The sequence below is a fragment of the Shinella sp. 20P9.1.1 genome (assembly GCF_057798995.1).
Genome location: NZ_JBYOLC010000018.1, coordinates 1 through 54,762 on the forward strand (window position 1 = coordinate 1; position 54,762 = coordinate 54,762).

Here is a 54,762-nt window from a genome sequence, read left to right on the forward strand (position 1 = left end):
AGGGAACATTCATTGATCGTATTGGAAGAAAGCATTTGGAGCGTTTTGTCTTGCGGCTCCCGAATGGTAATGATTCCACTTTTCAAACTGATTGGTTTTATACTTCTTGGGATACTTTTTGCCTACCTGCATCGGCTAGGGAATTGGATACGGGGAAAAGAGCAGCCCAACTACCGTTGGATTAAAAGCCTGCTTGCAATTGTTCTTGGAACAAGCGTGTTTATCGGCATCGGGTGGACGACTGCGGCATCGCCAAGTATCACACGTTTTGCAACGGATGGTTCGATCCTCATCGAGACCGGATGCCAGATGACAGAAACATACTCCAAAAGAATCCCGCTCGCTGAAGCCAGCATCACCTATCGGCATACAAAAAGCCGACGCGGCAACAACGCGTATTCTCTTGTCGTGAAGAACAGGGAACACACGATAACCCTGGATCTGACCCGTCAGCTTGACTATTCCGCATTGGCACGCATCGCACCGGAACCGATGATCAAATTTGCGAAGACACTTCGCGAGCAACGTCGAGACGTCCCTCCTCCGCTCCTGCTGCTGCTTAAACGACAGAAAACGTAAGCCTGACGCTAAACGTCATCTCCGCGCCACCCATCCAGATAGCGCACCCCTTCCACCCCGGTAAACTTCGCGAGCCTCGCCAACTCCGCCTCCAGCTTCTCCAGCCGTCCCGTCGAAGCGCGGACCTTCGGTTCCCACCAGAGGCGTTTGACGTCGAGCGTGCCGGCCTTGCGGTCGGCCTTCATGTCGATGCGGCCGACGAGGCGGTCGCCTTCGAGCAGGGGGAAGACGTAGTAGCCATACTGGCGCTTGGGCTCCGGCACGAAGACTTCGATGCGGTAGTAATAGCCGAAGAGGCGTTCGGTGCGGTTGCGGTCGCGGATCAGGGGATCGAAGGGGGAGAGGACGCGCAGGCGGGCGGGCGGCTCGGGAATATCGCCGAGATTATCAGGGAAACCGTCGAAGGCGTGGGCGATGCGCGGCTTGCCGCCATCGGCGGTTTCGATCGAGACGGGGCGAAGCTCGTCGCGATGCGCGTCCACCCAGGTCTTCGCCTCCTCCGGCGAGATCAGCGCCCAGAAGGCGGCGATTTCGCCATGGGTGGCAAAACCCAGCCGCGTCAGCGCACTGCGGCAGGCCCAATCGACGAAGGCCTCGTGCTCGACGGCGGGTTCGTGATGGTGCGGCGGCACCACGCGCTCGGTGAGATCATAGACCTTCTGGAAATTCTCGCGCCGGGAGATGCAGAGTTTCCCGGTGTGCCAGAGGAATTCCAGCGCCGTCTTGTTCGGGTGCCAGTTCCACCAGCCGCCGGACTTGTGGTCGTCCGTCTTCAGCTCGCGCGACAGGACGGCGCCGCCCGACGCGATGCGCTCATAGGTCTCGTCGAAGGCCTTATCGAAGCCCTCCCCCTGCCACTTGCTCCAGCGCTCGAGAATCGACGCCTCCTTGCGGCGGAAACGGTGTTTCCAGTAGCGGAAGAAGGCGCTCGGGATGATCGAGGCGTCGTGCGTCCAATGCTCGAAGAGATCGCCGTCCTTTTCCAGAAGCTGCGTCAGGTGCGCGCGCCGGTAGGTCTGGTTGCGTGAGAACAGGATTTGGTGATGCGCCCGCTCGACGGTGGCGATGCTATCGACCTGAACGAAGCCGATATCGTGGATGAGCTGCAGCAGCCCTTCCTTGCCGAGCTGCCGGCCTGGTGGTGCGCTGAGGCCCTGGCGGGCGAGGAAGATGCGCCGGGCTTCGGTATTCGAAAGAAGAATCGTCATAGCCGATGATAGGCATATATTCTTGGTTTGTTCCACCCGTTTTCCGCGTCGGGCGAAAGGTGCTGCGCGCGGCTCCGGCGGCTTTTCCCCGGATTGTTGTTCCCCATAGCCATCGATGGCGCAAAAGCGCTTCGCACTTTCCGCAGAATTGCTTATAGGTCCCCCACTCTCCGCGAACCGGGACCTTGCTCTTGGACATCGTCTTCTCCGCCGCCACGGTGCGTTATGGCAGCCGCACGGCGCTCCAGCCGCTGGATTTGCGGCTCTCAGAGCAACGCATCGGCGTCGTCGGCCTCAATGGTTCCGGCAAGACGACCATGGCGCGGCTGATCAACGGGCTCGTCAAGCCGGCCGCCGGCACCGTCACGGTCGGCGGACTGGATACGGTCGAGGACGAGCAGGCGGCGCGCGGCAAGACGGGCTTCATCTTCCAGAACCCGCAGCACCAGATGATCCTGCCGATCCTGGCAGAGGACATCGCCTTCGGCCTGAAGAACCGCGGGCTCGGCAAGGCCGAGATCGCCGAGCGCACCGAGGCCGTGCTGGACCGTTTCGGCATTGCGCATCTCGCACGCCGCCGCGTGCACGAACTTTCCGGCGGCGAGACGCAACTCGGCGCTATCGCCAGCGTGCTCGTCACCGGCCCGGAGCTTCTGATCCTCGACGAACCGACCAACCAGCTCGACCTGAAGAACCGCGCGCTGATCGCGCGCACCCTTGCCGGCCTGCCGGAACAGGTGCTCGTCATCACCCATGATCTTGCGCTGGTCGAGGACTTCGACCGCGTTCTGGTCTTCCACGACGGGCGGCTGGCGGCGGATGGCCGGCCGGCGGAAGCGATCCATGCCTACCGGGAGATTGCTGCATGCTGAACGGGCTCGATATCGACGGCAATTCGCCGCTGCACCGCATGCCGGTGCGCGGCAAGCTGATCGTGCTCTTTGCCGCCGCCATCGTGCTGTTCCTTCTCTCCGACCTGCGTCTGCTCGTGCCGGCGCTCGGCCTTTCGGCAGCGCTCTATCTCTCGACGGGGATCGGTCTTGCAGAGGCGGTGCGGCGCACGCGCTTCGTGCTGTTCACCGTGCTGCTCGTCGCGGCGGCAAACACTGTCTTCCAGTCGCCGCATGAGGGCGCCGTCGTCTTCTGCCGGCTGTCGACCCTGGTGCTGCTGGCCGCCGCCGTGACGGCAACGACGGGCATTTCCGCCTTCATGGACGAGATCACCCGGCTGATCACGCCGCTGGAGCGGTTCGGCTTCGTGCGGGCGGCGGATGTCAGCCTCGCGGTCGGCCTCATCATCCGCTTCGTGCCGGAGATTTTTGCGCGCTACGGCGAGATCGCAGCCGCGCACAAGGCGCGCGGCCTGCCGGTGCGGCCGCTCACCACGCTCGTGCCGCTCATTATCCTGACGCTGAAGGACGCCGACACGATCGCCATGGCGATTGACGCCCGCGGCTTTCGGCGGCAGTAAGCATTTGACCCATTTTTGTCCGACAGGGAATCCTGCCATGAACACCAGAGACATCGTCCTCATCGCCCTCTTCGCCGCGATCATCGTGGTGCTGGGCCTGCTGCCGCCGATCACGCTCGGCTTCATTCCGGTGCCGATCACCGCGCAGTCGCTCGGCGTCATGCTGGCCGGCTGCATCCTCGGCGCCAAGCGCGGTGCGAGCGCCGCGCTGCTCGTGCTGCTGCTCGTCGCCATCGGCCTGCCGGTGCTTTCGGGCGGTCGCGGCGGCCTTGCGGTCTTCGCCGGCCCGACGGCGGGTTATCTCGTCGGCTGGGTTTTTGGCGCCTTCGTCTGCGGCCTGATCGCCGAACGCCTCGTTAGGGAAGACCAGCCGGAACTCACGCAGTTCCTCTCCTTCCTCGCCGCCGCAGTCATTGGCGGCATCGGTGTCGTCTATCTCTTCGGCATGCCCTGGCTCGCCTATATGAGCGGCAAAGCCTTCTTCGAGACGGCCGCCGCCTCGCTGGTCTTCCTGCCGGGCGACCTCATCAAGGCGTTCGTCGCCATGCTCGCCGGTCGCGCCGTGCTGGCCGGCTATCCGCTCTTGCCGCAGCGCGCCTGAGCCGATGCCGCTTTCCGGCGCCCTCGAACGGCACGCCGCCCAAAATCCTGAAAACCCGGCCTTTCATCTGGACAGCCGGGTTTTGTCCTACGGTGCGCTTGCAGCCACGGCACGTCGCCTGCACGCCGTCTTTTCAGTCTTGGCGCCGGAAGGCCAAAGCAGCATCGGCCCGGAAAACCGGCTGATCGCGCTCGTCACCGGCAACCACGCATTGTTCCCCGCCGCCTTCACCGCTGCGACCTCAGGCAATATGTGCGCGGCCCTCATCGATCCGCATCTGCCCGAGGCTATCAGGCAACGGCTGCTCGACAAGATAAATCCCGACCTCGTCGTCACGGCCGAAGGCGCCGACCTCTGCGTCAGCGATCCAAAGCGAGGTGCTGCCGAAATAGTCGCGGAGCAGGCGCAAGCGACCGACCCGGCCTTGGTCGAGGGGCAGGCGGATGCGCCTTTCCTCATCGTCTTCACCTCGGGCACGACGGCCGATCCGAAACCGATCATCCGTGACCGGCGCTCCTGGCGCGTCAGCCTTGCCGCCGGAGCACCGTTCTTCGGCATCGATGCGCGGACCAGCACCTATGCCCCCGGCCCCCTCGCCCATGGGCTTGCGCTTTATGCCATGACGGAGTGCCTGCTGGCCGGCGCCACCTTCCATTCCACCCGGCATTTTGACGCGCACGCGGCACAAGAGACGATCCGGCAGCACGCCGTGCAGCGCCTCGTTCTCGTGCCGACCATGCTGCGCCGGCTTTGCGAAGGCGCGCCGCTGGAGGGTGTCGCGGCCATCACCGTCGCGGGCGCAAAACTCACGGCGGGCGATCACGCGCTCTACGGTAGCCATTTCCCCCGCGCGGCGCTCAGAGAATATTACGGCGCCTCGGAGCTGGGCTTCATCACCGTCACGGCACCCGACAATGCCGCCTCCTCCACCGCCGTGGGCAAGGCCTTTCCGGGGGTTGCGATCTCGGTGCTCGATGCGGCCGGCAATCCCTTGCCCGCAGGCGAAACCGGCACCGTCTTCGTCGAAAGCCCGCTTGTCGCCACCGGCTATCTCGGGGCCGGCGACGGTGCGGGGCTGGCGCGGTTCGGCGCGCTGGCGACGGTCGGCGATCTCGGTTTCCTGGAGGCAGATGGCACCTTGCATCTGCTCGGGCGTGCCGGCGGCATGGTCCTGTCAGGCGGCAACAACATCTATCCCTCCGAAGTCGAGGCGGCGCTGCAAAGCCTGCCCTTGGTGCGCGCCGCCCATGTCTTCGGCCGCGACCATGCCGATCTCGGCAGCGAACTGGTGGCGGTGATCGAGCCTGCCGCGTCGGGCCTGACGGCCGAAACCCTCATGGCGGCGCTGGCCGATCTCCTGCCGCGCTACAAGCAGCCGCGCCGGCTCTGGCTCTGCGCGAAAATGCCAACGACCCCTTCGGGCAAGGTGGAGGCGAAAACCGTGCGGCAATGGGTGGCGGAGGAGAGCGATGTCCTTGAACCGCTCCTCTGATCCCGAACGTATCCCCGTGGTCGCAGCGGCATTCCGCACGCCGATCGGCCGGGTCAACGGCACGCTGTCGGCCATCGAGCCGGCAAGCCTCGCCGCGCCCCTTATCCGCCGCATCCTTCAGGACACCGGCCTCGCCGCGGATGCCGTCGACGACGTTCTCCTCGGCAATGCCGCCAACAGCGCCGGCAATCTGGCGCGGCTGGCAGCGCTGGAGGCGGGGCTTCCCGTTTCCGTGCCCGGATTGACCATCGACCGGCAATGCGGCTCGGGGCTGGAGGCAATCACGCTCGCCGCCCGGCTGGTGACGGCGGGCGCCGGGCGCACCTACCTTGCCGGCGGGACTGAGAGCAGCAGCCGGGCGCATCTGCGCTTTCGTCCCCCGCTCACATCAGGCGATGCGCCGGAGCCGGTACGGCGCGCCCGCATGGCGCCCGATGCCATCGGCGACCCCGACATGGGCATCGCCGCCGAAAACGTCGCCCGCCACGCCGGCATCAGCCGCGCACGGCAGGATGCCTTTGCGCTGGAAAGCCATCGCCGCGCGGTAGACGCACAGAAGGCCGGTCGCTTTGCCGGCGAGATCGTGCCGCTCGACACACCTGCGGGCCGCGTTTCGCAGGACGAATGCCCGCGCGAAAACACCTCGCTGGAAAAGCTTGCGGCGCTGAAACCGGTCTTCCGTCCGGATGGAACCGTGACGGCGGGCAATGCCTGCCCGGTCAATGATGGCGCGGCCGTCGTGCTGGTGACCTCGCTGGCCGAAGCCCGGCGGCGCGGCCTGACGATGCTCCTGGAACTCGTCGACAGCGCCACGGTCGGCGTCGACCCGAACCTGCTCGGCCTCGGCCCCGTTCCGGCGATGGAAAAACTTGTCACGCGCAATCCCGGTCTCGATGCCGCGGCCATCCCCTATATTGAGTTCAACGAGGCCTTCGCCGCCCAGGTGCTCGCCAGCCTCGATGCGCTCGGCATCGATCACGCGATCGTCAACCGCGAGGGTGGTGCGCTTGCGCTCGGCCATCCCTACGGTGCGTCCGGCGCGATCCTCGTCACGCGGCTCTTTGCGCAGATGCGGGCGGCGGATGCGGGCGCCGAAGCGCTCGCCATGATGGGCATCGGCGGCGGCATGGGCATCGCGACTTTGTTTCGCAAGCTTGGGGGAACAGGATGAGCGAAAAGATCTATACCGGCGGCTGCCTCTGCGGCGCCATTCGTTTCGAGGCGACGGGGCCGGCGGAAAAGCCTCATACCTGCTCCTGCCGCTTCTGCCAGCAGCATACCGGCGCACCGACCGCCGCCTGGGTGGAATTTCCCACGGAGCGCGTGCAATGGACAGGCGCGGGTGCAAAACCCTCGACCTGGCGCTCGTCGGGTTATTCCAGCCGCGCCTTCTGCCCGGCCTGCGGCAGCTCCATCGGCGCCATCGATGACGAGCCGGTCGTGGCACTCTTGATCGGCGGCTTCGACGCGCCCACCGATCCGGCCTTTACACCGCAATACCATTCCTTCGAGGATTGCCGGCCGGGCTGGCTCAGCGTCGAGACCGCCTCAGGCGAGGAATGATTTCAGCCAGTCGCGGATCGGCTGCGGCACGTTGACGGGCTGGCGGGTTGCGGGATCGACGGCGACCCAGACGATCTCAAGATCCGCCACCGCTGCGCCATCGCAGGCGATCGCCACGGCGAAGCTGAGCGAGGTGGCGCCGATGCGCGTCACCGAAACCTTGAAACGGGCGAGATCATCCAGCCGCAGCCCCCTGTGGAAGGTGCAGCCGGATTTGCGCACGAAATAGACGGGATCGTTTTGCCCAACCGGCCGGTGACGCCAGAGGCCGGCGACGGCCGCTTCCGCATGGGCGTAATAGGCGGCATTGTGCATATGGCCGTGCATGTCTATATCGCGGAACGGTATCCTGACTTCGCTGACCGTGATGTCTGCCGCCTGTTCCACGTCGTATCCCGGGGTCAATCCATGCTTCGTGCCGTTGTTAGAGCCTTCGGCGATCCCCGGCAAGTGATCGGGCTGGAAGAGACGGAGCGCAGGCCCCTCGGCTCCGGCGAGGTCGAGATCCGCATCCGCCGCGCCGCCATCAACCCCTCCGACCTCATCCCGGTCACCGGCGCCTATCGCAGCCGCACCGCCCTGCCCTTCGTGCCCGGCTTCGAGGGTGTCGGCGAAATCATCCGCCTTGGCGAGGGCGTGGACGATCTTGCCGTCGGCCAACGCGTGCTGCCGATCGGCGCAAGCGGGCTCTGGCAGGAATATCTGGTGCGCCCGGCCGCGTGGTGTTTCGCCGTGCCGGACGATCTCACAGACGATCAGGCCGCCATGGCCTATGTAAACCCGCTTACGGCCTTCCGGCTGGTCGATGCCGTGAAAGCGCATTTCGGCAGGGTCACAGGCCAGCGCATCGGCGTGACGGCAGCGGCGTCGGCCATCGGCAGGATGCTGCTCACGCTTCTCGCCGAGGCCGGTTTCCGCCCTGTCGCTCTGGTGCGCAGCGCCGCGACGGCCGCGCGGCTGGCCGAGGGCTTTTCCGGTGAAATCGTCATCGCCAATGCCCCGCCGCTCGATGCCGTCCTCGATGCCGTCGGCGGCGAGGCGGGCAATGCGCTTTTCCGCACCCTCCGCCATGGCGGCGCTTTTGTGCAATACGGTGCGCTTTCGGGCGCGCAGCTCGATCCCGCGCTTGTCAGCGCCCGCCGCGAGGACATCGCCTTCTCCTTCCTCTGGCTGCGCAACTGGGTGCATTCCGCCCAGCGTGCGGAGATCGCCGCCGAATTCGAGCGCAGCTTCGCCGGCATCCGCGCCGGGTACCTCGCCTCCACCGTCGACACGGTTTTCGCCCTCTCCGATCTACCCTCCGCCCTCGCCCGGCAGGACGATCCGGCCCGCGCCGGAAAATTGCTGCTTGCACCGTGACTGTTGAAAAGGCGGTGCGGCTGGCCCATTTCCCGTGGACCTCGCCAATTGCAATGGATAGCTTCCGGCCATGACGACGTGTCTCCTAGAGAACCCGATCTTCCTCGAGCATCACACGCAGGAGGGCCACCCCGAGCGGTCCGACCGCATCCGCGCGATCAATCTCGCCTTGGAACACGAGCGCTTTGCGCCGCTCAAGCGCGAGAAGGCGCCGCAGGCCAACGAGGATTTCGTGCTGCTTGCCCATCCGGAAAGCCATCTTCGCGCCGTGATGTCGGCAATGCCCGAAGAGGGCATCGAGCAGATCGAATCCGACACCTATGCCAGCCCTGCCAGCTTTCAGGCGGCCCTGACGGGCATCGGCGGGGCGCTCGCGGCCGTCGATGCGGTCTTTACCGGCAAGGCGGACAATGCCTTCGTGCTTGCCCGCCCGCCCGGTCATCATGCCGAGCGCGACAAGGCGATGGGCTTCTGCTTCTTCAACAATGCCGCCATCGCCGCCCGCCACGCCCAGAAGGCCTACGGCGCCGAGCGTGTCGCCATCGTCGACTGGGACGTGCACCACGGCAACGGCACGCAGGATATTTTCTACGACGATCCGTCCGTGCTGTTCTGCTCGACGCACCAGATGCCGCTCTATCCCGGCTCCGGCGCCAAGACCGAGACGGGGGCCGGCAATATCGTCAACGCGCCGCTCTCGGCCAATGACGGCAGCGACCATTTCCGCGAGGCGTTCAAATCCCGCGTCCTGCCGCGCGTCGCGGATTTCAAGCCCGACATCATCATCATTTCCGCCGGCTTCGATGCGCATCACCGCGATCCGCTGGCGCAGATCAACCTCGTCGCCGACGATTTCGACTGGGCGACGGCCAAGCTGATGGAACTTTCCGAAAAATCGGCAAACAACCGGGTGGTCAGCCTGCTGGAAGGCGGCTACGACCTCACGGGCCTGGCCGAATCCGCCGCCACCCATATCTACCGCCTGATGAGAGGCTGACCATGACCAATCCTGCTGCCGCCTCCGGGCCTGACGTTTCCGCCCTCACCTTCGAACAGGCCGTCGAGGAACTGGAAAAGATCGTTGCCGCGCTGGAACGCGGCGACGTGCCGCTCGACCGCTCCATCGAGATCTACGAGCGCGGCGAGGCCTTGAAAAAGCATTGCGAAACGCTGCTCTCGGCCGCCGAAAACCGCATCGAGAAGATCCGCCTCGACCGTGCCGGCAAGCCGCAGGGCACGGAGCCGCTCGACGGGGCGTGAGCCTCAGAGCTGTGCGGCAATCGCCGCCTTGTCGATGACCGACCAGACATTGCGGATGCGCTCATCCTCGAATTCGTAGAAGACGTTTTCGGTGAAGGAGACCTTGCGGCCATTGACCGGCAGGCCGAAGAGTTCGCCTACCGGCGTGCAGTCGAACAGCAGGCGGCTCGCCACGCGTGGCGGTTCGATCACCAGGAAATCGATGGCGAAATGCAGATCCGGGATGGCGCGAAAATCGCCCTCCAGCATCGTGCGATAGCCTGAAAGGCCGATGCGCTTGCCGTTGTATTGCGCCCCCTCGTGGACGAAGCTGCCGAGGCTGGCCCAATCCTGCCTGTTGAGGCAGGCGATATATCCACGGTAGAGTGCTGCCAGTTCCTGTCCGGTCATTGTCGTCTCCCTGCTTCTGGCAAATATGGCGCTGATCGCGGCAAAGGCCAGAGGCGGAAAAGGGTGATCACACCGTCAACATCAGCCGCCCTATCCACACCCCACCCTGCCCGCTAGCATGCACCCAACGAACCCAATCACAGGAGGGCGCAATGAGCTTCTTTCCCGGAAAAGACCCCGAGGCTGGCGATGCGGCGGCGTGCGATGCGCTGGAACATCTGATCATTCCGCGCACCAGCGATATCGGCGGGCTGGAGGTGCGGCGCGCGCTGCCGACGGCCAAGCGGCGGCTGGTCGGGCCGTTCATCTTCTTCGACCGCATGGGGCCGGCGCTACTGCGCGCGGGTGAGGCGATCGACGTCAAGCCGCATCCGCATATCGGGCTTTCCACTGTCACCTATCTCTTCGACGGCGAGATCAAGCACCGCGACAGCCTCGGCACCGAAATGGTCATCGCGCCCGGCGACATCAACCTGATGACGGCGGGGCGCGGCATCGTGCATTCGGAGCGCTCGCCGGAGAACCTGCGCGGCAAGCCGCAGTCGATTTCCGGGCTGCAGACCTGGCTTGCTTTGCCCGACAGCCACGAGGAAATGGCGCCGGTCTTTTCGCACACGACGAAGGCCGAGCTTCCCGCCTTCTCGGCCGATGGCATTACCGGACGCACGATCATCGGCAAATATGAGGGTCACGCCTCGCCGGTCAGCGTGCCCACGGATACGCTCTATACCGACCTGATGCTTTCGCCGGGTGCTGCCGCACCGCTCGCCGCGGACTGGGAAGAGCGCGCGGTCTATGTGCTGTCCGGCACGCTGGAAGTGGCGGGCGACGTCTTTGCCGCCGACCAGCTGCTCGTCTTCCGCGCCGGCGATGCCATCACGCTCAAGGCTGGTCCCGAAGGCTGTCACATCATGGTCTTCGGCGGCGCGGCGCTTGGCTCCAAGCGCTATATCTGGTGGAATTTCGTCTCCTCCTCCAAGGAGCGCATCGAGCAGGCCAAGGAGGAATGGCGCACCGGCCGCTTCGACATCGTGCCGGGCGACGAGGAGGAATTCGTGCCGCTTCCGGCCCGATGATATATAGGTCTTTGGCTATTATAGTGGCAAACCCGTACGCCTCCTCCTTCTCCTGCCGCTCACCTCCCCTCCGTGACCCTCGGGCTTGACCCGAGGATCCACGCCACAAGCGAGACGGTGCGGATGTATGGATCCTCGGGTCAAGCCCGAGGATGACGTCGTTGGGTGGGGACCTGTTGCATTTCCATAACTCCGCACCGCCGTCCTCCCGACAAATAGTGTCAAATCGGCGGCAAGGGCCGTTGACTCATTCATAGCCATTCAGCTATATAAAAATCCATAGCCAACGAGGTATGGATCTAATGGCTGAGGCCCATGACATGTTGTTCCGCACGCTTGCGGATCCAACGCGGCGCGCGCTCTTCGAGCGCCTGTGCCGCGAGGGGGAGAAGACGGTGGGGGCGCTGACGGCGCAGGCCGGCGTTTCGCAGCCTGTCGTCTCCAAACATCTCGGCCTGCTCAAACAGGCCGGCCTCGTGCGCGACCGCCACGAGGGGCGGCAGACGCACTACAGCGCGCAGCTCGGCGCGCTCACCCCGCTGGTCGACTGGACCAGCCAGATGGCGCGGTTCTGGGAGCGGCGCTTCGACGATCTCGAAAATTTGCTGAGGAGAATGGATCAATGAGCACTGCATCCGTGACGCGCTCCGTCGTCGTCGAGCGCGATATCGCCCATCCGCCGGAAAAGCTCTGGCGTGCCCTGACGCAGCCGCACCTGATTTCGGAATGGCTGATGCGCAACGACGATTTTCAGCCCGTCGCCGGCCATGCCTTCCGGCTGAGCGGCGACTGGGGCGGCGTCGACTGCGAGGTGCTGACGGTCGAGCCCGGCAAGGTGCTGACCTATCGTTGGGATCATCCGCACGAAGACCCGGCCTTCAATCTCACGAGCGTGGTCAGCTTCACGCTCACGCCGACGGCGACGGGCACGCACCTGCGCATGGAACAGACCGGCTTCCGGCCGGAACAGAAACAGGCCTTCGGCGGCGCGCGCTATGGCTGGGAAGCACATTTCACCAATCTCGAGCGGGTTCTGGCAGGGCTGGAATAGGGAGAAGCCGTGATGAACTGGAACCTCCTGATCCGTCAGGGCCACCGCTGGATTTCGATCCTGTTCACGCTCGCCGTGCTGGTGAACATTGCGGCGATGACGCAGGGCCAGCCACCGATCTGGATCGGCCTTCTGGCGCTCTTCCCGCTGATCCTTTTGCTGGTCAGCGGTCTCTATCTCTTCGCCCTGCCCTATATTGCCCGTGCAAGACGCGGCTAGGAGGCTGTGATGAGTGACAAACCGGTGCTGCTGTCCGGCGGTAATCCGCAAATTGCGAAAGGCGATGGCGACGGGCCGGTTAAAGCCTATATCGCCGCGATGCCGGGCTGGAAGAGCGATGTCGGCCGCAGGCTGGATGCGCTGGTCGAAAAGACAGTGCCCGGTGTGGCCAAGGCGGTGAAGTGGAATTCGCCCTTCTATGGCAAGGCGGGCGACGGCTGGTTTCTCAGTTATCACTGCTTTGCGAAATACATAAAGCTGACCTTCTTCCGCGGCACCGCGCTCGATCCGGTACCGCCGGTCGCCTCGAAAACCGCGGAAACCCGCTATTTTCATATTCACGAGGGCGAAGCGCTCGATGAAGCGCTGCTTTCCGGCTGGATCCGGCAGGCCAGCACGCTTCCCGGCGAACGCCTCTGACACGGGATGAAACCATGAGTACGACTGAAACCGAATCCCCGTCGACGCTGATCGACAAGCGCATAGCCGAACTCGCCGACTGGCGCGGCGCCATGCTGGCGCGGCTGCGGGCGCTGATCAAGCAGGCCGATCCAGACGTGACCGAGGAATGGAAGTGGCGCGGCGTGCCCGTCTGGGAGCATGACGGCATTCTCTGCACCGGCGAGACCTACAAGTCCGTGGTGAAGATGACCTTCGCCAAGGGCGCGTCGCTCGACGATCCCGCCGGTCTTTTCAACTCCAGCCTGGAAGGCAACACGCGCCGCGCCATCGATTTCCCGCAGGGGGCTGCGATCGACGAAGACGCGCTGAAGGCGCTGATCCGTGCCGCCGTCGCCTTGAATCAGGCCTCTCGCGCCAAGAAGAAGAAGTAGATATCGGCGGCTTTTGCCGTTGGTCACGTCCGCAAAATGCCTGATTTGCCTTGGAGAACGCGGGGCTGCGTCGGATTGCGTGGTATCAATCCGGCGAAATACGCTCTAGACTTGCCGAAACGGTTGAAATCGCGCGCCGCATTCTGCATGTGACAGCGTAAAATCGTAACGTTCGGGCCGGGCTCCGTGAGGGAACCTTCGCACACGGGCGACAAGACGAGGCTTGAGAGTGACCCAGACGCCAGCCACCCCCCTGCTCGACAAGGTCCGCATTCCCGCAGACCTGAAGGCCGTGGACGATCGCGACCTGCCGCAGCTCGCCAGCGAGCTGCGCGCGGAAATGATCGACGCCGTCTCGCGCACGGGCGGCCATCTCGGCGCCGGGCTTGGCGTGGTGGAACTGACCATCGCCATCCACAAGGTCTTCAACACGCCCGACGACCGGCTGATCTTCGACGTCGGCCACCAGTGCTACCCGCACAAGATCCTGACCGGCCGGCGCGACCGCATTCGGACGCTGCGCCAGGAAGACGGCCTCTCCGGCTTCACCCGCCGCGCCGAGAGCGAATACGACCCCTTCGGTGCGGCCCATTCCTCGACCTCGATTTCCGCCGGCCTCGGCATGGCGGTCGCCGCCGATCTTTCCGGCGCAAACCGCAATGTCATCGCCATCATCGGCGACGGCGCCATGTCGGCCGGCATGGCCTATGAGGCGCTGAACAATGCCGGCGCGCTCGATGCACGCCTCATCGTTATCCTCAACGACAACGACATGTCGATTGCGCCGCCGACGGGCGCGATGAGCGCCTATCTCGCGCGCCTCGCCTCGGGCCGCACCTATATGGGCTTCCGCGAGTTCGGCAAGAAACTGACGGCCTATCTCGGCAAGAAGGTCGACCGGGCGATTACCCGCGCCGTCGAGCATGCGCGCGGTTACGTGACCGGCGGCACGCTGTTCGAGGAGATGGGTTTCTATCATATCGGCCCGATCGACGGCCATTCCTTCGAACATTTGCTGCCCGTGCTGCGCAATGTGCGCGACAACTCCAAGGGTCCGGTGCTGATCCATGTGGTGACGCAGAAGGGCAAGGGCTATCCGCCCGCCGAAGCCGCCGCCGATAAGTATCACGGCGTCAACACCTTCGACGTCATCACCGGCACGCAGGCCAAGGCCAAGCCGAACGCCCCGAGCTACACCTCCGTCTTCGGCGAGGCCCTGGTGCAGGAAGCCGGCTTCGACGAAAAGATCGTCGGCGTTACCGCCGCCATGCCCAACGGTACCGGCATCGACAAGCTCGCCGCCGCCTATCCCATGCGCACCTTCGACGTGGGCATTGCCGAACAGCATGCCGTGACCTTCGCCGCCGGCCTTGCCGCCGAGGGCTACAAGCCGTTCTGCGCGCTCTACTCGACCTTCCTGCAGCGCGGTTACGACCAGGTGGTGCACGATGTCGCCATCCAGGGCCTGCCCGTGCGCTTCCCCATCGACCGCGCCGGTTTCGTCGGCGCCGACGGCCCGACTCATGCCGGCTCCTTCGACACGACCTATCTCGCCACCCTGCCCGGTTTCGTGGTGATGGCCGCCGCCGACGAGGCGGAACTCAAGCACATGGTGCGCACCGCCGCCGCCTATGACGCCGGCCCGATCTCCTTCCGCTATCCGCGCGGCGAAGGCGTCGGCGTCGATATGCCCGCCCGCGGCGAAATCCTGGAGATCGGCAAGGGCCGTGTCGTCAAGCAGGGGTCGAAGGTGGCGCTCTTGTCCTTCGGCACCCGCCTTGCCGATTGTCTGCTGGCCGCCGAGGACCTCGACGCGTCGGGGCTGTCCACGACGGTCGCCGATGCGCGCTTCGCCAAGCCGCTCGACCACGACTTGATCCGCCAGCTTGCCCGCCATCACGAGGTGCTGATCACCATCGAGGAAGGCGCCGTCGGCGGCTTCGGCAGCCATGTGCTGCAGTTCCTCGCCATGGAAGGCCTGCTCGATCACGGGCTGAAGGTGCGTCCGCTGGTGCTGCCCGATATCTGGATGGAACAGGCCAAACCCGAGGCGATGTACGCAAAGGCCGGGCTGGACCGCGCCGGCATCGTCTCGACGGTGTTCAAGGCGCTCGGCCAGAAGGCCGTTGGCGTGGGCGCGGCGGGCTGAGCAGCGCGCCTTACTGAGCCCCACTCGGCTTCAGCAGCAGAATATCGATCTCGTTGGTCGGCGTGAAATCCTTGGCCTTCATTTCGAAGGTCGTCGGGCCGGTCTTCTTGATGCCCTCGCCGCAGAAGCTGACGAGGTTTTCCGCAGCACCCTTATCGATGGTCAGCGAAAAATCCTTGATCGGGCCGCCCCAATTGGCGCCGGTCGACAGGATGTAGGAAATCCAGTTCTCGAAGAGATAGGGCTTTCCGGCCTGCATATCCTTTTCCGCCTGCTGGGCGCGGCGCACGATATTGTCCTCGATGCAGTAGCGCTTGACGTAGTCCTGATAGCGCTCGCCCTTCGGCTGGCCGTCCTCCAGGAAGGAAATGCCGACCGTGCCGCCGACGCTGGGCTTGTAGCGGTGCTGCACCGTCACTTGCCTGCCCGCCGGAAAGGTCGTGCGCCACCAATAGACCGATTTCAACGACCAGAGCGGCGTGCGGTAGTCCTTCATGCCCGTGCCGTCGTCGTCATAGGTATCGATGAAGATGAGGCCGCGGGCGATCCAGTCGGCGGCAACATCGTCGGGTAATGTCTTCAGCGCCTCCTTGGCCGCCTTGGACATCGGCAGGAGCGGAATGTTCTGGGCTTTCAGGTCTTCCGTCACGTCGATATCGGATGCATAGGCGCGCTGCTGGAGGGTGACGGCCACCGCCTTGCCATCCTGCGCGGCGGTGAAGCCGAGATAGTTGTCCGTCTCGAAATCGTCGATCGCGATATTGGCATAGGGATCGCCGCCGATATCCGGCATCGGGAAGGCGACGAGGCCGGAGACGTCCTTGTCCGAGCTGTTGGCGAAGACATAGTCGACGCGGATTTCGCTCGGCGAGATGAACAGCGCTTCCTTCGTCATCTCCACCTCGGGCGTGCGCACGAAGGTGAGCCCGCCCGTCTTCAGCTCCGCCATCGTGTCATTGGCAAAAGCCGGTGCGGCCGAAAGCGCAAGCAAAAGCGGCAGATGGCGGAGCGTGTTCTTCATGGCGATCCTCGTGACGTGTCGGCGTGATAACAACCGAAATTTCTTGGCGCGGCAAGCGACGCGACAGGCCGTTTACAAAGTTTAGAGCAATTCGCTGTCCCAACACGCTACGATTGCGAATTCGCTCTAAGAAGCTGATAATGATGAATCCCAGGAGCCACGCTGCATGAGCAACATTCTGTCTATGCTGTGAATGTCGCCCAACCCCACGGCCGTTCCACGCATTCCCGATCGCCCGAAATCAAAATCAACCGAGGACAAGACTATGAAGCCAGTTCGCCAGATGCTCCTTGCCGCTCCCTTGATCATCGCGGGCGCGGCGGCCGCATTCGCGGATGAAAGCAGCGTCAACCAGACGATAGACCAGCAGTTGGGTGACCACACGAAGTATCAGGCTGTCATTGTCGCCCTGCAAAAGGCTGTCGCGGCACAGGATGCGAAGGGCGTTGCCGCCCTCGTCAGCTACCCGATCGGCGTCAAGGTCAACGGAAAGGAGACCAACATCAAATCCGCCAAGGCGTTCGAGCAACACTACAAGGCCATCATGACGCCTGAAATCACCAAGGCAGTCACCGATCAGAAATACGAGGATCTATTCGTCAACTACCAAGGCATCATGTTCGGCGACGGCCAAGTCTGGATCAACGGCATCTGCACGGATGACACCTGCAAGAATTTCGACGTGAAGGTGCAGACCATACAGGACGGCCCGAAATGATTCGCGCTACCGCCGTCATCACGGCGTCATGACAGCGTCCTCGGAATCAGCCACGGCGACTGCCGCGATGCTGCGAAAATTCGCCGTGGCGAGACCCGGGACGTCAATGCACCCTTTCTCAACCATCCCGTTTTGCAACCGCGTAACCACATCCCTTGGCCGTTGCGAAACCTCCGGCTGCTAGTGTCCCTGCAACGAAAAGAAAGACCGGACAGGGATTTTCACCATGCGATACGCGCTGCTCGCGGCTCTTGCCGCCACGCTTTGCCATGCCTCCATCGCGGCCGCCGAAGAGCGGCCGGAGCACGACCCGGCCATCGAGGCCGCCGCCATTGCCATCCTGCAGAAGAAGCTGCCTGACATCCGCAAGTCGCATGACATCGCCGGAGACCCCGGCCTTGTGCGCGCGGCGCGCGAAGAGGCGAGACCGCAGGGCATCTCCGCGCTGATCGACCTCGATTCGGCGAAGAATTTCCCCGGGCGCATCATCTGGCTCTGAGCCGGGGCTTGCCACTTGCCCCATGAGGCGTCATGAGAGGCGATGTCCCGACCTATCGAAACCATCCGCCTCGACCAGCTCCTGCTGAATGCCGGCCTCGTTGCCAGCCGCTCCCGCGCGCGCGACGCCATTTCGCGCGGCACCGTGCGCGTCAACGGCCGCACCGTTACCAAGCCGAGCTCCACCTTCCCCGCCAATGTAAAGATCGAGATCGACGATCCCGCCCAGGCCTATGTGTCGCGCGCCGCGTTGAAGCTGAAGGCGGCGCTCGATGAATTCGGCCTCGACCCTGCCGGGCTCGACTGTCTCGATATCGGCGCCTCGACCGGCGGCTTTACCGATGTCCTCTTGGAACGCGGCGCAAACCATGTCATCGCCGTCGATGTCGGCCATGACCAGCTGCACCCCCGGCTGCGGGAGGACGAGCGCATCACCAATTACGAGGGCCTGAATGCCCGCGTGCTCGACGAGGACCATCTCGAAGATCGCGAGATCAGCGTCGTCGTCTCCGACGTCTCCTTCATCTCGCTGAAGCTCGCATTGCCGCCGGCGCTCGGCTTTGCCGAACCCGGCGCCTTCTGCGTCCTGCTCGTCAAGCCGCAGTTCGAGGCCGGCCGTGAGGCGATCAGCAAGGCGGGGCTCCTGAAGGATCCCGAAAGCGCGCCGGCCGTTGCCGCGGAACTCGAACGCTGGCTTGTGGAAGACATGGGCTGGCAGAGCCTCGGCCTCATCCCCTCGCCGATTGCCGGCGGTGACGGCAATGTCGAGTTCCTGCTGGGAGGCCGCAAGCCATGACGACGGAAACCCTCACCATCGCCCGGCTCGGCAGCGGCGGCGACGGCATTGCGGAAACGGCCGGCGGCCCGGTCTATGTGCCGTTCACGCTGCCCGGCGAAGTCGTCGCCGTGGCGCGCGTGAAGAACCATGGCACGGTCATGTCGATGTCCGAGGTCTCGCCCGAGCGGGTAACGCCGCCCTGCGCGCATTTCGGCCCTGACGGCAGGAACGGCACCTGCGGCGGCTGCACGCTGCAGCATGCCGGCGATGCGCTCTACCATGACTTCAAGCGCAACCTCGTCGTCCAGGCGCTGAAATCCAAGGGCCTGACGCCCGAGGTGGCACCGCTCGTCATCGCCCGCCCCGGCGAACGCCGCCGCGTCGTCTTCACCCTGCGCAGGACGGAAAAGGACATGCTGGTCGGCTTCAACCAGGCCGGCAGCCACCATATCGTCGCCATCGATCACTGTCCGATCTCGAGCGACGGCATCATCGGCAAGCTCGAGGCGATCCGCCGCGTCGCCGCGGCCATCGCCACCTCGGCCGAGCCGTTCCGCGTCACGGTGCTGGAAACGCTCGGTGGTCTCGACCTCGCCTTCGAGGGCGTCAAGAAGGTCGGCGACAGGGAGCGCCGCGCCGTCACCGAAACCGTGCTTGCGCTGCGCGCCGGCATCAATCGCGTCTCCAGCGACGGTGAGATCGTCATCGAGCCGCAGAAGCCGGAAATCGAGTTTTCCGGCGTGCGCGTCTCCCCGCCCGCCGGCGGCTTCACCCAGGCGACGAAGCCCGCCGAGGATGCCATGTCCGAGATCGTGCTGACGGCGCTCGGCAAGGCCAAGCGCGTCGCCGACCTCTTCGCCGGCTCCGGCACCTTCGCGCTCAGGATCGCCCGCCAGGCCAAGGTGCATGCCGTCGAGGGCGATGAGAAGGCGCTGAAGGCGCTGGATTTCGCCGCGCGCAACACCCAGGGCCTCAAGCCCGTTACGGTGGAGCGGCGCGACCTGTTCCGCCGCCCGCTGATGGCCTCCGAGCTCAAGGTCTACGACGCCGTGGTCTTCGATCCGCCCCGTGCGGGTGCGGAGGACCAGTGCAAGGAGCTCGCCCGCTCCGGCGTGAAGACGGTCATCGCCGTCTCCTGCAACCCGATCAGCCTCGCCCGCGACCTCGCCATCCTGACGGCCGCCGGCTACCGCATCCGCCTCGTCACGCCGGTCGACCAGTTTCTCTGGTCGGCGCATGTCGAGGCAGTGGCAGTGTTGGAGAAGTAAGCGCAAACAAGAAGGCCCGGGATCGCTCCCGGGCCTTCTTGTTTGTGGATGCCCGATCAGGCCGCGCGGCGCGCTGGCGTGACCGCGTGGCTGGCAGCACCATGACCCAGCCGGAACTGGGCGAGCAGCGCGTTGAGGGCTGCGGCTTCCGAGGCGAGGCCGTGGCTGGCGGCGGTCTGCTCTTCCACCATGGCAGCGTTCTGCTGGGTACCCTGGTCCATGGTGTTGACGGCCGTGTTGATCTCCTGGAGGCCGGTCGACTGCTCGCGGGCGGCGAGCACGATGGCGTTCACATGGCCATTGATTTCCTGGACTTCGCGGACGATGGCTTCCAGTGCAGCACCGGTCTCGTCGACCAGCGACACGCCGGAGCGGACCTGCTCGCCTGACGTGGTAATCAGTGCCTTGATCTCCTTGGCTGCATTGGCCGAGCGCTGGGCGAGCTCGCGCACTTCCTGGGCGACGACGGCGAAACCCTTGCCCGCTTCACCCGCACGCGCCGCTTCCACACCGGCATTCAGCGCCAGAAGGTTGGTCTGGAAGGCGATGTCGTCGATCACGCCGATGATGTTGGAGATCTCGTGCGAGGACTTTTCGATGCCCTGCATGGCCGAGACGGCGCGGCGCACGACCTCGCCCGACTTTTCGGCACCGGTGCGGGTGCGCGAGACGAGCGAGCCGACTTCCTCGGCCCTGCGGGTCGAGTCCTTCACGGTCGTGGTGATCTGTTCGAGGGCGGCGGCGGTTTCCTCCACCGAGGCGGCCTGCTGTTCCGTGCGGCGGGCGAGATCGTCGGCGGCCGAGCGGATTTCGGTCGCGCCCGCATCGATGGCGCGGGCATTCTGGCCGACCGTCGTCATCGCCGTGTGCAGCTTGGTGACGGAGTGGTTGAAGTCGTCGCGCAGGCGGTCGAGATGGCCGGCGAAGGGCTTTTCGATGCGGTGGGCGAGATCGCCCTCGGCAAGACGGCCGAGACCATCGGCCAGCGCATCGACGGCATGCTGGATTTCGGCGGCATCGCGCGCCTTCATGGCCTCACGCTCGCGGCGCTCGCTTTCGGAGAGCACGCGGCCCTCCTCGGCGGCGTTTTCGAGGCGGGTGCGCTCGATGGCATTGTCGCGGAAGACGGCGACGGCGGCGGCCATCTGGCCGATCTCGTCCTTGCGCTCCTGGCCGGGAATTTCCGTGCGGACATCACCGGAGGCGAGCTTCTGCATGGCCGAGGTCATGTCCTTGACCGGGCGCACGACGAGGCGCGACAGCACGGTGGCGAGGAAGCCCATCATCAGCACGACGGCGAGGATCGTGGCGATCGTCGCCGCGATGCGGAACTGGTCGATGGCCGCGAATGCCATTCCGCTGTCGATGGTGAAGCCGAGATACCACTCCACCGACGGCAGGCCGGTGACCGGCACGAAGGAAACAAGTACCGGCTTGCCGGCATAGGTCGTGTGCATCACGCCGTCGGCGATGGCGGGCGTTTCGTCCGGGAAGGCATCCGCCAGCGTCTTGGTGACGAGCGCCTTGTCCTTGTGCACGAGGATTTGGCCGTTCTTGCTGACGAGGAAGGCGAAGCCCTTGCCGCCGAGATCGACGGATTCGATCATGTCGATCAGCGATTTCAGCGAGAAGTCGCTGCCGGCGACGCCGACGAGCTTGCCGTCCTTCTTGACCGGAACGGCCGAGCTGATGATCAGGCCATTGGTGGAGGCGTCGATATAGGGTTCCGTCAACACGGGTCCATCCGCCTTGACGGCGTCCTGATACCACGGGCGCTTGCGCGGATCGTAGCCGTCAGGCATTTCCGACTTCGGCCATTGGGTGAACACCCCCGCCTCATCGCCCACATAGGTCGTCATGAACTGGCCGACCAGCACGTCGTTCTGCAACACGGCTTCGATGCCGGCGGGATCGGCGGCCTTTGCGGCGGCGTTGCCGGCCGTCTGGGTCAGCATCACGCGGGCATTCAGCCAATTGGCGATGCTCTGCGCGGCCTGCTTGCCGGAGCTGTCGATGCTCTCCTCGACGGATGTCGTCAGCACGCTGCGCTGCAGGCTGTCGATATAAAGGGAAAAGCCGGTAAAGGCGGCGATGACGACGAGCGACGCGACGACAAGAATGCGCGTCATGAGATTGGAGCGCTTGGACATGGACGCGATGTTTCCTAAGAGGCCCTCGCCGGCGACGGCGGGAGCGCGATGCTGAACGGCATGCCGGGAGGGCGAAGAACGGGCGCATCATGCGGCCGCCGGCCAGGAAGGCCGGAGAGTGGCCGCACCCTAGGAAAGCGTGTTTAAGGCACTGTTAAAATTGATAGACCACAAATTGCAAGTGGATCATCGCCGCGCCATGAAAGCCTCGAAGGCGGCGCGGGCTTCCGGGCTTTTCAGCTGGGCCGCGAAATGTCCCGCTTCCTCGTCGATGCGCGCCGAGACGTCCGTGCGATCGCCGCGGATGAGGCTGCGGGCAATCGCCAGCGCCTTCGGCGGCTTGGCAGCGAGGCGTTTTGCGGCTGCGAGCGCCTGCTCTTCCACCGCGCCCGGCTCCACCACGGCATAGACGAGGCCGGCATCGCGCGCGGCGGTGGCGGAAAAGCCATCGCCGGCCGCAAGCAGCGCGAAGGCGCGCTGGTGGCCCATCAGGCGCGGGGCAAGCAGGCTGGAGGCCGCTTCCGGCACCAAGGCGAGATCGACGAAGGGTGTGCGGAACTCCGTGCGGATCGAGGCGTAGGTCAGGTCGCAATGCAGGTGGATCGTCGTGCCGATACCGATCGCCAGGCCGTCGACGCCGGAGACGAGCGGCTTGGTGTGGGCGGCGAGCGCATGCAGGAAATCGATCACCTCGCCGCCCATCGTACCACCCATGGCAAAGGCCATGAAGTCGTTGAGGTCGTTGCCGGCGGAAAAGCAGCCTTCGGAGCCGAGGAAGACGGTGGCGCGCACGCTTTCGTCCGCATCCCCCGCTTTCAGCGCATCCGTCATCGCCTGATACATGGCGCGCGTGAGGGCGTTTTTCTTTTCCACGCGGTTGAGGCGGATCACCTGCACGCCGGGGGCGCTTTCCGGGCGCTCGATCAGGATATGGTCGGTCATATATCTTCCTCTCAGCCGAGAACCGCACGGGCCGCCGCAAGGCTCGCGGCACCGCTGATGACGCGGTCTTTCAGCGCCGATGTCTCACCGATGATGTTTTCCGCAGCAAAGCGGCAGAGTGCGGCGCGTTCGCTATTGCGGCCATCGCCGCCATCGGCCAGCGCACCCTTGGCGAGATAGGCGCCGGTCAGGACCAAGCCGAAAAGGCGTTGATAGGGTGTGGCGCCGGCGAGCACTTCGGCCTGTTTGCCCTCGGCCAGCGTGGCGAGCAGCCAGTCGGTGGCTGCTTCGAGATCGGCGATGCTGGCTTCGAGGCGGTCGCCGGTTTCGCCGAGTTCCGGCGCGTTGGCCGCACGCGCCTTAGCGGCGATGTCGCGCAATTCCGCGATGAAGCCCTTGATATGGTTGCCATCGGACAGCGGCAGCTTGCGCGTCACGAGGTCGATCGCCTGGATGCCGTTGGTGCCCTCGTAGATCGGTGCGATGCGGGCATCACGGTAGAGGCGGGCCGCGCCGGTTTCCTCGATGAAGCCCATGCCGCCATGCACCTGCACGCCGAGCGAGGAGACGTCGACGCCGGCATCGGTGGCGAAGCTTTTTGCGATGGGGGTGAGCAGGCTCGCGCGGTCGGTCCAGTGTTTCGCATCGTCGCCATGCGCCATGTCGACGGCATGCGCGCAAGCATAGGTGATGGCGCGTGCACCCTGGGTCAGTACTTTCATGGTCAGGAGCATGCGGGCGACGTCCGGGTGCTCGATGATCGGGCTCATGCCCGCACCCTGCCAGCCCGGCGCCCTGCCCTGCGTGCGCTCCCTGGCATAGGCGATGGCCTTCTGCGTGGCGGCTTCGGCAATCGCCACGCCCTGCATCCCGACGGCAAGCCGGGCATTGTTCATCATGGTGAACATGCAGGCAAGGCCACGATTTTCCTCGCCGACGAGCCAGCCGATTGCACCCGGCTCGTCGCCGAAGCGGCCGTCGCCATAGATCATGGTGCAGGTCGGCGATCCGTGGATGCCGAGCTTGTGCTCGATGGAATGGCAATGGGCATCGTTGCGGGAGCCGAGCGAGCCATCCGCATTGACGAGGAATTTCGGCACGAGGAACAGCGAGATGCCGCGCGTGCCGGCCGGCGCATCCGGCAGGCGGGCGAGCACGAGATGCACGATATTGTCGGTAAAATCATGTTCGCCATAGGTGATGAAGATCTTCTGGCCGAAGAGGCGGTAGGTGCCGTCGCCGCGGCGTTCGGCGCGTGTCTTCATCACGCCGAGATCCGAACCGGCATGCGGCTCGGTGAGGTTCATCGAGCCCATCCATTCGCCGGAGACCATTTTGGGTAGATAGGTCGTCTTGAGATGCTCGGAGCCGTGCGTGGTGAGCGCTTCGATCGCGCCGATCGTCAGCGTCGGGCCGATCGCGAAGGCCATCGAGCCGCTGTTCCACATTTCGAGCGCGGCGACATGCAGCATATGCGGCAGCCCCTGCCCGCCGAAATCCGGCGCGGCGGTCAGCGAATTCCAGCCGCCTTCCGCCCAGGCCTTGTAAAGCGCAGGCCAGCCGTCCGGCATCTTCACCGCGCCGTCGGCGAAGCGGGCACCCTGCTTGTCGCCGATCTCGGCGAGCGGCGCGACTTCCTCGGTCGCGAAACGGCCGGCTTCGGACAGAATGGCATCGACGAGGTCGTCCGTGAGGTCGCCGAGACGGCCGCCCTCCAGCGCGGGGGCAAGCCCTGCGACATGTTTCAGCGTGAACGCAATCTCCTCGACCGGCGCCTTGTACATCACTATCCTCCTCCGACCGCCCTCGGGATTCGACCCAATGCTTGCCGCGCAGATTATTGATTTTTACGTAAACGTCAATCTTTCCGCTATGGCCGCACAGACGAAAACAGGCCACCCGGTTGGCGGACCGGGCAGCCTGTCTTCTGTGCCGGGGGACCATCCGGCACGCTCTTATCTCAGCGATAGGGCGATACGCACTGCCGGCGGGGGCCGCCATAGGGCTGATAGGTATTGTCGTACGCACGATACGAGCGGTAGCGGTTGGCGCACCAGTTCACATGCGAGCCGCCGCCGGTATAGCCACCATCATTGGCAATCGCACCGCCGATGATGGCGCCAGCACCGAATGCGGCCAGCGGGAACCAATAGCCGTTGTGATGGCGATAGCCGGGACGGGCATAGCGGTAACCGCGATGGCCGCGATACCAGCCATGACGATCGCCACGGTCGCCGCGCCAGTGGCGGTCACGCCGATCGGCACGCCAGCCACGTTCACCGTGTCGCCGGGGCCAGAACTGCCGGCTATCCAGTCCTTCGCGCCATTCATTGTTGCGGACGAGCTGTATATCACCCTGCCCGCTCGTCGTCTGTATATTAGCGGATGCCAAGGGCATTGCCTCGACCGGCACGACCGGCGTCAGAGCGAAAAGCGCTGACATGGCGACAGCAAAACATTTTCTCGAAAATCTCATGACTGTTCTCCCGAACGGACCGCCTCTCGGAAGGAGATGCGGCAGTTTCGCATAGGAACGTAGCTTACGGAGGTTTGTTCCGACCCGCGGCAAAAACTGCGTTAGCAGAGCATTAACCATGTTTGCGCCACCATGGCCGTTCGCGGAGGACCGGGAATCGAACAGGAGCGTCCATTGCATCAGAAGCATCTTTCCGGCCTTGCCGCCCTTCTCTTTTCAGCTACCCTGCCCCTCTCCGCCGGGGCGGCCACCGTCGAACCGTGGAAGACAACGAACAACGCCATCGTCGTCGATGCGTATGAGCTGAACGAGATCGACTGGTCGGAGATGCTCTCCGACACGCGCATCGCCGGCTTCATCTCCAAGGCCTCCGACGGCCTGCCGGAAAGCTATAGCTGCAAGGGCGAGCACAGCGGCGACACGGTGGCGCACTGCAAGACGATGTGGCGCAAATATGCGGTGAGCCGCGAACTCTATGAGACGCGCCGCCTGCTGGCGCGGGCCAAGGGCCTGCTCTGGGGCGCCTATCATCTCGCCCGTCCCGGCAATCCGATCGACCAGGCCAACCATTTCCTCGACTATGCCAATCCGCAGGACGACGAAATGATGGTGCTCGACATCGAGGGCATCGATCCCGACAACTACATGTCGCTGGAAGATGCCCAGATCTTCGCTGGCCACATCAAGACGCGCACCGGGCGCTATCCGGTGCTCTACACGAACCATTCCACCGCGCGCACCATCGCGCTCAACCGCGACAAATACCGCATCCTCTCGCGCCTGCCGCTCTGGTATGCCCGCTACAAGCCGGGCATCGAGGGTGCGTTTCCGATGGGCAACTGGGACAGCTACGCGCTCTGGCAGTTTTCCGCAGGGGTCAATTGCTCCAAGCGCCGCTGCCCCTATCGCGTGAAGGGCGCGGAAAACGATATCGACGTCAATGTCGCACCGATGAGCAAGGCGGACCTCGCCAGGACCTGGGCCTTCGGCAGCCTGCTTCCGGAAAAGCCGGAGGAACCGGTCGACACCATGCTGACGGCCTCCATCCCGGTAGGCGGCTCCTTCCAGGCGACCGTGAAAGCCGAGGCCGTCGCCGGCACCGGTGCGCAGACGGGCGGTGCGGTGACACTCGCCGCGGGCACGACGGCCGCATTCCCCGTCGCCGTCACCGCCGAGGTCCGGGCCGGCATCATGGCCGATGGAACGACGACGACCACGCTCGGCCGCCGCATGGTCGAGGTGACGCCGCTGAACTATCAGGACTTCTGAGAGGCATTCCTGCCGGCGCAACGTGGCTGCGCCGGCACCTCTCTCAGGCCTCGATCTGCACATCCCCGATCGGCCGCGAGCAGCAGGCGAGGATGTAGCCTTCCTCGATCTCGTCATCGAGAATGCCGCCATTGTGGCGCATCTCGACTTCGCCCGAGACCTTCATCACCCGGCAGGTGCCACAGAGACCGCCCTCACAGGCCGCGCCGATGCGCACACCGGCGGCGCGGGCCGTCTGCAGGATCGTCTGGCCGGGCGGGCATTGCGCATCCTTGCCGGCCATGGTGAAGGTGACGGTCGAGACGGCGTTGACGTCGGCCGCCTGCTCGCCGGCCCCGGCACGGATGGCGATCTCTTCCGGCGCGGGCGCATTGGCCGGCTGGAAGCTTTCCTCGTGGTAACGGTTCATGTCGAAGCCGCAGACCTTCAGCATGTCCTTGACGCCGCGCATGAACGGTTCGGGGCCGCAGCAGAAGACGGTGCGCTCGCGGAAATCGGGCGCGAGCAGCGAGAGGCGGGCGGCATCGATGCGGCCGCGCAGGCCGTGCCAGCCGTCACGCGGATTGTGGCCTTCCACGACGAAGCCGAGGGCGAGGTTCGGCATCTGGGCGGCGAGACATTCGAGTTCCGGCTTGAACAGCAGGTCCTCCGGCTTGCGGGCGCAGGAGACGAAGGCCACGTTGGATTGCGGCGCGCAATCCGCCATCCAACGCGTCATCGACATCATCGGCGTCACACCGGAGCCCGCCGAGATGAAGAGGTATTTTTCCGCCGGATAGCGCACGAAGGAGAAATCGCCGAGCGGCCCGAAGGCCTTCAGCTTCATGCCGGGGCGCAGATGATCGAACATCCAGCGCGTGCCGATCGAGTTCTTCTGCGCTTTCACCGTCACGGCGACGGAGAAGGGCCGCGAAGGTGTCGAGGAGAGCGTGTAGGTGCGCATGACAGGCTCGTCTTCCGACACCGGCAGTTCCAGCGTGACGAACTGGCCCGGCAGATAGCGGAACCAGTTCTTCTGATCGGAGCTGAAGGTGAACGTCATCACATCGGCCGTCTCCACGGTCGCGGCGATGCATTCAAGCAGGTTATGGCGATCGTGCCAGGGGTGAAGTTCGTCGAAATGGCGGAAATGGCTCGAAATCGTCATGTCAGGCCACCCGCGACATCGGTTGCTTGTTGTCCAGCCGGTCGATCATGAAATTCGAATACCATTCGACGAACTGCATGACGCCGCCCTCGTCCTCCGGGGAATAGGGGCCAGGCTGGTAAGCCGGCGAGCGAATGCCGAAAGCGTTTTCCTCGACGATCTGGCGGTCCTGATCGTTGGTCTCGGTCCAGACATGGGTGAGCTCGTCGAGCCGGTAATCGACACCCTCGACGGCATCCTTGTTGACCAGCCACTTGGTCGTGACCTGCGTCAGCTCGGGGCCGAGCGGCAGGACGCGGAAGGTAATGGCATGATCGGCCAGCACATGGTTCCACGTCGTCGGATAGTGGAAGAGCAGCAGCGTGCCGATGCCACTTTCCTGCACGTCGTTCGACAGCGGGCGCTGGACGGCGCGCGCACCGGACATGGTGTAGCTCTCGGCATCCTGGATGAGCGGCATGCGGGCCGCGCGGAACTGGCCGGTCGGCGACATGCGGAACTCGCTCGGCAGGCCGGATGCTTCGCATTTCGCCCAATGCGCGGCAATCACAGGGTCGTCCTTGGCGCCCTGCACGCCCGTCGCAGTCGGTGCTTCCGGATAGGTGCGGCAGAGTTCGGGATGGTTGGCGGCGCAGTGATAGCACTCGCGGTTGTTTTCCCAGACGAGCTTCCAGTTGCCCTTCTCGATGATCGTGCTTTCGAAGGCGACCTTGGTTTCGCCGAGCCGGTGGCGCGCAAGATAGGGTTCGGCATTGGCACGGAAGGCGGAGAAATCCGGGGTTTCGTCGGCGAGGCAGATGAAGATGTAGCCGCCGAGGGTCTCGCAATGGATCGGTTTCAGGCTATGCTGCGTCCTGTCGAAATCCTCCGCCATGTGGCGGGCGAAGAGCAGCGAACCGTCGAGCTCGTAGGTCCACTGGTGATAGGGACAGACGAGCTTGGCCGAGGTGCCCTTGTGCTGGGTGCAGACGCGCGAGCCGCGGTGGCGGCAGGAATTGTGCAGCGCGCGGATCGTGCCCGAGCGATCGCGGGTGATGACGACGGGATAATCGCCGACCTGCACGGTAAAATAATTGCCGGCCTTCGGGATTTCGCAGTCATGGCCGATGAACAGCCAGTCGCGATACCAGATCGTCTCCATGTCGAGCTTGTAATGGTCGGGGTCGATGTAGAAGGCCTGTTCGAGGCTGTGGCCTTCACGCCGGTTCTTGAGCTTGCGGAGCACGTCGCTGCGGATATCCATGGCAATCCTCATAGGTCCAGTTTGGGGATGAGGCGCACGGAGGAGACGGCATCCGGGCGTGAAAACGCCCGGCGTGCACGCTTCCCGGCCGCCCGCCGCAGCCAGTCACGATCTTTTCTCCAGGCTGGTTTCCGGGCTGAGGAGTGGTCATTGCAGGACAGGACCTGCGGACCGATGCGGCGCCTTCCCAGACAGTCCGTCCAGTGGCTTTGTGCCGCGTTTTCTCCAACACCGTTGCGGGGGCAGCGCCGGAATCTGACCGGCTTCCCAATTCTCCGCCCTCCCTAGAAGGCGACACCTTGAGTGTCTTTATCTAACCGCAAGAATCGTCGTTCGACATGCCAAAAAACGACGTGACTTCATGATTTGACGACAGTCGAAAAATGAATGAGAGTCTTTTAGAAACGACATTTGTCGATTTATATCAATATAATATGCCTTTTAATCATGCGTAGAGGCGCGAGAGCAGGCAAGCTGGGCGCTAAAGAGGCAAGTTGTCATATTGCGACCATCGAAACCGCCCTGCAAGGATTGAGGGTCCGAACGGAAAGGAATGCTTAACGGCGTTTCCATAAACTTCCGCGATCAGGGCGCGAGCACGGAGTGCCGCGCGAACATGGAGCGCCGGGCGTGCAGCAGCAGACGAAGTTTCGATACTACGACGCCGTCGCCTACAAGCGCGCGAACCCGCCGAAATCCGCCGTGCATACGGAATTCCTGCGCACCGGCCGCATCGACCGCACCCCCGACAGCTGGAGCCCGAGCGAGAAGCGCTACCTGTCCTACGAGGAGGTGGCCGAGCGCACGGGCCGCAAGCTGGAACGCGCCGGCTCCGTCACCCACGACCGCATCAACGGGTTTCACCGCTCGATCCAGTTTCCGAAGCTGATCTTCCACCGCACGCTCGCCGAAACGCCGCATCTCGGCTACTGCCACATCACGGTGGCCAATTCGAGTTTCGCGGATTTCCAGAACGTGCAATGGGCCTTCTACATGGCCAATTTCTTTGCCGAGATCGGCGAGGAAGAGCAGTTCTTCGCCGGCATTTCGAAAAAGCAGAGCCGCATGTATTTCGCCGTCGCCATCACGCCGACGGACCACGAAGGCCGCCTGACGATCGATCGCAAGGTGCGCGGCAACGGCGTGATCTTCCGCACGGATGATCCCAAGCTCGCCATGAAGAACGTACTGATGCTCGGCGCCCGCAACGAGGCGCTGCGCAAGATCATCAGCGCGCTTTAAGTTTTCCGGACGCAAAACCGCTTCACACTTTTGCTGGAATTGCTTTTCACGCTCTATACAGCATCCACTCCTTGCCCGCCGGCACCTCGTCGCCGCGACCGTAGACGACGATCTGGTCACCGCCGGATGCCTTCGCCTCCAGAAGCGCCCGCTCGCAGGCCGAGGACAGGTCCAGCGCGCTTTCGGCGCGATCCGACATGCAGACACCGGCCGACAGGGTAAGATGGCCGAGATTGCGGTTGGTGCGCGGATCGCGCAGCGCCACCGTCTGGAAGGCGGCGCGCAGCAGATCGATCAGCCGCTCCACCTCCCCCTCATCCGAAGTGTTGAACAGGAAACCGAAGCGCAGGCCGTCGAAACGCACGGCGAGGTCGTTTGACGGGAAGGCCTGGCGGATGAGGCCGCCGTAGAAGGTCACGAGATGGTCGGACAGCGCCTCTATCTGGGCCGGCGAGAAGCGGCGTTCGGCGTCTACTTCCGCCACGACGACGCCGCAGAGCATCGGCAGGGAGGGGTTCGCATAGACGCGGGCGAGAGCCTTGTTGAAGGCACGGCGGTTGCCGAGCCTGGTCGGCGGGTCGACGAACTTCATCGCCTCGAATTCCGCCATTTCCTTCTGGATGCCGTCCATGGTGGCCGATTGCGCGGCGACCTTCTCGGCCATCTCGGCGGTGTGGGTGACGCGCTGTTCGGTGGCGCGCTGCAGAGCTTCGAGCGAGCTGCCGAGTGCACCGCCGACGCTGCCGATCACCTGCGACGCCTCGCCGATCAGGCGGCCGTAATCGTTGAGCGAGGAGCGTTCCTGGCTGAGCAGGTCCATGAAATTGCTCATCTCGCTGCTGATCGCGCCGGCCGAGCGTTGCAGCACGCTCGCCTCGTGCTGGTGCGGCAGGTATTTCCTGCCGAGTTCGTCGAGCGCGGCCTGGGTCTTGTATTTGCCGAGCGCGATGAAGTCGCGCACGAGATCCGGGTTGCTGCCGGCATAGGCCTCATAGACCAGTTCGTAATTGCGCGGCAGGCCGTCTATGCCCATCTGCTTCATGGCCGTTGCAACGCGCAAGGCGACGTCGGTGGTCGAGGATTTCCTGTTAGCCATTCAGATGCGGACCTGCTTGCGGGACTTTTCACCCTGACCGTAACAGCCCGGTCTTTCGGCCGCTCTAATCCGGCCGTTCGAATTTTAGCCATCCGCCGAACTCTTGGCATTTGCCGACAAAGCGCTGTAAAGGAAGCGGCAAAGACGGAAGGGCGAGATGGCTGATATCGTTGATACGCGCACGGATGCGGAGGAAGCGCTGGCGCGCGCCACCGCAACGCTCGGCCGCGGCGTGCCGGTCGCCATTCCCACCGAGACGGTCTATGGCCTGGCCGCCGACGCCACCAATCCGCTCGCCATCACCCGCATCTATGACATGAAGGGCCGGCCGCGCTTCAATCCGCTGATCTGCCATATGGCCGATCTCGCCATGGCGGAGAGACATGCGGTGTTCGACCCGCTGTCGCGAAAGATCGCCGAAGCCTTCTGGCCGGGGCCGCTGACGCTGGTGCTGCCGATCCGGCCGGAGAGCGCCATCCATCCGCTGGCGCGCGCCGGGCTCGATACTGTCGGCATCCGCATTCCCAAGGGGTTTGCCAGCCGGCTGCTCGCCGCCTTCGGCAAGCCGCTCGCCGCGCCCAGCGCTAACACATCCGGCCGCATCAGCCCGACCACGGCCCGCCATGTCGCCGACGATTTCGGCGCGAAGCTGGAGCTGGTCCTCGATGGCGGGCCGGCGGTCGTCGGGCTCGAATCGACGATTATCAAGGTCGAGGGCGGGACGATCCGCCTGCTGAGGCCCGGCGGGCTGGACGCAGCCGACATCGAGCGCGTCACCGGCCTGCCCGTTCTGCGCAACGAGACGGCCGGCGCGACCATCGAGGCACCCGGCATGCTCGCCTCGCATTATGCGCCCGATGCGCCGGTGCGGCTCGATGCCAGCGACGTGCGGCCGGGCGAAGTGCTGATCCGCTTCGGGGGCACGCCGCTTCCCGGCGAGGCGCAAGCGGCGCTGGTGCTCGACCTCAGCCCTTCCGGCGACCTTGCCGAAGCCGCCGCCAATCTCTTCGGCTACATGAAGCAGGCGGATGCGGCGGGCGGCAGTGCAATCGCCTTTTCGCCCATTCCCGCCACGGGCCTCGGCGAGGCGATCAACGACCGTTTGCAGAGGGCCGCCGCCCCGCGCGGATAAGAGTGGAGACGACCATGGTTGCGGCAACGCTTTCTCCCGAACTCATCGCCCGTTTCGCCGCGATCACCGGGCCGGCCTATGCGCTGGTCGATGACACGGACATCGCGCCCTATCTCGTCGAAAGCCGCGGGCTTTACCACGGCACCGCGCCGCTGGTGCTGCGGCCCGGTTCGGTGGAGGAGGTCTCGGCCATCCTGACACTTGCCACGGAAACCGGCACGGCCATTGTGCCGCAGGGCGGCAATACCGGCCATGTCGGCGGCAGCGTGCCGCGCGAGGGCATGGCGGATGTCGTGCTGTCGCTCTCCCGCCTCAACCGCATCCGCGATGTCGATCCGGTCGGCAATGTCATCGTCGCCGATGGCGGCGCGGTGCTGGCGGATATCCAGAAGGCCGCGGAGGATGTCGACCGGCTGTTCCCGCTTTCGCTCGGCTCGGAGGGCACCTGCCAGATCGGCGGCAACCTTTCCACCAATGCCGGCGGCACCGCGGTGCTCGCCTATGGCAATATGCGCCAGCTGTGCCTCGGCCTCGAAGTCGTGCTGCCAACCGGCGAGGTGTGGAACGGCCTGCGCCGCCTCAAGAAGGACAATACGGGCTACGACCTGCGTGATCTCTTCATCGGCGCGGAGGGTTCGCTCGGCGTCATCACCGGGGCGGTGCTGAAACTCTTTCCGCGCCCGCTCGGCCACGAGGTAGCGTTTGCCGGGCTGAAATCCGTCGAGCATGCGCTCGCCCTCTTCGAGCGTGCGTCCAGCCGCTGCGGCACGGCGCTGACCGGCTTCGAGCTGATGCCGCGCCTCGGCATCGATTTCACCACGCGGCATATTCCCGGCGTGCGCGATCCGCTCGCCACCCGGCACGACTGGTATGTGCTGATCGACATCTCGACGTCGGATGCCGCCGAGACGGCGAGCCGCATGATGGAGGCGCTGCTGTCCGAAGGCATCGAGGCGGGGCTGGTCGAAAATGCCGTGATCGCCTCCAGCGAGGAGCAGCGCAAGGCGCTCTGGCATATGCGCGAAAGCATGTCGCCGGCCCAGAAGCCGGAGGGCGGCTCGATCAAGCACGATGTCTCCGTGCCGGTCTCCTCCATTCCGGATTTCATGGCGGAAGCCGATGCGGCCGTCATGGCGGCGATGCCGGGTGCGCGCATCTGCTCCTTCGGCCATATGGGTGACGGCAATATCCACTACAACATCTCGCAGCCCGTCGGCGCCGACAAGCAGGCCTTCCTCGACCGCTGGCGCGAGATCAATCATCTCGTGCACGGCATCGTCCTGAAATACAACGGCTCGATCTCCGCCGAGCATGGCATCGGCCAGCTGAAGCGCGACGAACTTGCGGCAGTGCGCACGCCGATCGAGATGGACCTGATGCGAAGGGTCAAGCACGCCTTCGACCCGGCCGGCATCATGAACCCCGGCAAGGTCGTCGCGATCTGAACCTTAACCGCCGGTGCGCAGCTGCGCGAGCGACATCATCGTGTCGGCGCTGATGCTGGCGGAGCCGGAACTGGTCAGCACCGACAAAGCGGGATCGTCGGTCGCCTGGTTGTCGAGATCGTAGAGCACCGAGAACTTGGTGATCATCTTGGCGACCTTTTCCGGGTCCTGCAAATCTTCGAGCTTCAGGTAGCGCTTGACCATGTCGGCCTGCGCGTCGATGTCGGCGCTGCCCACCTCGTCCGGCAGCTGGAAAAGCGTCTTGAACACCTGGAACAGCGCATCGTCGGCCAGAACGTCATAGGCGCTGGAGATCGTGCCGGCCTTGCGCTCGAAATAGAGCGCGAGGCGCACACCGGCATTGTCGTTGCCCGCCTCTTCTTCCATCTGCTGGCGCACGTAGTTGTCGATCGTCTCGTAGATGCCGCGCCGCGACTGGATCTGCGCGTCGTCGGGCTGCTGGACCTTGCCCTCGGCGTTGAAATTGAACGAGGCGACGATCTTGCGGTAGGCGCGGTCGCTCTGCTGGTTAACGAAGCTCTTGGGATCGTCGAGGTCGGAGGCGAAAATCTTCTTCAGGAAGGCATTGTCGACGCTCTCAGGGTCGATATCGTTGGCCTCGAGCACGAAATTGACGAGGCGTTTGTCGGCAAGCAGTTCATCGACGGATTCGATCTTCTGCATCTGGACGGAGTAATATTTCGCCTCGTCCTGCGCCTTCGTCTTGTCGTCGTCCGTTCCGAAACGGGATTTTTCCACCACATAGGCGCGCGAGGTGACGATGATCTCGGCTTCGGATTGTGCCAGCTTCGGCGCGCTGATGTTGCCCTTCGCATCGAAATTGAACGCCTTGGCAAGCTCGACGTAACGCTCGTCCTTGAGCTGATACACATAGCTCTTGGGATCGTTGAGATCGCTTTTCAGCACGTTCTTGATCGTCAGCGCGGAAACCTTCGTCGGATCGAGACCGAAGGCTTTCAACGCGAAGTCGTAGACCGACGCTTCGCCGACGAAGTCCGCCACCGTCTTGACGGCACTGATCTGGCTCTTGAAGCGCTTGATGGCGGTCGCATCCGCCTCGTCGTCCTTGTCGTTGTAGGTGTTCATATAGGCGCCGCCCGTGACCGCGGTCTGCGCGGCCGTCTGGGCGGTATCGCCGGCCGCAAGCGTGCCATCCTCCTGGAAGTTGAAGGCGTTGCGCAGGGCGAAATACTTCGCCTTGTCCTCGGCGCCGAACATGTTGATGTAGCTCGACGTGTCGCTCGGGTCCGCGCTGCTCGTCAGAATGTTGGTGATGGTCGAGCTGACGACCGAGAGCTTGTCGAGACCGAAGGCCGTCTTGACGTAGCTCAGCATGCGCGGATCGCTGACAAGCTCGCTGACGCTCGTGACGGAGCCGATCTTCTCCTCGAAATAGGCCCGGTTGAGCAGCGCCGCAGCCGAGGTCACGCGCGGATTGGAGAGCGTGTAGCGCTCGTTCGTCGTCGCCTTCTGGCCGGCGTCCTGGACGGTGCCGGCCGTGGCCGTACCGTCCGTATTGAAATTGTAGGCTTCCGCCAGGGTTCGGTATTTATCCACGCCCGTGATGACGGCGTTCTGCCTGGTGATCTCGGCCTTGAGCTGGGCAATGCGCGCGGCATTGGTGGCGTTGTTCGGCAGCGTCGAAAGCTCGTCCGCGGCCGTCTGGATCGCCGCCACGGCCGCCGTCTTCTTCGTCTCGAACTGCGTGTTGAAGAAGCTTGCGGGATCGTTGAGATCGCTCGTCAGCACGCCGCGGACGGTCGCACGCGAATAGGTGTCCGGGTCGATGCCGTAGGACGTGAACATGTAGTTGCGCAGGCGATCATTGTTGAGGAATTGATCGACATTGGTCGTGCTGTCGATGACGATATTGTAGTAGCGCGTCTCTTCCTTGATGGCGTCGCCGGCATTGTTGGCGGTGGCGGTGTAGAGGCCGATCGTCTCGTCGAGCTGCACTTCGGTCTGCGCCGACGCGGTCGAGTCGGCGAAGCTGAAGGCGGCCGCGAAATTGCGGTAGCGCTCGTCCGTCAGGCTGTTGGCGAAGCTCGCGCTGTCCGTCAGGTCGCTGTCCAGCACCTTTTTCATGAAGGCCTTGGCGTAGGTCATCTCCTCGAGACCGAAGGCTTTCACGGCGTAGGAATAGAGCCGGTAGTCGTCGAGGAACGCGTCGACCGAGGTGACCTTGCCGATGTTTTCCTTGTAATAATCCGCATCGCGGGCGTTGACCGTTTCCGTCGCCGTCCGGTTCAACGACTTCAACATGTCGTTCGCGATGAGGTTGTAGCTCGTATAGGTCGACAACATCGAGGCACTCTTCCTTCGGATCATACGCAGGCCGATTATACCCCATTCTCGCGCGCGTGGCTTGTCTGGGCCTTGTCCGGGCCTTTCTCCGCGACGGTTCAAATGCCCCGGACGATGTTCACGTCTCCTAAACCGTAGCCCGTGCGGTTTTGATAACCATCAGAAAGCGCAAAGTTTTTTTAACCGCGATTTTTAAGCGACGAGGAAGGGGCCACGCCTATTCTCGCCCTCAGAGGACGAAAAGTCCCGATGAGAAGACCGGACACCGGCTCTCAAGGAAAACAAGGGCGAAAGACATGCTGAATACCGTTTCCAAGCCGGCCTGGGCCGGCACCACGCTCCGGCTCGATCCCAAGCGCTTCCCGCAGGCGGTGACCTTCGAGCTGCGCAGCGAGGGAACCGATGCCACCATCACGCTGGACGAACGCGGCGCCGTGCTGCGCAAGGTCCTGCCGTCGAGCGGCCTGCCGCTCTCGATTGCGCTTCCGGCCCGCGCCTTCAAGGGTGTCGCCGCCCGCGCCATCGACCATGGCAACGGTGACGTTACCGTGACGCTGGAACTGCACCACGACGATCCGGATCTCTGCATCCCGCTGCTGGTGGCGCACGATCTCTGCGACATCGCCGCCGACTGGCGCAGCTGGGCGGAAGCCTACCGCATTCCCATGTTGATGGTGGAAGCCGACGGCGTCGCCCGCCCGCTCGACGACCACCTGACCGGCGCGAACCGGCCGGCCAAGCCGCGCCGCCGCCACTCCTATTTCGCAGACCGCCGCCCGCGCTTCCTCGTCCGCCGCACGACGGGCAAGCTCGGCGTGCAGATGAAGATCGACGGACGGGAGATCATCGCCCGCCGTTGAGCATGCCGATACCGTGAGCCCTTGGGGCGTCTGCGCTTTCCTCCAGTCGCGACGACGCCCTTTTCCTTCGGTCCTTCCGGACGCGACCGCCTCGCGTCAGGGAATGGCCCCAAAGCCGGCCGTCCCCTGCGGCCGGCTTTTTTCGTGCCCTGTTCCCTCCGGAACACTTTTCACGCCCGCCGCGTGGGAAAGAGCGTTCAACACGAGCGGCCGAAGCCGCAGCGAACGCAAGGGACACGATCACGATGGCAAAGCTCTTCACCACCCTCCTCGTCCAGATCCGCAAGGCCGATGCCGCCCTCATCGAGCGCGGCCGCCCGCCGCGCCGCGGTTTCGAACTGGCCGTGCATCCCGCAACCCTGCGGCGCCTCGAAGAACGCAGCGCGACCGGTGCGCGGGCGCCGCGCTACCGGTAAATCAGGGCTTCGAGCGCCCTGTATTCCCCGACATTTCGCCCGCAGCGGTTGACAACAGTCCGTGAAACAGCACATTGCACTCCGGTTTAAAAACGTCGGGAAGCCTCTTTATGTCGCGTGAACTTGGTACGGAACGGGAATTGCAAGCAACCAAGGCCGTCATCGGAGAATTGGCTAGACATCTCGACGTCAATATCTGCCTTGAGCTTTGGGACGGCACCGTCATCCCGCTCGGCACCGGCGCCAAGGACGATATCCGTTTCGTCATCGCTTCCGCCAATGTGCTGCGCCGCCTCTTGCGCGCACCGTCGCTGATCAGCGTGGCCGAACTCTATGCGACCGGCGATCTCGACATCGTCGGCGCCAACCCGGTCGATGCGATGCGCCGGGTCGATCACCTGCAATTCCTCTCGCTGCCGAAGAAGATCAACAAGGTGCGCATGCTGAAGATGGCGCTGCCCATTCTTCTGAAGAGCTATTCCGTTTCCTCCTTCGTCAAGCGCTTCACCAAGACGGCGGCGGCGACGCCCTCCAGCGGCCGCAACGACAAGGAGATGATCGGCTTCCACTACGATCTCTCCAACGAATTCTACGAACTCTTCCTCGACAAGGAGATGGTCTATTCCTCGGCCTATTTCCCCACACCGGATAGCTCGCTTGACGAAGCGCAGCTGAACAAGCTCGACCTCATCTGCCGCAAGCTCAGGCTCGCCCCCGGCGACAAGCTGTTCGACCCCGGCTGCGGCTGGGGTGGCCTGCTGTGCTATGCCGCCCAGCATTATGGTGTCGAAGCCTATGGCACGACGCTGTCGGAAGAGCAGTTCGCCCATGTGAAGACCAAGGTCGCCAATATGGGCCTCGGCGACCGCGTGAAGGTGGAGCTGCGCGACTGCCGCAGCCTCTCCGACGACCAGGTTTTCGACAAGATCGCCCAGGTCGAGATGATCGAGCATGTCGGCATCGCCAACCACCAGGACTTCTACAAGTACCTGCGCAAGCACATGCGTCCGCGTGGCGTCTATTTCGGCCAGGCCAGCTTCCGCCGCAACACGGCGCGCCCGGAAGATTTTCCGCGGCTGACGCCCTATATGCAGTTCATCATCAAGTACATCTTTCCCGGTGGCGAGCTCGACCATATCGGCATGACCACCGGCGCGCTGGAACAAGCCGGCTTCGAAGTGCATGAAGTGGAAGCCGTGCGCGAGCATTTCGGCTACACGACCGAGCACTGGGTGCGCCGCCTCTACGACCGCAAGGAAGAGGGTGCCGCCCTCGTCGGCATGCCGCAGACCCGCATCTGGCTGCTCTATCTCTCGCTCTGCGCGCTGTCCTTCCACCGTGGTGCGCTCAATGCGTTCCAGGTCGTCGCCACCAGCCGCCGCTCCGGCGCCTCGGGCATCGGTTTCGACCGCACGACCGAGTATGGCGGCGCGCGCCGAATCGACGCCGACGCACCGGCAAGCGTTCTGAAGACCGCCTGATCAGTCGTCGCTAGGCGAACGGCAGCGCGGCGATCAGCCCGACAAACAGGATCAGACCGACGACCCCGTTGAACTTGAACAGCGCCAGGCACTGTTCGGGGTCGTCGATTTCCAGCGAGCCGATCTGGCGGGCGAGAAGCAGCGCCACGACGGCAAGACCAAGCCACGCCACAAGCCCCACACCGGCCAGCCAGAACGCAACCGCGATCATCGCGACCGTCAGGCCGTAGAGGCCCATCAGCCATTGCGCGGTCTTCTCGCCGAACAGGCGGGCGGTGGAGCGCACGCCGATCAGCGCATCGTCTTCCTTGTCCTGATGGGCGTAGATCGTGTCGTAGCCGATCGTCCAGGCGATGGCGGCGATGTAGAGCGCTATAGGGGCTGCCGCGAGCGTGCCGAACTCGGTTGCCCACCCCATCAGCGCGCCCCAGGAAAAGGCCATGCCGAGGAAGAATTGCGGCCAGTCGGTAAAGCGCTTGGCGAAGGGATAGATCGCGACGATGGCGAGCGAGGCGACGCCGAGCACCATCGAGAAGGTGTTGAACTGCAGGAGCACGACGAGGCCGGCAAGGGCCTGCAGAACCATGAAGATCTTCGCCTGCTTGCGGCTGACGCGGCCCGATGGCAGCGGGCGCGAGCGGGTGCGGGCCACCGCGTTGTCGATCTCGTGGTCGACGAGGTCGTTATAGGTGCAGCCGGCGCCGCGCATCGCGACGGAGCCGATGAAGAACAGGACGAGGTGCCAGACGAGGCGCCCACCGCTGAACGTGCCGGCGGAGGCCGCCACATTGGCCGCCAGCGCCGCCGACCAGAAGCAGGGCAGCATCAGCAGCTGCCAGCCGATCGGCCGGTCCCAGCGGGCGAGCTGGGCATAGGGCCACAGACCGCGCGGCAGGACGCGGTAGACCCAGTTCTGCGAGGGGGCGTCGGCTACACGGCCGGTATCAGGGCGATTTGAATCGGGTGTCTGGCTCATCATGCAGCCTAGATCGCAAGCGGCTTGACCGGGGTCAAGCCGCCACGAGGCCGCATGGTCTTACCGCAGCGTGAAATCGAAGCGATAGGTCGCCGAAAGGCCGATCAGGAACTGGTCGCGATCGCCGCGCTGCTTGACGAGGCTGGAATCCGCGGCCGGGCCGACGAGGCGCTTGTATTCGGCAAACGCACTGGTCTCGATCTTCTCGTTGACCTGCCAGGTGATCGCCGCCCCCGCGCCGACGGATTCGACGCCGCCGTTCGGATTGTAGGCAGCAAGACCGGACTCGGCGGTCTGGCTTGGCTTCACGCCGTAATAGGCGTTCATGTAATCCTTCGAGGCGAGCGTCATGCGCGGGCCGGCGGAGATGCGCACATCCGGGCGGACATCGACGAAGGCATCGGCTGAGAGATCGGCGACGACACCGTGATGGCTGCGGATGCCGTGGCGCACTTCGCCGCGCACGCGCAGCCAGTCGGTCGGGTAGGCCTCCGCGAAGGCACCGAGTTCACCGCCGAGCTTGACCGGCGTCAGGCCCTTGAGATCTTTGGAATCGTCTTCGTCGCGCGGCATGACCAGCTTGCCGGTGGCGCCGGCGCGGAAGCCGCCATTGTCGATCAGCGCGAAGGACGGATTGTCGTTGCGCGAGGAGAAGCGCACCGTGCTGCCGGCCTTGCCGAGCGAGATCATCGGCGTGACCTGGAAGAGATAGGACTTGGCGCCCTGATAGCGCGGTGCGGCAAAGCCGGCGGCGCCGACCTTCAGATACCAGTCACCGGACCAGAAATGCTCGCCGTCGCCAGCCAAGGCGGAAACGGGCGCAAGAATGAGGGCGGCCGCAGTCATTGCGGTCGGGATACGGATACGCAAAACACAATCCTCGCTTTGCCGGCAGACCCGCCGCGGGCCGCCGAAACCTTCGATTTCATTAGGAATAGCCGCGTTTCATTACCGTTTCGCTAACCATCTACCGGATGCCGACATCCGGAACGATTCGCAAGCGCCGACGTTCTCCCGACGACAGAAGGAGACATGTCATGACCGTCAGCACGATGGAACTGAAACTCAACGCGATCCGCAGCGACACCGGCCTTTCGCGCCAGGAGAAGATCGCCAAGCTGGAAAAGCTGCGCACCGAAGCCCGCGCCCTCCAGCGCGCCGCCACCGAAAGCGCCATGGTGGAGGACGACGGCTGGTACGAAGACGTGCACCTGATCGACACCGAACTGGAAAACCTAGGCCGCAGCGTAGAGGAAAAGGGCGCGGCTACCCTCTGACGCCCCGCAGCCCTTGATCTTTCGCCGCTTTGCCCTTAACCCGCCCTCACAACCAAGGACGGATCGAGGGTGCGGGCATGAAGGTTCTGTTGATCGGATCGGGCGGACGCGAGCATGCACTCGCCTGGAAGCTGGCGCAGTCCCCGCTGCTCGACACGCTCTATGCGGCGCCCGGCAATCCCGGCATCGCAGAATGCGCCATACTCGTTTCGCTCGACATCGATGACCACGCCGCCGTCGTTTCTTTCTGCAAGGAAAACGGTGTCGGCTTCGTCGTCGTCGGCCCAGAAGCGCCGCTGGTGGCCGGCATTGCCGATGTGCTGCGCGCCGAAGGCATCGCCGTCTTCGGCCCTTCCGCCGCCGCCGCGCAGCTCGAGGGCTCCAAGGGCTTCACCAAGGATCTCTGCGCGAAATACGACATCCCGACCGGCGCCTACCAGCGCTTCACCGATGCCACTACCGCCAAGGCCTACATCCTAGCCGAGGTTGCGCCGATCGTCATCAAGGCGGACGGGCTTGCCGCCGGCAAGGGCGTGACCGTCGCGATGACGCTCGACGAGGCGCTGGCCGCCGTCGACGACTGCTTCGACGGAGCCTTTGGTGCTGCCGGTGCCGAGGTCGTGGTCGAGGCCTTCCTCGATGGCGAGGAAGCGAGCTTCTTCTGCCTCTGCGACGGCGTGAACGCCCTGCCGCTCGCCTCGGCCCAGGACCACAAGCGTGTCGGCGACGGCGATACCGGCCCGAACACCGGCGGCATGGGCGCCTATTCGCCCGCCCCCGTCATGACGGCAGAAATGGTCGAGCGCACGATGAAGGAGATCATCGAGCCCACGATCCGCGGCATGGCGGCCGATGGTCATCCCTTCCAGGGCGTGCTCTTCGCCGGCCTGATGATCACGGCCAAAGGCCCCGAACTCATCGAATACAATGTGCGTTTCGGCGATCCGGAATGCCAGGTGCTGATGATGCGCCTCGATAGCGATCTCCTGCCGATCCTGCATGCCGCTGCGATCGGCCGGCTCGACAAGGTTTCCGCCGAATGGCGCGACGCCCCGGCACTGACGGTCGTCATGGCCTCCAAGGGTTATCCGGCCGGCTATGAGAAGAACACGCCGATCCGTTCCATTCCCGCCGATGACGCTGCGACCAAGGTGTTCCATGCCGGCACAGCCCTGAAGGACGGCCAGCTGGTCGCGACCGGCGGGCGCGTGCTGAATGTCACGGCTGTGGCGCCGACGGTGGCCGAGGCGCAGGCTGCGGCCTATCAGGCGCTCGACAAGGTCGAATGGGACAACGGTTTCTGCCGGCGCGACATCGGCTGGCGTGCCGTCGCCCGCGAACAGGCCTAAGCGACCCAAGCGAAAAACGCCCGATAGTTCAAAGTTTACCATTTCCCCTGACGGGACCGTAACCGGCGGACGCTATTCTCCTCTCAACCATGAGGGAGACCCTTTGATGCGCACCCTGCTGACCTTTGCCGCGTTGCTTGCCGCCGCCCCCGCTTTTGCCGGTTCGTTTGAGCCCGTCAGCGGCACGACGACGGCCGGAAGCATCGAAACCGTCAGCTGCGACGATTGCCCGGCGCTGAAGCCGAAGCGCGAAGCAAGCACCTATCACGTCGATGCCATCGACCCCGGCACGCAGAAGGTCGAGATCCGCGAGGCCAATGGCGAGCGCAAGATCTACCGCACCGAAGCCTGGATGGGCGGCTCGCCCGTGCTCTTCGTCAGCAAGGCCCCGGCTGAGACGGTGCAGGCGGCCGATGCAGCAGCCCCTGCGGAAGAAGACACGACAATTGCTGTCGATGCCACCGCCAAGACGAGCGCGCTCGACAGCGGTGCCGCACGCGATGCGAAGACGGCCACCATGGCCTCTTCACAGGAGTTTGATCCGGCAGGGTTTGAATTGCGGGTCAACTGACCCCATATTATCAGGACCCTGCCTCTCGGTCCCTCCAGACTGACAGGACTCCGCGCAAGCGGACGGTGCGCCCCTGACCTCAAGCAGGGGCGTATTCGCGTCAGCCGATCGCATCCACGAGTTGATCGACCTCACGATCGGAATAGACGGCGATGCCGTTGCGGCGCAGAAACGCCGCCGTCACCCCCTGCCCCGCATGTTTCCGGCCAGAAAACGAGCCGTCATAGACGAAGCCGGACCCGCAGGACGGGCTGCCATCGATGAGCAGCGCATGGCGGCAACCGTTATCACGCGCCACATCGAGCGCGATGCGCGCGCCGTCGATATAGGCGGCCGAGACATCCTCACCGGAGATTTCCAGCACCCGCGCACGCCCGTCGAGCACGTCGTCGCCATTGAGACCGTTTTCGATTTCCGCCGGCGGACGCGGCACCTGGAAGCCGCCTGCCAGCTCCGGGCAAAGCGTCACCAGCCTCCCCTCCGCCTTCCAGCGCTCGACGGCATCATGGATCAGCGGCTTGGCCGAGCCGTTGTAACGGACTGGCAGACCGGCAAGGCAGGCGCTGATGAGGATTTTCCCGGCCATCAGCGCCCGTCCCTTACCCCGTGATCTTGGAGAAATCGGCAACCGTGCCGGTCGCCGAACGGATGGCGGCCAGAAGCGCCAGACGATTGGCGCGGATCGCCGGGTCCTCGTCATTGACGAGCACATCGGTGAAGAACTGGTCGACCGGGCCGCGCAGCGTCGAGAGCGCTTCCATGGCCGAACGGAAATCTTCCTTGGCGACGGCGGCGGCGGCATCCTTCGAGGCGCTTTCCACGGCGACGTACAGCGCCTTTTCCGCATCAAGCAGCAGGAGGGCGGGCGAAACCGCGCCATCGACGACGGTGCCCTTCTTCTCCTCGGCGGCGAGAAGCTGCGTGGCGCGCTTGGTGCCGGCAAGCAGGTTCTGGCCCTCTTCCGAGGTGATGAAGGCCGTCAGCGCCTCGACGCGGCGGGCGACCATCAGGAGATCATCGGCGTCGGGTGTCAGCACGGCGTCGATGAGATCGTGACGCGCTCCCATGTCGCGGAGATAGACCTTGAGGCGGTCATGGAAGAAGGCGATGAGATCCGGGTCCTTCGCCACCGAAGCGAGTGGCAGACGGACATTCTTTTCAAGCAGCATGCGGATGACGCCCAGTGCAGCACGGCGCAGTGCATAGGGATCCTTCGAGCCGGTCGGCTTCTCGTCGATGGCCCAGAAACCGACCAGCGTATCCAGCTTGTCGGCGAGCGCCACGGTGAGACCGACCTTTTCCGCAGGCAGACGGTCAGAGGGGCCGTTCGGCTTCCAATGATCCTCGATTGCGGCCGCGACGGCGGCGTCCTCGCCCTGCAACGCCGCATATTTGCGGCCCATGATACCCTGCAGCTCCGGGAATTCGCCGACGGCCTCCGTGCGCAGGTCCGCCTTGGCGAGCACGACAGCACGGTCGACGAGAACAGGATCGGCACCGACGACGGGCGCGAGTTCGGCAGCGAGTTTGCGGATGCGTTCGACGCGCGCACCCTGCGTGCCGAGCTTGGCGTGGAACGTCACGTTCAGCGCGTCGAGCTTGGCCATGCGCTGGTCGAGTGGCTTCGCGAGATCGAGGCCGAATTTTGCAGCGGAAGCTTCGAGCGTTTCGAGGTCGGGCAGGTTGCCCTGGTCGCGCAGCCAGAAATGTTTGGCGTCCGACAGGCGGGCGCGCACGACCTTGCCGTTGCCGTGCACGATCTCCTTGCCGCCGTCCTTCGCCTCGATGTTGGAGACGAGGATGAAGTGGTTGGAGAGCGTTTCGGCGCCCGGCTTGCGGGTGACGAAGCATTTCTGGTTCGTCTTGATGGTGAGGCGGATGATTTCCGAGGGGATCGCCAGGAATTCTTCCTCGAAGGTGCCCATCAGCACCTGCGGCCATTCGACGAGGCCGGAGACTTCTTCCAGCAGGCCCTCGTCCTCGACGAGCTCAAGGCCGTTGGCGAAGGCGGTGTTGTTGGCATCCGTCGCGATGATCTGCTTGCGGCGCTCGGCATCGAGCACGACCTTGGCCTTTTCGAGGTTCGATACATAGTCCTCGAAGCGGCGCACGGTGATGGCCTCGGGCGCATGGAAGCGGTGGCCATAGGTGACATTGCCGGCGACGATGCCGCCGACCTCGAAGGGCACGACGCGCGTCTCCTCGGTTTCCGAACCGAAGGTGCAGACGATCGATTGCAGCGGGCGCACCCATTGCAGCGAGCCGGGCTTGGCCGAGCCGGCGCCGGAGCGCATCGGCTTCGGCCAGGGGAAATTCCTGATAATGCCGGGCATCACATCGGCGATGATCTCATCTGCCGGGCGGCCGGGCTTCACGACATGGGCGACGTAGAAATCACCCTTCTTCGGATCCGAATGGACATGCGCCTCGGAGATCGAGGAAAGGCCGGCCTTGCGCAAAAAACCCTGGATCGCCTGCTCGGGGGCCGAGGTCGCCGGTCCCTTGATATCCTCGCGCACATCGCTCGACCGGGCATTGAGGCCGCGGATGTCGAGTGTGAGGCGGCGCGGCGTCCAGTATTCGCGCGCGCCCTCATAGGTCAGGCCCGCCTCGACCAGCGCATCGGTCAGGAGCTTCTTCAGGTCGCCTGCCGCCTTGCGCTGCATGCGGGCGGGAATTTCCTCGGAGCGGAGTTCAAGCAGAAGATCGGGCATGGGCGTTCACAAACATCTGATTTTTCAACTGGCCGGGGACTTAGCAAGCCCCAGCGCAAATGTCATCCGCTCAATGCCGAAAAGTCTACCAGCCGCCCCCGCCGCCACCGCCTCCGCCGCCACCGGAGGAGCCGCCGCCCGAGGAGAAGCCGGAGGACGAGCTTTTCGGCGGATCGGGCAGCGAGGCGGTCATGGTGCCGGCCATCGAGCCGGCAAAACCGCCCATGCGATCGGAGAAACTGCCGGAGGAGAAACCGTCGCCGTGATACCAAACGGGCTGATAGCTCGCCGCCGCACCGGCAGCAGCCGCCGCCAGAAGCCAGCGATCGAAGGTCTCGGCCCAAGGCTTTTCCACGCCGAGTGCCACGGCATAGGGCAGCAAGGTCTCGAAATGGCGCGGTGACATTTCCGGCGCGCCGGCCATGTTCATGCGGTCTTTTTCCGCGAGCGTCAGATATTGCCGCAGCCCCTCGATGCCGTCCATCATCTTCCGTCCGAGCGGGGTGGGTGCACCCATCAGGAAGAAGAAGACGAGATTGGTGACGAGGATGCCGCACAGCGCGGCGAGCAGCGGCAGCTGGCCGTTCGCCGCCCCCGCCACGAAGAAGCCGATGGCGAGGCCGCCGAACACCGTGAGGAAGATGAAGCCGACGAAGGCGATGAGGGCGACCGCGAAGATACGCGCGCCGAGCGATCGCGCCTGCCGCAGGTTCTGGCCGAGCGCCACGGCGAAGATCGAGATGAAGACCGAGGCGAAGATGGGAACGACGACCAGCGCGATCCCCTCCTCCGGCAGCGAACCGAAGATAAGCAGTGCCGCCACGCAGACGAGCGACAGCAGCACGCCGCCGATCGCCTGTGGCCAGTTGGCGAGATAATATTTGCGGCGGTGTTCCCGCTCCATCGCCTCGCGGAAATCCTTGCCAAGCGTCTGCACGCGCTTGCCGTTGGATTTTTCGATGACGAAGAGGCTGCCCTCGGCGCGCAGCGACGACATCAGGGTCGCTTCCCCCGTCGGCAGCGGCCCCTCGATGGGCTTGGCAGTGCGGGTGACGGTGATGGAATTTTTCAGGTCGTTGAGCTCGACCAGCCCCTTGACCGCGAGGTTGAGGAAGGAGGCCGACACCGCCGTCCAGCCCTGCCCGCCAAAGCCCTTCTCGTCGATATAGTTGACGAGCGCCGGCGACAGGCCCTCCGGCGCATCCCAGCGCGGCACGACGACGCCGGCCGGCGGATCGCGGCCGACGGAGAGCCAGGCCCAGAGATAGTAGCCGACGACGACGATCAACCCGCCGAAGGCGAGGAAGAGGCTCTTGTTGTCCTGAAGGAACAGCAGGCGTTCCTCAGCCGCCGTCGGCTTGGTTATGCTGCCAGCCGGCATCTTCACGCCGATCGTCAACCCTTCCATGACGCCGAGTGGACGGGTCGTTTCGAACGTAGCCCGGTTGCCGCGATTTTCCGCCCGCGCATTCTTGTCCGTCGCACCGAGCGGGCCGGTGAAATAGGTCAGCTCCTGCGCGTTCACGCCCTCCGGCAGGGTGACGGTCGCAGTCGCCTGACGGATCGGGAAGGCCCATTCCGTGCCGGTGACGTTCCAGAACAGCTCGTCATGGCTATCGAAGAAGCGGATCTGCCGTGTCGTCTCGTAGGTCAGGCGATAATCGTGGTAGCCGGGATCGAGCAGCACATCGGCCGAGCCGAAATAGATGCGCACGCCGCGGCGGATGCTTTCCGTGTGATAGGGTTCCGGCTTACCATCGCGCTCGACGCTCAGGATTTTGAAGCCGACCTGCAGTTCCCGGCCATTGGCATCGACGAAGGTCAGCGGGAAATCGCGATAGATGCCACGGCGGATCTGGTTGCCCTCGGCATAGACGCGCATCGCCTCCGTCACCGTCAACGTGCCGTTCCTCGCCACCTTGATATCGGAATCGTAGCGATCGAAAAACTCTTCCGCTCGTGCCGCGCCCCCGAAGAGGACGAGAAAGCAAAGCGTCAGGAAAGCAGCAATCCGCGTCATAAAAACTCCGAGATCAGAATTTGACGGTCGGCACGGCGCGGTCGGCCGGGTTCTCGATCTCGAAATAGGGCGCTTTGACGAATTTGAAGACGTTTGCCACGAGGTTCGAGGGGAAACTCTCGACCTTGACGTTGAGATCGCGCGCCGCGCCGTTGTAGTAGCGCCGCGACATCTGGATCTCGCCTTCGGTGGTCTCCAGCGTCTGCTGCAATTCAGCAAAATTCTGGTTGGCCTTGAGATCCGGATAGGCTTCGGCGAGCGCGAAGATGCGGCCGAGCGCCTGGCTCAGCATGCCCTCGGCGGCAGCGCGGCCGGCAACATCCCCCTCCGGCACGGCCTGGGCGCGGTTGCGCAGTTCCACGACCTTTTCCAGCGTCTCTTTTTCGTGCGCGGCGTAACCCTTCACGGTTTCGAGCAGGTTGGGGATGAGATCGGCGCGGCGCTTCAGCTGCACGTCGATGCCCGACCAGGCCTCTTCCTTGACCTGTCGTGCACGCACGAGGCCGTTGTAGATAATGACGGCGTAGATGACGACCACCGCCGCAATTGCCAGACCGATCATGGGGTTCTCCGCTCCTTCTCTTCGTTATGTGCGAGCTTAGCACTCGCCGCGCGGCAGGAAAGCCCTTTCGGGGCGAAGGCCGGCCGCCATTCCATCAATAGCATCAGCACGTTCACGACCTGTCACCGGGGGAACCGCGCGCCGTCGCGCTTTGGCCGATAGTCGCTTCATCACCAACACGAACCTTGAAGCCACCGTCATGAAAGCCCTCACCTTCACCCTCAACGTCCTCGGTTTCACCGCCCTGTTTCTCGCCTACACGATGGGCGCCTCGGTCGACCGTCCGACGGGTGTACGCCGGGCTCTCCAGACCTATGCCGGCCAGCTCCCCACCGGCGCCTTCCCCACCCTGAAGCCCGTCTGGGAACTCGGCGTGAAGGTTTCTTCGCAGGCTTGAGGGTTTTCCTCCCAAAGCAAAAAAGCCATCCGGCAAGCCCGGATGGCTTTTTTGCTAGGTAGCGCATGTGAGTGTCGCCTGGACGGCGCATCCCCTCTGTCGTCATCCTCGGGCTTGACCCGAGGATCCACACATCCGCACCGCCTTGCTTGTGGCATGGATCCTCGGGTCAAGCCCGAGGATGACGGAGGAGAGGTGCGGTGGCGCCGGCAACCGAAAGATCGACCCTCAGGCCGCGTCCTTCGTCCAGTTCACGCCGCCGGCATCGGTCAGCAGGAAGGCCTCGCCGCAGGCCTTGGCCAGCGTGCGCACGCGCAGGATATAGCTCTGGCGCTCGGTAACGGAGATCACACCGCGCGCATCGAGCAGGTTGAAGACATGGCTCGCCTTGATGCACTGGTCATAGGCCGGCAGCACGCATTTGTGCAGGCGCTGGTTATCCGCATCACCCGGCGCACCGGCGGCGAGCAGCGCGATGCACTCCTTCTCCGCATCGATGAAGTGGCGGTGCAGCATGGCGGTGTCGGCGAATTCGAAGTTGTGGCGGGAATATTCCTGCTCGGCCTGCAGGAAGACGTCGCCATAGGTGATCTTCTCGTCGCCCTCGCGGCCGTTGAAGTTGAGGTCATAGACGTTGTCCACGCCCTGCACATACATGGCGAGGCGTTCCAGACCATAGGTCAGTTCACCCGCGACGGGCGCGCATTCGATGCCGCAGACCTGCTGGAAATAGGTGAACTGCGAGACTTCCATGCCGTCGCACCAGCATTCCCAGCCAAGGCCCCAGGCGCCGAGCGTCGGGCTTTCCCAGTCGTCTTCCACGAAGCGCACGTCATGCAGCAGCGGATCGAGGCCGATCGCGGCGAGCGAGCCGAGATAGAGTTCCTGCAGGTTCGACGGGTTCGGCTTCAGGATGACCTGATACTGGTAATAATGCTGAAGACGGTTCGGGTTCTCGCCGTAGCGGCCGTCCGACGGGCGGCGCGAGGGCTGCACGTAGGCGGCACGCCACGGCTTGGGCCCAAGCGCGCGCAGCGTGGTCGCCGGGTGGAACGTGCCGGCGCCGACTTCCATGTCGTAGGGCTGGAGAACCGCGCAACCCTTGTCCGCCCAATAGTTATGGAGCGTCAGGATCAGCCCCTGAAAGGAGCGGGTCGGGTTCATGTGATCAGGCAGGGCAGAGGTCATCGGCGTCGATCCGGGCATTCTTTGAAAAGCTGGCGGACTGGTGCCACGATGCGGCCGGAGGGTCAAGGGTTTCGGGCGGGTGCCCGCGACCCCTCAGTGCCGCTCCAGCGAACGGAACAGACCCGAACCGGCAGCCTGCGTGACGGCCTGCACGCGCTGCGGCGCGAGGTCCGGCACATTGCGGATCTGCCGGCGCAGGCCGGGCGGGATGCGCGCGCCATACCAGGCCGCAAGGGCCGGCAGCTCGCGGCGAAGCGACCCCTTCGCCTCCCAGCCGAGCGCCTTCAGAGCGCGCGTATCGAGCGGCGGGCGGCTGACATTGTCAGGGCGGCCGGTCACGAAATTGACGCCGGAGACCGGCTCCTGCACGGCATCGAGCACCATGCGGGCCACCGTCAGGATATCGAAGAGCTCATCGCCGGCGACATTGTAGGTGGCGTTTTCCGCACCCTTGGTTACGACCGTGCGGAGGGCCGAACAGACATCCGCCATGGTGACGAAGGCACGCATCTGGGCGCCATCGCCATGCACCGGCAGCGGCCGACCCACAGCGGCGAGCTCCAGGAAGCGCGGCAGGAGCTTTTCGGTGTTCTGGCGCGTACCGACGACATTGACCGGGCGCAGCACGCGGATATCGACGCCGAAGGAGCGGGTGAGACCGGCGATCAGCATTTCGGCGGCAGCCTTGGAAGCGCCGTGCGGATTATCGGGCAGGAGCGGCGCAAGCTCGCCGACCGGCGCGCCATTGCCGCCCGTGCCGGCACCATAGACCTCTGCGGAACTGATATGGATCATCAAGGGCACGCGGCGGCGGCCCATCGCCTCCACCAGCACCTGCGTGCCGAGCGCATTGGCGAGCGTAAAACGTTCCGGCACGGAAAAGGCGCGCTCGACATGGCTTTCGCCGGCGGCATGCACGACGAGGTCGGCGTCCTTCAGGACCTCGGTGACGAGATCGAGATTGCCGACATCGCCTTCCTGCAGCGTCACGCGGCCAGAACGGAAGGCACCGTCGAGATGGGCCATGTCGGCGGCATAGGTGAAGCTGTCGAGCACGCGGATGCGGGCATTCGGGCAGTGATGCAGGAGGTCGTCGACGATATGCGAGCCGAGGAAGCCAGCGCCACCGGTCACGACGATGGTGCGGATCCGGTCGAGGTCGAGCGAGGCCATAATTTTACTCCGTTCACTGCATGCATAGACGGGCCGCATCATGCGACCTTTGCCGTTAGATCGGCCTTCCCACGCGCGGGAGCAAGCAAAACCCTGGGATGCAGCAGTGTAAATCCGGCATTAACCTTACGGGTTTAGGTTAATGTACCAGGCCGGCACAAAGCCGGACTTTCCCGGTTCCCGCAACGGCACGGATCGTGCCGAAACTACTCGTCGTCGCGGCGCAGGCGGTACTCGCCGGTTTCGGGGTCCTTCACCAGCGTGCCTGTCGCGCCGGTCTGGCGTTCCTCTTCGGCACGCTTGCGCAACCGGCTCAATCGCTCGGCATCGGCGACGAATTTGCGATAGCCGAACCAGGCAAGGCCGACGACCAGAAGCAGAAAGATGATCTGGGCCATCGCCCCTCCCCCAAGAGTCTTGTTTTATCCGGAGAGCCCGAAGCGGCCCCACAGCGCTTTTTCTTCCGCGAGATCGGCCACCGCCGCCACGCCCGCCGAGCCTATACGACCGGCAATATCCTCGGAAAGCCCCCCGACACCCGGCGCCTTGCGACCAAACAGCCCTTTTGGCGCGGAGACGAGTTCGAGGCGGGTCTTTTCACCATAGCGCTTCTTCAGTTCGGAGCGCATGTCGGCAAGGCCGTCGATCAGGCCGAGCGACAGGCCGCGCCCGCCCGTCCAGAACAGGCCGGAGAAAAGATCCGGATCGTCGGCCAGCTTGCCGGCGCGGCGCGTTTTGACCATGTCGATGAAGACTTGGTGGATTTCGAGCTGGAGCGACTTGAGATAATCGATCTCATGCTCCTTTTCCGGCTGGAACGGATCGAGGATCGCCTTGTTGGTGCCGGCCGTATAGACGCGGCGCTCGACGCCGATCTTCTTCAGCATTTCCGGAAAACCGAAGCCTCCCGAAACGACGCCGATCGAGCCGACGATGGAGGTCGGATCGGCAAATATCTCGTCACCCGCCAGCGCGATCATATAGCCGCCGGAGGCCGCGACGTCCTCGACGAAGACGAAGACGCGCTTCCTCTTCTCTTCCGCAAGGTCACGAATGCGCTGGAAGATCAGCCGCGACTGCACCGGCGAACCGCCGGGCGAATTGATCGAAATGGCGACGGCCGGCGCCTCTTTGTAGGAAAACGCCTTTTCGAGCGCGGCCGAAGCGGTCGCGAGATTGAGCGCCGGGCGGAACTGGCTGCCGCCCGCCATGATCGCGCCATGCAGCCTGACGACCGGGATCGCCACGCCCTCTTTGCGGAATCTCTTCGGCACCAGCGTCTTCAAAAATCCGGCCATCGCGCGTGTCGTCTCCCGTTGGATTGCCCGGCTGATGTATGCACGAGCGGGAAAAACACAATGGCGGGGCCGAAGATTCAGGTTCTGGGCAGGCGCTTGTAGTCGGCAAGCCCGTTGTTGAGGTCGTTGACGAAGGGGGTGAAGTCGTGGCGACCGGGTTCATGCATGACGAGCGGCATGCGCAAGGCGAGCTTTGTGCGCGAGCCCTTGATGGCGGTGACGAGGATGCGCAGGGCAGCTTCGCCGTCGCGGGCGTGCAGCGCGGTGATCTCGATGCCGCCGAAGCGGCGGCCGCAGGCGGCGATGATCTCGGCGATGGATTGCGGGCGGGCGATCAGCGAGAGTTGGCCGCCGGGTTTCATGATGGCGCCCGCCGTCTTGATCCAGCGTTCGAAAAGGTCGTGCTCCATGGCATGCGCCTCGGCCTTCAGGGCATCGGGCGTGCGGCTGTCGATGCGGTCGTTGAAGGGCGGGTTCATGATGACGTGGTCGTAAGCGTCATCCACGAGGCCCGCTTCGAGGCGTGCCTTGCCGGAAAGACCGACATCGGCTTCCAGCACGGAAACACGCGGCGCGAAGGCGGCATTCTGGGGGAGCGCCAGTGTCTTGCGCGCGAAACCGGCCATCAGCGGCGAGCGCTCGACGAGCAGCACTTCGGCTTTTTCGATGCGTGCGGCAACGGCGAGGCCGGCAGCGCCCGCGCCCGCGCCGAGATCGGCGACGCGCATCGGGCCATCGCCGGCAACGAGGGCCGCCAGCAGCATGGCATCCATGCCAGAGCGGTGGCCGATGCCCTTCGGCTGCACCAGATGGAAACGGCCGTAATGGAATGCGTCGACGGTTTCGGTGGCAGGCTTTTGCGCCGTTTCGCTCACGCGCGCAGCTCCGCTTCCAACCCCGCATCCTTGAGGATCCGGCGTGCTTCGGTCTCCCGGTCGATTTCGACGAGGAAGCGGCGCGGCAGCATGCCGAGCGAGCCCTCCAGGATGCTCATACCCTCGTCGGCGATCAGGCAATGGATGCCCGCTTCTTTCATCAGGCTTTCCGCGAAGGAGAGCAGGACGGCGTCGTTGGTGCGGATCACTTCGATCATTCCGGTCGTTTTCCAGCCATAATTGGGGAGGCGGGACAATTCGCCTCTTGCCGCATGGAGCCCCGCTTTCTATTGTCTTTCAACAAAAATGAACAGGAGTCCGGGCATTTGGGCGTCGTGATACCGCTTGAAGAAGGCAAAAACAAACAGGCATCGGTGAAGCCGCTGGTTGACCTGACCAAGGCCGACATGGAGCGGGTGAACCAGCTGATCCTGTCGAAAGCCGGTTCCGACGTGCAGATGATCCCGGAGGTCGCCAACCACCTGATCTCCTCGGGCGGCAAGCGCCTGCGCCCGATGCTGACGCTCGCCTCCGCCTCGATGTTCGGCTATGACGGCGATCATCATATCAAGCTCGCGACCAGCGTCGAGTTCATGCACACGGCGACGCTTCTGCATGACGATGTGGTCGATGAAAGCGACCTGCGCCGCGGAAAATCCACCGCCCGCATGATCTGGGGTAACCAGGCGAGCGTGCTGGTCGGCGATTTCCTGCTCGGCCAGGCGTTCAAGATGATGGTGGAAGTCGGCTCGCTCGAAGCGCTCGACGTGCTCTCGACCGCCGCGACGGTGATCGCCGAGGGCGAAGTGCTCCAGCTCTCCGTCGCCAAGAACATGGAGACGACCGAGGACGATTATCTCCAGGTCATCCGCGCCAAGACGGCGGCGCTCTTCGCAGCAGCGGCGGAAGTCGGCCCGATCGTTTCCAACACCAGCAAGGCCGAGCGCAACGCGCTGAAATCCTACGGCATGAATCTCGGGCTCGCCTTCCAGCTCGTCGACGATGCGCTGGACTACGGCGGCAAGGCGGCCGATCTCGGCAAGAACACCGGCGACGATTTCCGCGAGGGCAAGATCACGCTGCCGGTCATCCTCGCCTGGCGGCGCGGCACGGCGGAAGACCGTGCCTTCTGGCGCGAGGCGATCGAAGGCGGCAAGAGCGACGACGCCAATCTCGAGCGCGCCTTCGGCCTCATCTCGCGCTACAATGGTCTTTCCGATACCATCGCCCGCGCGCAGCATTACGGCATGATCGCCCGTGACGCGCTGGCGCCGCTTCCCGCCTCGCCCTGGAAGGATGCACTGCTCGAAGTCATCGACTTCTGCATCTCGCGCGTCAGCTGATCCCCCAGACCTAAAAGAGTGCGGCAGGATTTTCTTGCCGCACCGCGCCAAAAAAGCCATTCTCTGCCGTCATGAGTCCTTGCCTGATTTGGGCGCCATCGTGGCATGATTTGTCATGCGTGGTTTCCGGGCTTCTTTCATACCTGCTGGCGAAAGGCATTTTGATGCGGCATTTCCTCCTCCTCCGGCTCCTCTCCGGCGTCGCGCTCGCGGCCAGCATCGCGCTGACCGGCCCTCTCGCGGCCTTCGCGGAGGAAAAGC

58 protein-coding genes and 1 riboswitch (1 of these 59 only partly in view) are annotated in these 54,762 nt (G+C 64.3%); of the genes, 34 read left to right on the forward strand and 24 right to left on the reverse strand.

The genetic code is table 11. The features are described from left to right. Positions 1-579: hypothetical protein (locus tag AC27VQ_RS23320; RefSeq protein ID WP_488718188.1), on the forward strand; the 579-nt coding region annotated here is incomplete at its 5' end. Positions 580-587: 8 nt separating this feature from the next. Here the strand turns inward: AC27VQ_RS23320 and AC27VQ_RS23325 are convergent. Then, positions 588-1,787, reverse strand: a complete 1,200-nt coding sequence (locus AC27VQ_RS23325) for a winged helix-turn-helix domain-containing protein (RefSeq protein WP_488718189.1) — start codon at positions 1,785-1,787, stop codon at positions 588-590. Positions 1,788-1,978: 191 nt separating this feature from the next. Here AC27VQ_RS23325 and AC27VQ_RS23330 point away from each other — a divergent pair, with 191 nt between their 5' ends. From AC27VQ_RS23330 to AC27VQ_RS23355, 6 genes are read left to right on the forward strand one after another with little or no spacing between them, the layout of a single operon-like run. Next, positions 1,979-2,659 (forward strand): energy-coupling factor ABC transporter ATP-binding protein, encoded by a 681-nt coding sequence (locus AC27VQ_RS23330; RefSeq protein ID WP_488718190.1) that lies wholly within the window; start codon positions 1,979-1,981, stop codon positions 2,657-2,659. Further along, entirely contained in the window at positions 2,653-3,258 is a 606-nt protein-coding gene (locus AC27VQ_RS23335; RefSeq protein ID WP_488718191.1) for an energy-coupling factor transporter transmembrane component T family protein, read from the forward strand. Before AC27VQ_RS23330 ends, AC27VQ_RS23335 begins: the two co-directional genes overlap by 7 nt. 37 nt (positions 3,259-3,295) lie before the next feature. Next, positions 3,296-3,859, forward strand: a complete 564-nt coding sequence (locus AC27VQ_RS23340) for a biotin transporter BioY (protein WP_488718192.1) — start codon at positions 3,296-3,298, stop codon at positions 3,857-3,859. Positions 3,860-3,863: 4 nt separating this feature from the next. Continuing rightward, positions 3,864-5,351 carry a class I adenylate-forming enzyme family protein gene (locus tag AC27VQ_RS23345; protein ID WP_488718193.1) on the forward strand — a complete coding sequence of 496 codons (1,488 nt, stop codon included), beginning with the start codon at positions 3,864-3,866 and terminating at the stop codon, positions 5,349-5,351. After that, on the forward strand, positions 5,335-6,522 hold the full coding sequence (locus AC27VQ_RS23350) for a thiolase family protein (protein ID WP_488718194.1): 1,188 nt from the start codon (positions 5,335-5,337) through the stop codon (positions 6,520-6,522). The genes AC27VQ_RS23345 and AC27VQ_RS23350 overlap by 17 nt, the downstream gene beginning before the upstream one ends. Beyond that, positions 6,519-6,914 (forward strand): GFA family protein, encoded by a 396-nt coding sequence (locus AC27VQ_RS23355; protein WP_488718195.1) that lies wholly within the window; start codon positions 6,519-6,521, stop codon positions 6,912-6,914. The genes AC27VQ_RS23350 and AC27VQ_RS23355 overlap by 4 nt, the downstream gene beginning before the upstream one ends. Here AC27VQ_RS23355 and AC27VQ_RS23360 read toward each other — a convergent pair. After that, positions 6,900-7,301: an acyl-CoA thioesterase gene (locus tag AC27VQ_RS23360; RefSeq protein ID WP_488718196.1), complete on the reverse strand. Its 402-nt coding sequence runs from the start codon at positions 7,299-7,301 to the stop codon at positions 6,900-6,902. The genes AC27VQ_RS23355 and AC27VQ_RS23360 overlap by 15 nt on opposite strands. Positions 7,302-7,322: 21 nt before the next feature. Here AC27VQ_RS23360 and AC27VQ_RS23365 point away from each other — a divergent pair, with 21 nt between their 5' ends. The 3 genes from AC27VQ_RS23365 (at position 7,323) to AC27VQ_RS23375 (ending at position 9,533) form a co-directional block, all read left to right on the forward strand. Then, positions 7,323-8,273 (forward strand): zinc-dependent alcohol dehydrogenase family protein, encoded by a 951-nt coding sequence (locus tag AC27VQ_RS23365; protein ID WP_488718197.1) that lies wholly within the window; start codon positions 7,323-7,325, stop codon positions 8,271-8,273. Between the two features lie 70 nt (positions 8,274-8,343). Continuing rightward, entirely contained in the window at positions 8,344-9,270 is a 927-nt protein-coding gene (locus AC27VQ_RS23370; RefSeq protein ID WP_488718198.1) for a histone deacetylase family protein, read from the forward strand. A gap of 2 nt (positions 9,271-9,272) precedes the next feature. Then, the gene (locus tag AC27VQ_RS23375) at positions 9,273-9,533 is read left to right on the forward strand and encodes an exodeoxyribonuclease VII small subunit (protein WP_313524888.1); all 261 of its coding nucleotides are present in this window, start codon (positions 9,273-9,275) and stop codon (positions 9,531-9,533) included. A gap of 3 nt (positions 9,534-9,536) precedes the next feature. Here the strand turns inward: AC27VQ_RS23375 and AC27VQ_RS23380 are convergent, their stop codons facing one another. After that, positions 9,537-9,923: an ester cyclase gene (locus tag AC27VQ_RS23380; protein ID WP_488718199.1), complete on the reverse strand. Its 387-nt coding sequence runs from the start codon at positions 9,921-9,923 to the stop codon at positions 9,537-9,539. 152 nt (positions 9,924-10,075) lie between these two features. Here AC27VQ_RS23380 and AC27VQ_RS23385 point away from each other — a divergent pair, with 152 nt between their 5' ends. From AC27VQ_RS23385 to dxs, 7 genes are all read left to right on the forward strand, one after another. Continuing rightward, the gene (locus AC27VQ_RS23385) at positions 10,076-10,999 is read left to right on the forward strand and encodes a pirin family protein (RefSeq protein WP_488718200.1); all 924 of its coding nucleotides are present in this window, start codon (positions 10,076-10,078) and stop codon (positions 10,997-10,999) included. A gap of 302 nt (positions 11,000-11,301) precedes the next feature. Further along, positions 11,302-11,625: an ArsR/SmtB family transcription factor gene (locus AC27VQ_RS23390; protein ID WP_488718201.1), complete on the forward strand. Its 324-nt coding sequence runs from the start codon at positions 11,302-11,304 to the stop codon at positions 11,623-11,625. Then, positions 11,622-12,050, forward strand: coding sequence for an SRPBCC family protein (locus AC27VQ_RS23395; RefSeq protein WP_488718202.1), 429 nt, complete (start codon positions 11,622-11,624; stop codon positions 12,048-12,050). Before AC27VQ_RS23390 ends, AC27VQ_RS23395 begins: the two co-directional genes overlap by 4 nt. Positions 12,051-12,062: 12 nt before the next feature. Continuing rightward, positions 12,063-12,269, forward strand: a complete 207-nt coding sequence (locus tag AC27VQ_RS23400; protein WP_488718203.1) for a hypothetical protein — start codon at positions 12,063-12,065, stop codon at positions 12,267-12,269. A gap of 9 nt (positions 12,270-12,278) precedes the next feature. Next, the gene (locus AC27VQ_RS23405) at positions 12,279-12,689 is read left to right on the forward strand and encodes a DUF1801 domain-containing protein (RefSeq protein ID WP_488718204.1); all 411 of its coding nucleotides are present in this window, start codon (positions 12,279-12,281) and stop codon (positions 12,687-12,689) included. Between the two features lie 14 nt (positions 12,690-12,703). Next, positions 12,704-13,102 (forward strand): DUF1801 domain-containing protein, encoded by a 399-nt coding sequence (locus tag AC27VQ_RS23410; protein WP_488718205.1) that lies wholly within the window; start codon positions 12,704-12,706, stop codon positions 13,100-13,102. Positions 13,103-13,331: 229 nt separating this feature from the next. Beyond that, complete coding sequence (gene dxs / locus AC27VQ_RS23415) at positions 13,332-15,251, forward strand: 1-deoxy-D-xylulose-5-phosphate synthase (RefSeq protein WP_488718206.1); 1,920 nt, start codon at positions 13,332-13,334, stop codon at positions 15,249-15,251. Between the two features lie 10 nt (positions 15,252-15,261). Here dxs and AC27VQ_RS23420 read toward each other — a convergent pair whose 3' ends face one another. After that, positions 15,262-16,272, reverse strand: a complete 1,011-nt coding sequence (locus tag AC27VQ_RS23420) for a DUF4424 domain-containing protein (RefSeq protein WP_488718207.1) — start codon at positions 16,270-16,272, stop codon at positions 15,262-15,264. A 193-nt stretch (positions 16,273-16,465) separates the two neighbouring features. On the opposite strand from AC27VQ_RS23420, the gene AC27VQ_RS23425 reads away from it, so the two are divergent. From AC27VQ_RS23425 to AC27VQ_RS23440, 4 genes are all read left to right on the forward strand, one after another. Then, positions 16,466-16,990, forward strand: coding sequence for a hypothetical protein (locus AC27VQ_RS23425; protein WP_488718208.1), 525 nt, complete (start codon positions 16,466-16,468; stop codon positions 16,988-16,990). A gap of 226 nt (positions 16,991-17,216) precedes the next feature. Beyond that, positions 17,217-17,489 (forward strand): hypothetical protein, encoded by a 273-nt coding sequence (locus AC27VQ_RS23430; RefSeq protein WP_313524922.1) that lies wholly within the window; start codon positions 17,217-17,219, stop codon positions 17,487-17,489. A 42-nt stretch (positions 17,490-17,531) separates the two neighbouring features. Continuing rightward, positions 17,532-18,284: a TlyA family RNA methyltransferase gene (locus AC27VQ_RS23435; RefSeq protein ID WP_421591783.1), complete on the forward strand. Its 753-nt coding sequence runs from the start codon at positions 17,532-17,534 to the stop codon at positions 18,282-18,284. After that, positions 18,281-19,534, forward strand: a complete 1,254-nt coding sequence (locus AC27VQ_RS23440) for a class I SAM-dependent RNA methyltransferase (RefSeq protein ID WP_488718209.1) — start codon at positions 18,281-18,283, stop codon at positions 19,532-19,534. The genes AC27VQ_RS23435 and AC27VQ_RS23440 overlap by 4 nt, the downstream gene beginning before the upstream one ends. A gap of 56 nt (positions 19,535-19,590) precedes the next feature. Here AC27VQ_RS23440 and mcpU read toward each other — a convergent pair whose 3' ends face one another. From mcpU to AC27VQ_RS23460, 4 genes are all read right to left on the reverse strand, one after another. Next, positions 19,591-21,684 carry a methyl-accepting chemotaxis protein McpU gene (gene mcpU, locus AC27VQ_RS23445; RefSeq protein WP_488718210.1) on the reverse strand — a complete coding sequence of 698 codons (2,094 nt, stop codon included), beginning with the start codon at positions 21,682-21,684 and terminating at the stop codon, positions 19,591-19,593. 186 nt (positions 21,685-21,870) lie between these two features. Continuing rightward, positions 21,871-22,626 (reverse strand): crotonase/enoyl-CoA hydratase family protein, encoded by a 756-nt coding sequence (locus tag AC27VQ_RS23450; RefSeq protein ID WP_488718211.1) that lies wholly within the window; start codon positions 22,624-22,626, stop codon positions 21,871-21,873. A gap of 11 nt (positions 22,627-22,637) precedes the next feature. Further along, positions 22,638-24,410 (reverse strand): acyl-CoA dehydrogenase family protein, encoded by a 1,773-nt coding sequence (locus AC27VQ_RS23455; protein WP_488718212.1) that lies wholly within the window; start codon positions 24,408-24,410, stop codon positions 22,638-22,640. Between the two features lie 176 nt (positions 24,411-24,586). Then, the gene (locus tag AC27VQ_RS23460; protein ID WP_488718213.1) at positions 24,587-25,102 is read right to left on the reverse strand and encodes a BA14K family protein; all 516 of its coding nucleotides are present in this window, start codon (positions 25,100-25,102) and stop codon (positions 24,587-24,589) included. Positions 25,103-25,234: 132 nt separating this feature from the next. Between AC27VQ_RS23460 and AC27VQ_RS23465 the strand changes: the two genes are divergently transcribed. Next, positions 25,235-26,371, forward strand: coding sequence for a glycoside hydrolase family 25 protein (locus tag AC27VQ_RS23465; RefSeq protein WP_488718214.1), 1,137 nt, complete (start codon positions 25,235-25,237; stop codon positions 26,369-26,371). A 43-nt stretch (positions 26,372-26,414) separates the two neighbouring features. On the opposite strand, the gene AC27VQ_RS23470 is transcribed toward AC27VQ_RS23465, so the two are convergent. Next, a complete protein-coding gene (locus AC27VQ_RS23470; protein ID WP_488718215.1) occupies positions 26,415-27,518 on the reverse strand; it encodes an FAD-binding oxidoreductase in 1,104 nt (367 codons plus the stop codon). Position 27,519: 1 nt separating this feature from the next. Beyond that, the gene (locus tag AC27VQ_RS23475; protein ID WP_488718216.1) at positions 27,520-28,761 is read right to left on the reverse strand and encodes an aromatic ring-hydroxylating oxygenase subunit alpha; all 1,242 of its coding nucleotides are present in this window, start codon (positions 28,759-28,761) and stop codon (positions 27,520-27,522) included. A 105-nt stretch (positions 28,762-28,866) separates the two neighbouring features. Continuing rightward, positions 28,867-29,078: riboswitch (cobalamin riboswitch) on the reverse strand. Between the two features lie 313 nt (positions 29,079-29,391). On the opposite strand from AC27VQ_RS23475, the gene AC27VQ_RS23480 reads away from it, so the two are divergent. After that, entirely contained in the window at positions 29,392-30,003 is a 612-nt protein-coding gene (locus AC27VQ_RS23480; RefSeq protein ID WP_488718217.1) for a DUF6656 family protein, read from the forward strand. 46 nt (positions 30,004-30,049) lie between these two features. Here AC27VQ_RS23480 and AC27VQ_RS23485 read toward each other — a convergent pair whose 3' ends face one another. After that, positions 30,050-31,099: a diguanylate cyclase domain-containing protein gene (locus tag AC27VQ_RS23485; protein ID WP_488718218.1), complete on the reverse strand. Its 1,050-nt coding sequence runs from the start codon at positions 31,097-31,099 to the stop codon at positions 30,050-30,052. Positions 31,100-31,256: 157 nt separating this feature from the next. On the opposite strand from AC27VQ_RS23485, the gene AC27VQ_RS23490 reads away from it, so the two are divergent. Next, positions 31,257-32,231, forward strand: coding sequence for an L-threonylcarbamoyladenylate synthase (locus AC27VQ_RS23490; protein WP_488718219.1), 975 nt, complete (start codon positions 31,257-31,259; stop codon positions 32,229-32,231). 14 nt (positions 32,232-32,245) lie between these two features. After that, entirely contained in the window at positions 32,246-33,676 is a 1,431-nt protein-coding gene (locus tag AC27VQ_RS23495) for an FAD-binding oxidoreductase (RefSeq protein WP_488718220.1), read from the forward strand. A gap of 3 nt (positions 33,677-33,679) precedes the next feature. Here AC27VQ_RS23495 and AC27VQ_RS23500 read toward each other — a convergent pair whose 3' ends face one another. Beyond that, the gene (locus AC27VQ_RS23500; RefSeq protein ID WP_488718221.1) at positions 33,680-36,001 is read right to left on the reverse strand and encodes a DUF1217 domain-containing protein; all 2,322 of its coding nucleotides are present in this window, start codon (positions 35,999-36,001) and stop codon (positions 33,680-33,682) included. A 296-nt stretch (positions 36,002-36,297) separates the two neighbouring features. Between AC27VQ_RS23500 and AC27VQ_RS23505 the strand changes: the two genes are divergently transcribed. The 3 genes from AC27VQ_RS23505 (at position 36,298) to AC27VQ_RS23515 (ending at position 38,758) form a co-directional block, all read left to right on the forward strand. Next, positions 36,298-36,861 (forward strand): DUF6101 family protein, encoded by a 564-nt coding sequence (locus tag AC27VQ_RS23505; protein ID WP_488718222.1) that lies wholly within the window; start codon positions 36,298-36,300, stop codon positions 36,859-36,861. 245 nt (positions 36,862-37,106) lie between these two features. Then, the gene (locus tag AC27VQ_RS23510; RefSeq protein WP_313531497.1) at positions 37,107-37,277 is read left to right on the forward strand and encodes a hypothetical protein; all 171 of its coding nucleotides are present in this window, start codon (positions 37,107-37,109) and stop codon (positions 37,275-37,277) included. 110 nt (positions 37,278-37,387) lie between these two features. Next, positions 37,388-38,758 (forward strand): class I SAM-dependent methyltransferase, encoded by a 1,371-nt coding sequence (locus tag AC27VQ_RS23515; RefSeq protein WP_488718223.1) that lies wholly within the window; start codon positions 37,388-37,390, stop codon positions 38,756-38,758. A gap of 10 nt (positions 38,759-38,768) precedes the next feature. Here AC27VQ_RS23515 and ubiA read toward each other — a convergent pair whose 3' ends face one another. Beyond that, a complete protein-coding gene (gene ubiA / locus AC27VQ_RS23520) occupies positions 38,769-39,734 on the reverse strand; it encodes a 4-hydroxybenzoate octaprenyltransferase (protein ID WP_488718224.1) in 966 nt (321 codons plus the stop codon). A 60-nt stretch (positions 39,735-39,794) separates the two neighbouring features. Further along, positions 39,795-40,604, reverse strand: a complete 810-nt coding sequence (locus AC27VQ_RS23525) for a MipA/OmpV family protein (RefSeq protein ID WP_421591800.1) — start codon at positions 40,602-40,604, stop codon at positions 39,795-39,797. A 167-nt stretch (positions 40,605-40,771) separates the two neighbouring features. On the opposite strand from AC27VQ_RS23525, the gene AC27VQ_RS23530 reads away from it, so the two are divergent. From AC27VQ_RS23530 to AC27VQ_RS23540, 3 genes are all read left to right on the forward strand, one after another. After that, positions 40,772-41,011, forward strand: coding sequence for a hypothetical protein (locus AC27VQ_RS23530; protein WP_488718225.1), 240 nt, complete (start codon positions 40,772-40,774; stop codon positions 41,009-41,011). 77 nt (positions 41,012-41,088) lie between these two features. Beyond that, complete coding sequence (purD, locus tag AC27VQ_RS23535; protein WP_488718226.1) at positions 41,089-42,360, forward strand: phosphoribosylamine--glycine ligase; 1,272 nt, start codon at positions 41,089-41,091, stop codon at positions 42,358-42,360. Between the two features lie 106 nt (positions 42,361-42,466). Further along, positions 42,467-42,931 (forward strand): plant virulence effector HPE1-like domain-containing protein, encoded by a 465-nt coding sequence (locus tag AC27VQ_RS23540; protein ID WP_488718227.1) that lies wholly within the window; start codon positions 42,467-42,469, stop codon positions 42,929-42,931. 100 nt (positions 42,932-43,031) lie between these two features. On the opposite strand, the gene AC27VQ_RS23545 is transcribed toward AC27VQ_RS23540, so the two are convergent. From AC27VQ_RS23545 to AC27VQ_RS23560, 4 genes are all read right to left on the reverse strand, one after another. Further along, complete coding sequence (locus AC27VQ_RS23545; protein WP_488718228.1) at positions 43,032-43,517, reverse strand: 2-thiouracil desulfurase family protein; 486 nt, start codon at positions 43,515-43,517, stop codon at positions 43,032-43,034. Positions 43,518-43,530: 13 nt separating this feature from the next. Beyond that, positions 43,531-45,645, reverse strand: coding sequence for a glycine--tRNA ligase subunit beta (gene glyS / locus AC27VQ_RS23550; protein WP_488718229.1), 2,115 nt, complete (start codon positions 45,643-45,645; stop codon positions 43,531-43,533). Positions 45,646-45,730: 85 nt separating this feature from the next. Then, complete coding sequence (locus AC27VQ_RS23555) at positions 45,731-47,665, reverse strand: DUF2207 domain-containing protein (RefSeq protein WP_488718230.1); 1,935 nt, start codon at positions 47,663-47,665, stop codon at positions 45,731-45,733. A gap of 13 nt (positions 47,666-47,678) precedes the next feature. After that, positions 47,679-48,227 carry a LemA family protein gene (locus tag AC27VQ_RS23560; protein WP_488718231.1) on the reverse strand — a complete coding sequence of 183 codons (549 nt, stop codon included), beginning with the start codon at positions 48,225-48,227 and terminating at the stop codon, positions 47,679-47,681. A gap of 199 nt (positions 48,228-48,426) precedes the next feature. Between AC27VQ_RS23560 and AC27VQ_RS23565 the strand changes: the two genes are divergently transcribed. Next, complete coding sequence (locus AC27VQ_RS23565; RefSeq protein WP_117369659.1) at positions 48,427-48,624, forward strand: hypothetical protein; 198 nt, start codon at positions 48,427-48,429, stop codon at positions 48,622-48,624. 228 nt (positions 48,625-48,852) lie between these two features. On the opposite strand, the gene AC27VQ_RS23570 is transcribed toward AC27VQ_RS23565, so the two are convergent. The 6 genes from AC27VQ_RS23570 to AC27VQ_RS23595 all read right to left on the reverse strand — a co-directional run bounded on the left by AC27VQ_RS23570 (position 48,853) and on the right by AC27VQ_RS23595 (position 53,376). Next, positions 48,853-49,812 (reverse strand): glycine--tRNA ligase subunit alpha, encoded by a 960-nt coding sequence (locus tag AC27VQ_RS23570; RefSeq protein ID WP_421591808.1) that lies wholly within the window; start codon positions 49,810-49,812, stop codon positions 48,853-48,855. Between the two features lie 93 nt (positions 49,813-49,905). Continuing rightward, the gene (locus AC27VQ_RS23575; RefSeq protein ID WP_313532563.1) at positions 49,906-50,985 is read right to left on the reverse strand and encodes a dTDP-glucose 4,6-dehydratase; all 1,080 of its coding nucleotides are present in this window, start codon (positions 50,983-50,985) and stop codon (positions 49,906-49,908) included. Positions 50,986-51,191: 206 nt separating this feature from the next. After that, positions 51,192-51,383 (reverse strand): hypothetical protein, encoded by a 192-nt coding sequence (locus AC27VQ_RS23580; RefSeq protein ID WP_257947926.1) that lies wholly within the window; start codon positions 51,381-51,383, stop codon positions 51,192-51,194. Positions 51,384-51,407: 24 nt separating this feature from the next. Then, a complete protein-coding gene (locus AC27VQ_RS23585; RefSeq protein ID WP_488718232.1) occupies positions 51,408-52,283 on the reverse strand; it encodes a S49 family peptidase in 876 nt (291 codons plus the stop codon). 77 nt (positions 52,284-52,360) lie between these two features. Beyond that, positions 52,361-53,158, reverse strand: a complete 798-nt coding sequence (locus tag AC27VQ_RS23590; protein ID WP_488718233.1) for a tRNA1(Val) (adenine(37)-N6)-methyltransferase — start codon at positions 53,156-53,158, stop codon at positions 52,361-52,363. Next, positions 53,155-53,376 (reverse strand): putative signal transducing protein, encoded by a 222-nt coding sequence (locus tag AC27VQ_RS23595; protein WP_488718234.1) that lies wholly within the window; start codon positions 53,374-53,376, stop codon positions 53,155-53,157. The genes AC27VQ_RS23590 and AC27VQ_RS23595 overlap by 4 nt, the downstream gene beginning before the upstream one ends. 108 nt (positions 53,377-53,484) lie before the next feature. On the opposite strand from AC27VQ_RS23595, the gene AC27VQ_RS23600 reads away from it, so the two are divergent. Further along, positions 53,485-54,501 (forward strand): polyprenyl synthetase family protein, encoded by a 1,017-nt coding sequence (locus AC27VQ_RS23600; protein WP_257947931.1) that lies wholly within the window; start codon positions 53,485-53,487, stop codon positions 54,499-54,501. 164 nt (positions 54,502-54,665) lie between these two features. After that, positions 54,666-54,762: the beginning of a tetratricopeptide repeat protein gene (locus tag AC27VQ_RS23605; protein WP_488718235.1), read on the forward strand. Its footprint extends 1,745 nt past the window's final position; only the first 97 of its 1,842 coding nucleotides appear in the window; its start codon is at positions 54,666-54,668; the stop codon falls past the right edge of the window.

Excerpts from the sequence above, each read along its gene's own strand:
- AC27VQ_RS23325 (WP_488718189.1), bottom strand. The coding sequence starts at position 1,787 with ATGACGATTCTTCTTTCGAATACCGAAGCCCGGCGCATCTTCCTCGCC.
- AC27VQ_RS23335 (WP_488718191.1), top strand. The coding sequence starts at position 2,653 with ATGCTGAACGGGCTCGATATCGACGGCAATTCGCCGCTGCACCGCATG.
- AC27VQ_RS23340 (WP_488718192.1), top strand. The coding sequence starts at position 3,296 with ATGAACACCAGAGACATCGTCCTCATCGCCCTCTTCGCCGCGATCATC.
- AC27VQ_RS23345 (WP_488718193.1), top strand. The coding sequence starts at position 3,864 with ATGCCGCTTTCCGGCGCCCTCGAACGGCACGCCGCCCAAAATCCTGAA.
- AC27VQ_RS23355 (WP_488718195.1), top strand. The coding sequence starts at position 6,519 with ATGAGCGAAAAGATCTATACCGGCGGCTGCCTCTGCGGCGCCATTCGT.
- AC27VQ_RS23365 (WP_488718197.1), top strand. The coding sequence starts at position 7,323 with ATGCTTCGTGCCGTTGTTAGAGCCTTCGGCGATCCCCGGCAAGTGATC.
- AC27VQ_RS23370 (WP_488718198.1), top strand. The coding sequence starts at position 8,344 with ATGACGACGTGTCTCCTAGAGAACCCGATCTTCCTCGAGCATCACACG.
- AC27VQ_RS23375 (WP_313524888.1), top strand. The coding sequence starts at position 9,273 with ATGACCAATCCTGCTGCCGCCTCCGGGCCTGACGTTTCCGCCCTCACC.
- AC27VQ_RS23380 (WP_488718199.1), bottom strand. The coding sequence starts at position 9,923 with ATGACCGGACAGGAACTGGCAGCACTCTACCGTGGATATATCGCCTGC.
- AC27VQ_RS23385 (WP_488718200.1), top strand. The coding sequence starts at position 10,076 with ATGAGCTTCTTTCCCGGAAAAGACCCCGAGGCTGGCGATGCGGCGGCG.
- AC27VQ_RS23390 (WP_488718201.1), top strand. The coding sequence starts at position 11,302 with ATGGCTGAGGCCCATGACATGTTGTTCCGCACGCTTGCGGATCCAACG.
- AC27VQ_RS23395 (WP_488718202.1), top strand. The coding sequence starts at position 11,622 with ATGAGCACTGCATCCGTGACGCGCTCCGTCGTCGTCGAGCGCGATATC.
- AC27VQ_RS23400 (WP_488718203.1), top strand. The coding sequence starts at position 12,063 with ATGAACTGGAACCTCCTGATCCGTCAGGGCCACCGCTGGATTTCGATC.
- AC27VQ_RS23405 (WP_488718204.1), top strand. The coding sequence starts at position 12,279 with ATGAGTGACAAACCGGTGCTGCTGTCCGGCGGTAATCCGCAAATTGCG.
- AC27VQ_RS23410 (WP_488718205.1), top strand. The coding sequence starts at position 12,704 with ATGAGTACGACTGAAACCGAATCCCCGTCGACGCTGATCGACAAGCGC.
- AC27VQ_RS23420 (WP_488718207.1), bottom strand. The coding sequence starts at position 16,272 with ATGAAGAACACGCTCCGCCATCTGCCGCTTTTGCTTGCGCTTTCGGCC.
- AC27VQ_RS23425 (WP_488718208.1), top strand. The coding sequence starts at position 16,466 with ATGTCGCCCAACCCCACGGCCGTTCCACGCATTCCCGATCGCCCGAAA.
- AC27VQ_RS23430 (WP_313524922.1), top strand. The coding sequence starts at position 17,217 with ATGCGATACGCGCTGCTCGCGGCTCTTGCCGCCACGCTTTGCCATGCC.
- AC27VQ_RS23435 (WP_421591783.1), top strand. The coding sequence starts at position 17,532 with ATGTCCCGACCTATCGAAACCATCCGCCTCGACCAGCTCCTGCTGAAT.
- AC27VQ_RS23440 (WP_488718209.1), top strand. The coding sequence starts at position 18,281 with ATGACGACGGAAACCCTCACCATCGCCCGGCTCGGCAGCGGCGGCGAC.
- mcpU (WP_488718210.1), bottom strand. The coding sequence starts at position 21,684 with ATGTCCAAGCGCTCCAATCTCATGACGCGCATTCTTGTCGTCGCGTCG.
- AC27VQ_RS23450 (WP_488718211.1), bottom strand. The coding sequence starts at position 22,626 with ATGACCGACCATATCCTGATCGAGCGCCCGGAAAGCGCCCCCGGCGTG.
- AC27VQ_RS23455 (WP_488718212.1), bottom strand. The coding sequence starts at position 24,410 with ATGTACAAGGCGCCGGTCGAGGAGATTGCGTTCACGCTGAAACATGTC.
- AC27VQ_RS23460 (WP_488718213.1), bottom strand. The coding sequence starts at position 25,102 with ATGAGATTTTCGAGAAAATGTTTTGCTGTCGCCATGTCAGCGCTTTTC.
- AC27VQ_RS23465 (WP_488718214.1), top strand. The coding sequence starts at position 25,235 with ATGGCCGTTCGCGGAGGACCGGGAATCGAACAGGAGCGTCCATTGCAT.
- AC27VQ_RS23470 (WP_488718215.1), bottom strand. The coding sequence starts at position 27,518 with ATGACGATTTCGAGCCATTTCCGCCATTTCGACGAACTTCACCCCTGG.
- AC27VQ_RS23475 (WP_488718216.1), bottom strand. The coding sequence starts at position 28,761 with ATGGATATCCGCAGCGACGTGCTCCGCAAGCTCAAGAACCGGCGTGAA.
- AC27VQ_RS23485 (WP_488718218.1), bottom strand. The coding sequence starts at position 31,099 with ATGGCTAACAGGAAATCCTCGACCACCGACGTCGCCTTGCGCGTTGCA.
- AC27VQ_RS23490 (WP_488718219.1), top strand. The coding sequence starts at position 31,257 with ATGGCTGATATCGTTGATACGCGCACGGATGCGGAGGAAGCGCTGGCG.
- AC27VQ_RS23495 (WP_488718220.1), top strand. The coding sequence starts at position 32,246 with ATGGTTGCGGCAACGCTTTCTCCCGAACTCATCGCCCGTTTCGCCGCG.
- AC27VQ_RS23500 (WP_488718221.1), bottom strand. The coding sequence starts at position 36,001 with ATGTTGTCGACCTATACGAGCTACAACCTCATCGCGAACGACATGTTG.
- AC27VQ_RS23505 (WP_488718222.1), top strand. The coding sequence starts at position 36,298 with ATGCTGAATACCGTTTCCAAGCCGGCCTGGGCCGGCACCACGCTCCGG.
- AC27VQ_RS23510 (WP_313531497.1), top strand. The coding sequence starts at position 37,107 with ATGGCAAAGCTCTTCACCACCCTCCTCGTCCAGATCCGCAAGGCCGAT.
- AC27VQ_RS23515 (WP_488718223.1), top strand. The coding sequence starts at position 37,388 with ATGTCGCGTGAACTTGGTACGGAACGGGAATTGCAAGCAACCAAGGCC.
- ubiA (WP_488718224.1), bottom strand. The coding sequence starts at position 39,734 with ATGAGCCAGACACCCGATTCAAATCGCCCTGATACCGGCCGTGTAGCC.
- AC27VQ_RS23530 (WP_488718225.1), top strand. The coding sequence starts at position 40,772 with ATGACCGTCAGCACGATGGAACTGAAACTCAACGCGATCCGCAGCGAC.
- purD (WP_488718226.1), top strand. The coding sequence starts at position 41,089 with ATGAAGGTTCTGTTGATCGGATCGGGCGGACGCGAGCATGCACTCGCC.
- AC27VQ_RS23540 (WP_488718227.1), top strand. The coding sequence starts at position 42,467 with ATGCGCACCCTGCTGACCTTTGCCGCGTTGCTTGCCGCCGCCCCCGCT.
- AC27VQ_RS23545 (WP_488718228.1), bottom strand. The coding sequence starts at position 43,517 with ATGGCCGGGAAAATCCTCATCAGCGCCTGCCTTGCCGGTCTGCCAGTC.
- glyS (WP_488718229.1), bottom strand. The coding sequence starts at position 45,645 with ATGCCCGATCTTCTGCTTGAACTCCGCTCCGAGGAAATTCCCGCCCGC.
- AC27VQ_RS23555 (WP_488718230.1), bottom strand. The coding sequence starts at position 47,665 with ATGACGCGGATTGCTGCTTTCCTGACGCTTTGCTTTCTCGTCCTCTTC.
- AC27VQ_RS23560 (WP_488718231.1), bottom strand. The coding sequence starts at position 48,227 with ATGATCGGTCTGGCAATTGCGGCGGTGGTCGTCATCTACGCCGTCATT.
- AC27VQ_RS23565 (WP_117369659.1), top strand. The coding sequence starts at position 48,427 with ATGAAAGCCCTCACCTTCACCCTCAACGTCCTCGGTTTCACCGCCCTG.
- AC27VQ_RS23570 (WP_421591808.1), bottom strand. The coding sequence starts at position 49,812 with ATGACCTCTGCCCTGCCTGATCACATGAACCCGACCCGCTCCTTTCAG.
- AC27VQ_RS23575 (WP_313532563.1), bottom strand. The coding sequence starts at position 50,985 with ATGGCCTCGCTCGACCTCGACCGGATCCGCACCATCGTCGTGACCGGT.
- AC27VQ_RS23580 (WP_257947926.1), bottom strand. The coding sequence starts at position 51,383 with ATGGCCCAGATCATCTTTCTGCTTCTGGTCGTCGGCCTTGCCTGGTTC.
- AC27VQ_RS23585 (WP_488718232.1), bottom strand. The coding sequence starts at position 52,283 with ATGGCCGGATTTTTGAAGACGCTGGTGCCGAAGAGATTCCGCAAAGAG.
- AC27VQ_RS23595 (WP_488718234.1), bottom strand. The coding sequence starts at position 53,376 with ATGATCGAAGTGATCCGCACCAACGACGCCGTCCTGCTCTCCTTCGCG.